A 48,611-nucleotide genomic window follows, 5' to 3' on the forward strand; every position below is an offset into this window, starting at 1 on the left:
CTTTTCCCTAAGCGTTGGGCTAACGCTTCTTGTGTTAATTCATGCATCTCGATCAATTTCTCATAAGCGACCGCTTCTTCGATTACTGTCAGTTCCTCACGTTGCAAGTTTTCAATTAATGCAACCGATGCCGTCTCTTTATCTGTCATCTCGCGAATAATTGCAGGAACCTTGTCCCAATTCAGGCTTTTTGCTGCTCGCCAACGTCTTTCCCCTGCAATTATTTCATATTTTTCCTCTTCCTCATCAAGAGACCGCACTACAATCGGCTGGATCATACCATGTGTATGTAGGGTTTGTGCTAATTCTTTGATTTTTTCTTCATTAAATATGGATCTAGGCTGGTAGCGATTTGCTTCAATAGCATCAACATCAATAAAAACTACTTCATCCTGATAGCTTTCCTGGTCCTCTATTAATTCGTCATCCACCTTATCACCTAATCCAAAAATACGACCAAATGGGTGTAACATAATCAACACCACCTTTTTCTGCTTAAACAAAATTCAAATAATATTGTATGAGAGCGAATACTTTTCCCTATTTATCTAATTACATAAAAGGGAAAACTTGCTTAAAACTAGAATTTAAGCAAGTCATAGAAGCCGTTTTATATCCCAAATGTTTCACGTGGAACATAACTAGTAATCTGTTACTCTTATTTTATCATAAAAAATCAAAAAGCGATAAAAAATATGACTTATTTTTGATAAAAATATCAATTATAATGGATTTTTATTTGGTACACCTGGTTTTCGCGGGAATTTCTTTGGTGTTTTACGCTTTTTGTCAATAATGACGATATTTCTTTCACCGTTATTCTCTGGTAATGAAAAATGTTCAACACGTTGTAATTTTCCGCCAAGCAGTTCGATTGCATCTTCGGCATCGGAAAGTTCTTCCTCCACATTAGAACCTTTCATCGCAATAAACGTACCATTTGTTCGTAAAAGTGGCAGGCAAAGTTCAGACAAAACAGAAGTCCTCGCAACAGCACGAGCCATCACTACATCAAACTTATGTCTGAACTTCTCATTTTTACCGAATAATTCGGCTCGATCATGGTAAAAACTCACACCTTCAAGTTCTAGTTCTGTGGCTAAATGATTTAGGAATGTGATCCGCTTCTTCAATGAATCGACAATGGTAACATTGATTTGCGGAAAAAGTATTTTGAGTGGAATACTAGGGAAACCTGCTCCAGCACCCACATCACATAAATGAAATTCATTTGTGAAATCAAAATAGAATGCAGCTGTAATCGAATCATAAAAGTGTTTGGCATAGACTTCTTCTTGATCTGTGATCGCTGTTAAATTCATTTTTTCATTCCACTCCACGAGTATGTGGAAGTATCTCTCAAATTGCTGTAATTGTTTTTCGGTGATCTCAATACCTTGGTTTTTTAAATGTTCTTGAAAGGACGAAAGATTCATCTTGCCACTCCTCTATTCGTTCGATACTTTTGCTACATTCCCTTGTTCAATATACACTAAAAGAATGGAAATATCAGCTGGATTAACTCCTGATATCCTCGATGCTTGTGCTACAGATAACGGGCGAACTTGTTTTAATTTTTCTCTTGCTTCCGTAGCAATACCGCTAATCGCATCATAATCAATATCATCTGGAATTAATTTATTTTCCATTTTTTTCATGCGGTCGACTTGTTGATTTGACTTTGCGATATAACCTTGATATTTAATTTGAATTTCAACTTGTTCTTTGATATCAGCCGCTAATTCTTTTTCAGCTGGAGCTACTTGTTTAATCACGTCATACGTTACTTCTGGTCGTTTCATTAAATCATAAGCAAGAATGCCATCTTTTAACCTAGTGCCACCGACAGACTCCATCAACTGTTGCAATTCTTCTGTTGGTTTTAAACGAATATTGCTTAATCGTTCTTTTTCTTCTTCAATTAACCGTTTCTTTTCTTCAAAACGTGCAAAACGCTCATCGGAAATCAAGCCCATTTGATGACCTATCTCAGTTAAGCGTAAATCCGCATTATCATGACGTAGTAATAATCGGTATTCTGCACGTGACGTTAACAGTCGATAAGGTTCATTTGTCCCCTTTGTCACAAGATCATCAATTAATACACCAATATACGCCTGGGATCTATCTAAAATTAATGGGTCTTTGTTTAATGCTTTAGCTGCTGCGTTAATTCCAGCCATTAAACCTTGACCTGCTGCTTCTTCATATCCAGATGTCCCATTAATTTGACCTGCAGTGAACAAACCTTCTACATCTTTCACTTCAAGTGTCGGCCACAATTGTGTTGGCACGACAGAATCGTATTCAATTGCATAGCCGGCACGCATAATATCCGCTTCTTCTAACCCTGGAATACTGTGTAAAATTTCGCGTTGTACGTATTCAGGTAATGAGGTAGATAAACCTTGGACATACACTTCATCAGTATGACGACCTTCTGGCTCTAAGAAAATTTGATGACGTGGCTTATCATGAAATCGGACAATTTTATCCTCAATAGATGGACAATAACGCGGTCCTGTTCCTTTAATCATACCGGAATACATCGCTGATAACCCTAGATTTTCATTAATAATCTCATGCGTTTTTTCATTTGTATAGGTTAACCAACATGGAATTTGATCCAAAATTTCCTCCGTTGTTTCATAGGAAAAATGTTGTGGATGGTCATCCCCTGGCTGAATTTCCGTTTTATCGTAATTAATTGAATGATTATTTACTCTTGGTGGTGTACCTGTTTTAAAACGAACTAGATCAAATCCTAGCTCTTCCAAGTTTTCTGCTAATTTTACACTTGCTCGCTGGTTATTTGGCCCACTTTCATAGGAAATATCGCCAATGATGACACGTCCACGCATAAACGTACCAGTTGTAATAATAACAGATTCAGCACGATATAATGCTTTCGTCTCTGTGATAACTCCTTTAACTTGATCATCTTCGACAACTAATTTTTCTACCATCCCTTGACGAAGTGTCAAATTTGGTTCTTGTTCTAACGTTTTTTTCATTTCTTGGATATATAATGGTTTATCTGCTTGTGCACGTAATGCCCGAACAGCAGGTCCTTTACCTGTATTAAGCATTCTCATTTGAATGTATGTTTTATCGATTACTTTACCCATTAAACCGCCCAATGCATCAATTTCGCGAACGACGATACCTTTGGCAGGCCCACCGATGGACGGATTACACGGCATAAATGCGATCATATCTAAGTTCAATGTTAATATTAATGTTTTCGCTCCACGTTTGGCAGCAGCATAAGCAGCCTCTACCCCTGCATGACCTGCCCCGATGACGATCACATCATAATGACCAGCTTCATAAGTTGACATCGCTGATCCTCCTTTTTATTAGTATTTATTTTCCTAAACAGAACTGTGAAAACAGTTGATCAATCAGACTGTCCTGCATCGTATCTCCTACAATCTCACCTAATAATTCCCAAGCTCTTGTCACATCAATTTGTACCAGGTCAATTGGCATATCTGCATCCATCGCATCCATTGCATCTTCCAAAGCCTTTATAGTTTGTTGTAATAACTGAATATGGCGGACATTCGAAACATACGTTAAATCGCCACTTTCCAAATCTCCCGCAAAAAAGGTATCAGCAATTGCTTCTTCTAAATCATCCATGCCTTTATCTTCAATTAATGCAGTCGTTATCACTTTTTGGTCACCGGCTAATTGCCTTACTTCTTCCAAGTCTAACTTTTGATCCAAGTCTGTTTTATTGACGATTACAATATATTCTAACCCTTCTACCGCTTTAAAAAGGTTACGGTCTTCCTCAGTTAGTTCCTCACCATAGTTCAACACTAATAAAATTAAATCCGATTCCTTTAATGCTTGCCGAGAACGTTCCACTCCGATTCGCTCGACAATATCCTCTGTTTCACGAATTCCCGCTGTATCGACTAATCGTAACGGAATACCGCGGACATTGACATATTCCTCAATCACATCTCTCGTGGTACCTGGAATATCTGTTACAATTGCTTTCGTTTCCTGTACAAATGCATTGAGTAAGGAGGATTTTCCTACGTTTGGACGACCAATAATTGCAGTTGCAATGCCTTCCCGTAAGATTTTTCCCTGTTTTGCCATACTTAATAACCGTTCTACTTCCTGATATACTTCTTCTGTTTGTTTTCGTAACATTTGGTGAGACATTTCTTCAACGTCATCATACTCTGGATAATCAATATTTACTTCTACATGTGCTACCGTTTCAATTAACTTTTGCCGTAATTGATGAACAAGTTTCGATAATTTCCCATCTAATTGCTTCAATGCAATATTCATTGCCTTATCTGTTTTGGCACGAATCAAATCCATTACAGCTTCTGCTTGTGATAAATCAATACGTCCATTAAGAAATGCTCGTTTGGTAAACTCCCCTGGTTCAGCTAAACGTGCACCGTGGAACAAAACGTGTTCTAATAATCGATTAACAGATGCTAGTCCACCATGACAGTTAATCTCTACTACATCTTCTTTCGTAAAAGTTTTTGGTGCGCGCATGACTGTAACCATTACTTCTTCCATCATTTCATTTGTTTCAGTATCGATCATTTTTCCGTAATGAATCGTATGGGATTCTACTTTTTCGAGATCTTTTCCCTCAAATAATTTATTACTAATGGCAATTGCATCTTCACCACTCAATCGAACAATTGCGATCGCTCCTTCTCCGATCGGTGTCGAAATCGCTGCTATTGTATCTTTTTCCACTTCTTCACCCCCATTATTCTAACTTTTTCTATATCAATTGGCTATTCATTTCATTTAGTGTCACTAACTTATTAGAATAGCACAAAACTATATCACTTGAAAAGATATCCACACTCAGATTTAAAATTTATTGTCGTTATGTATTATCCACATGTGCATAACTTTTTATGAAATCAATTATTCACAAGTAAAAAATACAAACTGCGAACTAGTGAAAATATCCGAAGTAAGGCTTTCTTGCAATCTTTCCAAAGAGAGTGCTGGAATACCGCTCCGGCAGAATACTGCGCTTTCCGTGGGCACGGCCTCAGCTAACTTGGTAAAGAAAAGCACTTTACCAAGTGGATCTTCGGCTCGCGCTGTTCCAACAGGAGTCTCCGTATTCTGCCTACGCTATTTTTGTTCTCTGATTATAGAAAGAAATGAACTCATGGAACTAAACTTTTCTGTTTAATTACAGTGCTAATCGGCTATGAATACCTCTTTAGCATAGTCGTATTCTATGCTAAAGATGGTGGAGAAATCGACTGGTGATTGCGGATAAGCGTTGTGGAGCATATCTTAACAAAGGCCGCCCACTTCCACTCCTGTGGGATCTGTTTGACCTGAAGATCCACTTTTTCGAGCGGTTTTTGCTCGAAAAAGTTAGCTGAAGGGCAAACCCCACGGAAAGGGAAGTGGGCAGCCGGAGTGATAGTTATCATCACGATATATTTCAAAATTATCTCTTAATGCAGTACGAGTACGGGGGAGAACAAATCCATGTCCAGTTACTGCGCAGTTTATGAATTCTACTCCGTTGTATTTTCTTTCGTCCATAAAAAAAAACGAGCAATCGTGTTGATTACTCGTTTCTATAATAAGCTATTTATTTCGGTTTAATTACTACATAGCGGTTGGGTTCTGTTCCTTGTGAATCTGTTTCGACGTCTTTTCTGTTTTGTAATGCTGTATGAATCACTTTTCGTTCAAACGAAGGCATTGGCTCGATTTTTACATCTCTCTTCGTCTGACTAGCACGGTCAGCCAATCTGTCCGCCAATGAAAGCAAGGTTTCTCGTCTTCTTTCACGATATCCTTCAGCATCAACTACTACCGTATAATACTTATCAGCATATTGATGCATCGCCAATTGCGCAAGATATTGAATAGCATTTAATGTTTGACCTCGTTTTCCAATTAATAACGCAATCTTTTCTCCAGTCAATTGCAAAGTCACAACATTTTGTTCTACCTCTGCTTTAACATTTACCCCAACCTGAAACTCAGCAATAATCTTTTCTACGTACGTCTGAATTTTTTCAACAGGGTCTTCTGGTTCGACTTCCTTCTCCTGAACCTCTTCTACTGATTCTTGAGCTTTGGCGACTTTCACAATCGCAGGTTTTGAACCAAATAAACCTAATAACCCCTTTTTCCCTTCATCAATTACCTCAATATTCGCTTGGTCCTCTGTGATGTTTAACTGCCTTAACGCTGATTGGACCGCTCCATCTACAGTTTGTCCAGTAGCAGTTATCTGTCTCACTATTTATTTCCTCCTGCATTCGCCTCATCACGTTTCATCATTGGATTTTTAATAAGTAATGTTTGAAATACCATGAAGATATTACCTACTACCCAATAAAGTGCCAATGCTGATGGGAAGAAAATTGCGAACACCCCAATCATAATCGGCATAATATAAAGCATCATTGTCATTTGAGGCATCATTGTATTTTGTTGCGTTGTTGTTCCTGCCATCATTAACTTTTGTTGTAAGAAAGTAAATCCGGCTGTAAGGACTGGTAAAATATAGTAAGGATCTGGTGAATCCAATCGGAACCATAAAAATACATGACCATCAAGTGCACCCGTACGCATAATCGCATGATAAAATGCAATTAAAATAGGCATTTGAACAATGATTGGCAAACAACCTGCTAACGGATTAACACCATTTTTCTGGAACAACTCCATTGTTTCCTGTTGTAACTTTTGTTGTGTTTGTTGATCTTTAGAACTATATTTTTCTCTAATTTTTTGTAATTCTGGTTGAATTTCTTGCATTGCTTTGGAGCTTTTTAATTGTTTAATGTTTAGCGGGAGTAATATTAATCTGATTAGCAGCGTGACTAAAACAATAGAAAGACCATAGCCATATTCCGCATTAAAAAATTCTGCAACATTTACGATCAACCATGATAGTGGATAAACAAAAAATTTATTCCATATCCCTTCACTTTCTGCAGTAATATCCTGATCAATCTCCGTACAACCAGATAGTAATACCAGTACTCCGACTAAGCCCAATAATATTAGGAGCTTCTTACGCATCGTTATCCTCCTTAATTCCTTCACTTCACGTTTGTTTATAGTTATTCATTTTACCATTAGTCTCTATCAACAAGCTAGTTATAATGGTATAAAAAAAGATTATTAACAAAACGTTCACTTGTTTATTAAAAGTTTTGTTTTATAAAGTAAATGATTGATACTCTTTTTTATTTCATGAAAATCCATTTCTTTCGTAGGTTGCCTCGCAATAATAATTATATCATAATCACTTTTTATATTTTTATCTAATTCAAGAAAAGCTTGTCTAATATAGCGCTTTACTTGATTACGTACTACAGCGTTCCCAATTTTTTTACTCACAGACAACCCAACTCGGTAATGTTGTTGTTGTCCTTTATGTAAATAATAAATGACTAGTTGTCGATTAGCAAAAGAAGCGCCCTTCTTAAAAACCTCTTGAAATTCACTATTCTTTTTAATTCTCCATGCTTTCTTCATTACTAGCGCGCCTCCATTAAAGAAAACAATTCTAATTCTTAAAGTTATGCCTTACATGGAAAAAGACCACTGAGTGTATCAGTGGCCTATGCAGACAATACTTTTCTACCCTTCTTACGACGACGAGCAAGAACTTTTCGTCCATTTTTAGTGCTCATACGCGCACGGAATCCATGAACTTTTTTGCGTTTACGGTTATTTGGTTGAAATGTACGTTTCATTTATATGCACCTCCCTGAGGAATCTAATAATCACAATCAATTAGACAGTCTTACTCATTATACTTATAAATCATTTCTGATGTCAATGCCCAGTTCTAAAAAAACTAAAGATACCTCGTTATTTCCTTAAGATCTTTACACTATCCATTCTAAATGAAACAAACATTTATATCAAATCAATCTCTAGACTGTACTATAACAAAATTTCATTCAAACTGTACTACTACAGCATTGTGTGGATAACTTTCATAGAATAAAACGACTTTTTCAATGCTTTGTCGACAAATTACTCACAAAATAAGACTATGTGTAAAGATAATAGTCACAATTTGTCTAAGTTGTGGATAAGTGCAGAGAAAACATTGCATTATTCGGCTTTATTTGATATCATATTTGTGTTTTAGTTTGTGAATAAAATTATTAAAGGTTAGTTTTATCCACACATTGTGGATATAGTGTGGACAAAAGTTCACAGCTTGTATATTAGTTTATACACATTAATGTGGAAAACTTAATTTTTAGGTTTTCCGCTTTTTTATCAATGTATATCTATCCACAAGTTATTATGCATGTATACTTCCTATTGTTGCCTTATGAAAGGAGGGTTTTTCGTGGAAAACATCGAAGATTTATGGAGAAACACGTTAGAATTAATTAAAGATAAAGTTAGTAAACCAAGCTATGATACCTGGTTAAAAAATACGTCTGTAGATCAATTAAAAGAAGATACTGTGATTATCTCCGCTCCAAATGAATTTACAAGAGATTGGCTAGAATCTAGATACACAACCATTATCGCAGATGCCTTATATGAACTAACCGGGGCAAAATTAGCGGTGAAATTTGTTATTCCAGAAAGTACAGATGACACAACTGAAGAATTTACACAAATGAAAAAGAAAAAAACAGTGCCTATGCAAAATAATGAAACATCACCTAAATCCATGTTAAATGACAAATACACTTTCGAAACATTTGTTATTGGTTCTGGTAACAGGTTTGCTCATGCAGCATCTTTAGCAGTTGCAGAAGCACCGGCAAAAGCATATAATCCATTGTTTATTTACGGTGGTGTTGGTCTTGGAAAAACACACTTAATGCATGCGATCGGACATTATGTATTAGATCACAATCCAACCGCAAAAGTTGTCTATCTTTCATCTGAAAAGTTTACGAATGAATTTATCAATTCTATTCGTGATAATAAAGCTGTCAATTTTCGTAATAAATATCGTAATGTTGATGTCTTATTAATTGATGATATTCAATTCCTAGCTGGAAAAGAACAAACACAAGAAGAATTTTTCCATACATTTAATACGTTACATGAAGAAAATAAGCAAATTATAATTTCAAGTGACAGGCCGCCGAAGGAAATTCCAACATTAGAGGATCGATTGCGTTCTCGTTTTGAATGGGGACTTATCACCGATATTACCCCGCCTGATTTGGAGACAAGAATTGCGATACTTAGAAAAAAAGCAAAAGCAGAAGGTCTAGATATACCTAATGAAGTGATGCTTTATATTGCCAATCAAATTGACACGAATATTAGAGAGTTAGAAGGTGCCTTAATACGAGTAGTTGCCTATTCATCGCTTATCAATCAGGATATCGATGCATCGTTAGCAGCTGAAGCATTAAAAGATATTATCCCTTCATCCAGACCAAAAGTCATTACGATACAGCATATTCAAGAAGAAGTGGGAAAAAGGTATAACGTAAAACTTGAAGAATTCTCTGCTAAAAAACGTACGAAGTCTATTGCATTTCCAAGACAAATTGCCATGTATTTATCCAGAGAACTAACCGATTTTTCACTTCCTAAAATAGGCGAAGAATTTGGTGGAAGAGATCATACAACCGTTATTCACGCACATGAAAAAATCTCCAAGTTGATGGGGACAGATGAATTATTAAGTAAAGAAATTGAAGAAATAAAAGAACAATTAAAATCCATGTAAACTAACCATACATGCTACTTTATACTTGTGGGTATTGTGGATAAATTAAACAAACATGCAAACAAGTTATTCACATCTGGATAACTTTCAGACAACCAGAATTTTTGAGTTATCCACATAATCACATGCCCTATTACTATTATTACGGTATTATATTAATAATAAATAAATATATTCCTCAAGGAGGATTAGAATGAAAATTGTAATAAACAGAGACAAATTAATGGAAAGTATTCAACATGTAACAAAAGCTATTTCATCGAAGACGGCGATTCCTATTTTGGCTGGTTTAAAAATTCAAGCGACCCATAATGGTATAACCTTAACAGGAAGCAACTCCGATATTACAATTGAATCTTTTATTCCAGTAGAAGAAGAAGGAATTCAATATATTGACGAAATTGAGCAAGGAGAAATTATTGTTCATGCGAAGTATTTTCCTGAAATTATAAGAAAATTACCTTCTCCAAGCGTTCAAATAGAAGTAGATGAACAATTGCAAATTACGATTCAATCTGGACATGCTGAGTTTCATTTGAATGGACAAGATGCAGAAGAATATCCACAAATATCACAAATTAACACAGAAACCAATTTCGAATTACCAATTAATCTATTAAAAAATATGATTAAACAGACGGTATTTGCGGTGTCGACGTCTGAAACACGTCCGATTTTAACGGGGGTTAATATTAAAGTGGAAGGTGAGCAACTGCACTTTGTTGCAACAGATAGTCATCGCTTAGCAGCAAGTAAATTACCTTTACAAGAAAGCATCGCTGAATTTCCTTTTGAACAAGTTGTCATTCCAGGTAAAAGTTTAAATGAACTAAGCAAAATTCTCGATGATACGGAAGATAAAATTCAAATTAGCATTAGTGAAAATCAAATCGCATTTCAAACGAATCACTTATACTTTTTATCCCGTTTACTGGATGGAAAATATCCAGAAACATCACGCTTAATCCCAGAAGAAAGTAAAACAGTGATCCATGCTGATACGAAAACATTGCTACAAGCAGTTGACCGTGCATCATTACTCGCAAAAGATAATCATAATAATGTGATCAGATTACAAACGAAGGACCAGCAAATCGTAGAGATCTCTAGTAATTCTCCAGAAATCGGTAAGGTAGAAGAAGAAATAACTGTAGCTAGTATGGATGGAGAAGAATTAAAGATTTCATTCAGTTCCAAGTATATGATTGATGCATTAAAAATAATGGAAACAGAACAAGTCAAAATTGAATTTACCGGAGCAATGCGTCCATTCATTATCAAACCAATCGATCACGACCAAATTTTACAACTTATTTTACCAGTAAGAACATTTTAATTAATAAACAAGTTAGTTGAAAAAGTATACACGCGTTTCATTATCACTGAAACGCGTGTATTTTTTCTTTATGAAGTCGGAAAGTATATTTCTTCTTTGTGAGTCAAAAAAATTAGATTATCAACATATTACCCTTTAGAAAAAAATAATTCGTAGGTTTACTTTTATATTTAGCAAATGTTTAGTAAAATAGATAGAAGGGCTATACTATAACCAATATCTTTCTTAATAACAAAGTAGGTGAAATGATGGAAGAAAAAATTGAAATTTCAACAGATTATATCCCTTTAGGACAGTTTTTAAAATTAGCCAATATACTCGAGTCAGGTGGTATGATTAAAGTTTTTTTACAAGAAAATGGTGTCTATGTGAATGACGAATTAGAGACACGCCGTGGTAAAAAACTTTATCCTGGGGATACAGTCTATGTAGAAGATGTTGGTACGTTCGTAGTAATAAAAAGCGCGGAATAAAGGTTAAATTCGGAAGGAAATTCGAATGTATATACAACAATTAAGTTTAACTCAATATCGCAACTATGATCAGTTATCTGTTCAGTTCGACGATAAAATAAACGTGATCATTGGAGAAAATGCTCAAGGCAAAACAAACTTAATGGAAGCTATCTATGTGTTAGGATTCTCCAAATCACATCGAACCACAAAAGATAAAGAATTAATCCAATGGGAGCAAAATTATGCTAAAATAGAAGGTAGTGTATTTAAAAGAAAGCAACAGTTCCCACTTGAAATACAAATTACCAATAAAGGTAAAAAAGCTAAATTAAACCATTTAGAACAAAAACGTCTTAGTGATTATATTGGTGCATTAAACATTGTGATGTTTGCACCTGAGGATTTAAATCTTGTGAAAGGGAGCCCTCAAATTAGAAGACGTTTTATTGACATGGAAATAGGCCAAATCCAACCAATCTATATCTATCATCTTGGACAATATGTCAAAATCCTAAAACAACGAAATCATTTATTAAAGCAATTGCAAAAACGTAAATCAAATGATCTCACCATGCTGCGTGTCCTGACAGAGCAAATAATTGAACATGCTGCTATTATCTTAGAAAAACGCTTTATGTTTATGAAGCGTCTGCGTGCCTGGGCCAATGAGATACACCGAGGAATCAGCAGAGGAATCGAAGATTTGGATTTACAATATACTCCTACTATTGATGTATCAGAGACAGATGAAAAGGAAAAAATAGGAACAGTTCTAGCAGAGTCATTTGAGAAATTAGAAACGAAAGAAGTTGAGCGTGGTACAACCTTAATAGGTCCACACAGAGATGATTTAGTCTTCTATGTTAATGATAAAAATGTTCAAACATTTGGGTCACAAGGCCAACAAAGAACAACTGCGCTATCTTTGAAACTCGCAGAGATAGAACTGATCTATCAGGAAATTAATGATTATCCTATTTTGTTATTAGATGATGTCTTAAGTGAATTAGATGATTTCAGACAGTCCCATTTATTAGATACGATTGAAGGAAAAGTCCAAACCTTTGTCTCTACAACCAGTGTGGATGGTATTCATCATCAGACACTGGAGAAGGCAGAGATTTTTAGAATAGATAACGGAAAAATAATCGAGTAAAAAGTAGGGATATTATGTTTATTCACATTGGAGATGACCATGTTATTCAATCTAAAGATGTGATAGGAATAATTGATTACAGTTTAGTAACTTCCTCTACGATCAACGAGGAGATGCTAGAAGAACTGAAAGAGAATGAACAGGTCGTTGTATCAGAAGAAGATGTAACAAAGGCAGTAGTAATTACTGCTGACAAAGTATATTATAGCCCGTTATCGGTTTTAACATTAAAGAAAAGAGCCAGTATGATTTCCACTATCAGCAGATTAGAGGATTATTCTGAAAATGGTGATGAAGAATAAAGATAATCAATGAGAGAGAATGTAGGTGATTGAATTGACAATGGAAGAAAATACGCCACTAGAACAAGCCTATGATGCAGATCAAATTCAAGTATTAGAAGGCTTGGAAGCAGTACGAAAAAGGCCGGGAATGTACATTGGTTCTACCAATGAAAAAGGACTTCATCATTTAGTCTGGGAGATTGTTGATAACAGTATCGATGAAGCACTGGCAGGTTACTGTGATCATATCGAGGTTTTTATTGAAAAAGATAATAGTATAACAGTAGTCGATAACGGTCGTGGAATTCCAGTAAGTTTACATGAGAAAACAGGTCGACCTGCAGTAGAAACCATTATGACTGTCCTGCATGCTGGTGGAAAATTTGGTGGCGGTGGTTACAAAGTATCAGGTGGTCTGCACGGAGTTGGGGCTTCCGTCGTAAATGCTTTAGCTACTGAACTAGAAGTGCATGTTCACCGTGATGGGAAATTGTATTATATTAGTTTTTCACGCGGTAAACTGAACAAAGAATTAGAATTAATTGGTGAAACGGATATCACAGGAACTAGAACTCGTTTTAAACCAGATCCTGAAATATTCACAGAAACTACTGAATATAACTACGAAACTTTAGCGACAAGATTACGGGAATTAGCCTACCTTAATAAAGGTTTACGAATCTCCATTCAAGATAATCGAGAGGACAGTGAGCCAGAAACCTTTTATTATGAAGGTGGAATCGGGTCCTACGTGGAGCACTTGAACCGTTCAAAAGAAGTATTACATGAGCCGTTTTATGCAGAAAAAGAAGAAGATAATATTCAAGTAGAAGTAGCATTACAATACAATGATGGATTCGCAAGCAATATCTATTCATTTGCCAACAATATTAGTACCCATGAAGGTGGTACACATGAATCTGGTTTTAAAACGGGCCTTACTCGTGTTATTAATGATTACGCACGCAAGAATAACTTATTCAAAGAAAACGACCCGAATTTGACCGGAGATGATGTAAGAGAAGGTTTAACAGCGATTATCTCCGTTAAGCATCCAGATCCACAATTTGAGGGGCAAACGAAGACGAAGCTAGGTAATAGTGAGGCAAGAACCATTACAGATTCAGCCTTTAGTGAGCTATTTTCGAAGTTTTTATTTGAAAATCCTAATACAGCAAGAATTATTGTCGATAAAGGCTTAATGGCTTCAAGAGCTAGAATGGCAGCGAAAAAGGCTAGAGAATTAACAAGACGTAAAGGTGCTTTGGAAGTTTCCAATCTTCCAGGGAAACTAGCCGACTGTTCGTCACGAGATGCCACGATTAGTGAACTGTATATTGTAGAGGGGGACTCTGCAGGTGGTTCTGCCAAGCAAGGGCGAGATCGTCATTTCCAAGCGATTTTGCCATTGAGAGGTAAAATATTGAATGTCGAAAAAGCAAGATTAGACAGGATTTTATCTAACAATGAGATTCGTTCAATTATTACGGCACTTGGTACCGGGATTGGCGAAGAATTTGATATTTCGAAAGCACGTTACCACAAAATTGTCATTATGACCGATGCAGATGTTGACGGTGCACATATTAGAACCTTGTTATTAACCTTTTTCTTCCGATTTATGCGACCGTTGATTGATTATGGTTATGTCTATATTGCACAGCCACCTCTTTATCAAATCAAACAAGGTAAAGCTGTACATTACACTTATTCAGATAAAGAGTTAGATCAATTATTAGCAGAATTACCTAAACAGCCAAAACCAGGTTTACAGCGTTACAAAGGTTTAGGAGAAATGAATGCAACACAGCTGTGGGAAACAACAATGGATCCTGAAGGACGTACATTGTTGCAAGTAAGTTTGGAGGATGCAATGGAAGCTGATCAAATTTTTGACATGCTTATGGGAGATAAAGTAGAACCACGCCGTAATTTTATTCAGGATAATGCGGTATATGTTAAAAATTTAGATATCTAATCCAGTTTGAACAGAATAGCAATTTTCACGTCTTCCTGCAGTGAAATAGGAGGTAATCAAATATGGTGGATCAAAACCGTCCACAAGTTCAAGAAATTAATATAGGGCAAGAAATGAGAACATCTTTCTTAGATTATGCAATGAGTGTTATTGTATCTCGTGCATTACCTGATGTTCGAGACGGGATGAAACCTGTTCATCGTCGAATATTATATGCGTTAAATGACCAGGGTATGCATGCGGATAAAGCATATAAGAAATCAGCTCGTATTGTTGGGGATGTTATTGGTAAGTATCACCCCCATGGTGACTCTGCTGTCTATGATGCAATGGTAAGAATGGCACAAGATTTTAGTTATCGCTATATGCTTGTTGATGGCCATGGAAACTTTGGTTCAGTTGACGGTGACCCACCAGCGGCAATGCGTTATACAGAAGCCAGAATGTCTAAGATTTCAATGGAAATGTTACGGGATATTAATAAAGATACGATTGATTACATGGATAACTATGATGGTTCGGAAAGAGAACCGAAAGTATTACCTGCTAAGTTCCCTAACCTGTTAGTGAATGGTGCTTCTGGTATTGCTGTAGGGATGGCAACTAATATCCCTCCACATCATTTAGGTGAAACGATTGATGCTATCTTAGCAATTAGTCAGAATCCAGAAATTTCTATTAGTGAATTAATGGAAGAATATATTTATGGCCCTGATTTCCCGACAGCTGGTGAAATTTTGGGTCGAAGTGGTATTAGAAGAGCCTATGAGACTGGTAAAGGATCCATTACCATTCGTGCCAAAACAGCGATAGAAGAACAAGCGAATGGTAAATCAAGAATCCTTGTTTCAGAAATTCCATATCAAGTCAATAAAGCTAAGCTAGTCGAAAAAATTGCTGATTTAGCTAGAGATAAACGTATCGAAGGTATCACTGATTTACGAGATGAGTCAGACCGTAATGGTATGCGAATTGTAATTGAACTACGTCGTGATGCGAATCCAAACGTCGTATTAAATAATTTATATAAACAGACATCCTTACAAACTTCTTTTGGTATCAACATGCTAGCCTTAGTGGATGGACAGCCGAAAGTATTAAACTTGAAACAGTGTCTGGTATATTATTTAGAGCATCAAAAAGAAATTATTACGAGAAGAACGCAATATGATTTAAATAAAGCGGAAGCACGTGCACATATCCTCGAAGGTTTACGGACGGCATTGGATCATATTGATGCGATTATTACTTTAATTCGCCAATCCAAAACAACTGAAATTGCTCGTGATGGCTTAATGAATCAATTTAACCTGTCCGAAAAACAGGCGCAAGCAATTTTAGATATGCGTCTACAACGTCTGACTGGTTTAGAACGGGAAAAGATTGAAGATGAGTATAGCCAGATTGTAGCGTTAATTAAAGAATTGAAGGAAATCTTGGCGAATGAAGAGAAAATTCTCGAAATTATTCGTGAAGAATTATTAGAAATTAAAGAGAAGTACAATGATGAAAGAAGAACAGAAATTGTATCTGGTGGAATAGATCTGATTGAAGATGAAGATTTAATCCCTGAGGAAAGTATTGTTATCACATTGACACACAGAGGCTATATTAAACGTCTACCGGCTTCGACCTATCGAGCACAAAGACGCGGTGGTCGTGGAGTACAGGGAATGGGTACGAATGATGATGATTTTGTCGAACATTTAGTTTCTTGTTCAACACATGATACGGTTCTGTTTTTCTCTAATAAAGGAAAGGTATACCGTTCTAAAGGGTATGAAGTTCCTGAATTTAATCGTACAGCTAAAGGTATTCCGATTATCAATTTATTAGAAGTGGAACAAGGCGAATGGATTAATGCCGTTATCACGGTCAGTGAGTATAAGGAAGACTGGTATTTATTCTTCACAACCAAGTATGGTATATCTAAGAGAACGTCACTTCCTCAATTTGCAAACATCCGTAAAGGTGGCTTGATTGCACTAAACTTGCGAGAAGGCGATGAATTAATTTCTGTTCGTTTAACAGATGGCGATAAAGATATTTTAATTGGTACTAAGAATGGCTATGTCATTCGATTTGAAGAAAGTCAAATCCGTGCTATGGGAAGAACAGCAGCAGGTGTCAAAGGTATTTCATTACGTGAAGATGATGAGGTTGTTTCGATGGAAATTCTGGAGGAAGACCAGTATGTACTGAACGTAACCGAGAATGGTTATGGAAAAAGAACACCTGTTGACGAATATCGTAGAACCAATCGTGGCGGTAAAGGGATATTTACTGCTAACATTACTGAAAAAACTGGTAGAGTCGTAGCAGTGAAGAATGTAACGACTGAAGAGGATATTATGATTATGACAGTATCTGGTGTCCTCATTCGTATGCAGGTAGAAGGTATCTCAACGACAGGTCGAAATACACAAGGGGTTCGACTGATTAGACTACAGGAAGAGGAAAAAGTTGCAACAGTAGCTAAGGTGGATCGTGAAGAAGAGATTGTTGAAGAAGGTAATGAAGAAGAGATAGAAAAATAGTAAAGGGTGTGATCTATTTGCAGGTGCATCCACAACAACTCATACCAGGATGTATTGTTACTAAACCAATATTAGGGAAAACTAAGCATCCAATTATTGATAAAAATACAGTCATTACAGAAGAACATATTCAAGTTTTAAAACACTTTAATATTGATTTTGTAGAGGTATCGGAAAAATTAGCATCTGGGAGTCTTTTCACCCCTGAAAAAGTTATCGATACTGAGCATGCTTTACGAAAAAATGTCCAAAGGGACTCACGAGATTCCTTTGAGACTTTATACCTTAATGCTGTCTCAGGATACAAAGCAATGTTTCAAAAATGGCAAGGTGGAAGTTCTATTGATATCTATCAAGTAAGAAAATTAATGATGCCATTATTTGATTATGTAAAAGATATTAATTTAGATTTATTTTTATTGCATAAATTTGCTTCAAAAGAAGACTATTTCTATCATCATGGCGTATCCATTGCCTTGCTATCCGCACATCTAGCTAAAAAACTAGGCTATCAAAAAGATTGGGTCCAAGTAGGGCTTGCAGCTATTTTGGCTGATTGTGGGATGGCTAAATTAAGTAAAAATTGGCTCATGAAAGAATCAAGATTAACCATTGCTGAATATGAGGAAATAAAGAAACATCCGACATTATCCTATCGAATGGTCGAGGATATTCCTTATGTAACAAAAGATATGAAAATAGCGATATTACAGCATCATGAAAGAATAGATGGTAGTGGATATCCAATTGGAGTAAAAGATGAGAAAATACATCCTTTTGCTAAAATTATTGCAGTCAGCGATACTTACCATGCCATGACGTCAGAACGTGTTTATCGTAGAAAGCAATCACCATTTAAGGTAATGGAAGAGATGTTGAAGTTGAAGTATCAAAAATTTGATTATCCAGTACTGCAAAAATTTATTGATACACTTATGAATTACACGATCGGTACCCGTGTTATGCTCTCAACTGGTAAAGAGGCGTATATTATTTTCGTTGATTCCAATCAACCAACAAGGCCGATGGTAAGATTAATGGATAGCGATGAAATCATTAAGCTAGACGAAAAACAAGCAATCTTTATTGAAAATATTATTACAGAATAAACAGGTGACCACAACGGTTGCCTGTTTTTTTATGAAAAATATAGTGCACAAAATTCATATACTGCGAAGTAACGTAGGATATGGAAAAGGATATCCCCGGAAGAGAAGTCCTGTTAACTTTGTAACTAAGCTACTTCACAGTTTATATCTAATGTGATTTAGAAGAGATGTGGATGGGGTTATGTCTTTGGTTCATAGTATATTCTATTAATGTAAAAAAAATTTATATGTTGTAACCTCTTACATTATTGATTTGATCATATCGCCATTTTAAGCGAGTGGAATAGCGAAAAAAAAAGGTTGAAAAACCCTAAAACATATCGTATTGTAAATAACAATAGTTAAGGATATAACCCTCAAAAAATAGATGAAACTCTAGTAATAGAGAGCTTCATTTCCCATCCATTATTTCACAATATAACCAAAAAATTTAAGGAGGTTCACCGATGAGAACAGATAAATTTAGTAAAGAAGGTTTAACGTTCGACGATGTGTTATTATTACCAGCGGAATCAAATGTACTACCTAGAGATGTATCAATTAAGACAAAGCTATCAGAAAATATTACGCTTAATATTCCATTTTTAAGTGCAGGAATGGATACTGTAACAGAAGCGAAGATGGCTATTGCGATTGCCAGACAAGGTGGAATCGGTATTATTCATAAAAATATGTCGATTGAGGAACAGGCAGAACAAGTAGACCGTGTGAAACGCTCTGAAAGTGGCGTTATTTCGAATCCATTCTTCCTATTGCCTGATCATCAAGTTTTTGATGCAGAACATTTAATGGGCAAATTCCGTATTTCCGGTGTACCTATTGTAAATAATGAGGAAGAGCAAAAATTAGTAGGGATTTTAACCAATCGTGACTTACGCTTTATTGAAGACTATTCGATTAAAATTGCTGATGTGATGACAAGTAAAAACCTAGTAACAGCACCAGTTGGTACAACATTAGAAGAGGCAAGTAAAATCTTGCAAGAACATAAAATTGAAAAATTGCCACTAGTTGATAATGATAATGTGTTAAAAGGACTTATTACAATCAAAGATATTGAAAAAGTAATTGAGTTTCCTCATTCTGCTAAGGACAAGCAAGGACGCTTATTAGCCGGTGCTGCTGTTGGTGTAACTGCTGATTCGATGACGCGTATTGATAAACTAGTAGAAGCTGGTGTAGATGTATTAGTTATTGACACAGCACATGGCCATTCACAAGGTGTTATTGAACAAGTTAAACGCGTTCGAACTAAATACCCTGATACTGATATTATTGCTGGTAATGTCGCAACTCCTGAAGCGACAAGAGCACTTATCGAAGCAGGAGCGAATATTATCAAGGTAGGGATTGGCCCTGGTTCTATCTGTACAACTAGAGTGGTAGCAGGTGTAGGGGTCCCTCAAATAACAGCAGTTAATGATTGTGCAACGGAAGCACAAAAGTACAATATTCCTGTTATTGCTGATGGGGGTATTAAGTACTCTGGTGATATCGCCAAGGCAATTGCAGCTGGTGCGCATGCTGTAATGTTAGGAAGCTTGTTTGCAGGAGTATCAGAAAGCCCTGGTGAAACAGAAATCTTCCAAGGTAGAAGATATAAAGTATATCGTGGTATGGGATCTGTAACATCCATGAAATCTGGTTCTAATGATCGATATTTCCAAGACTCACAAGATGCTAAGAAGCTGGTTCCAGAAGGTATTGAAGGTCGTGTAGCTTATAAAGGACCTTTAGCCGATACGGTTCATCAATTGATTGGTGGTCTCAGATCTGGTATGGGTTACTGCGGGTCTGCTGATATCGAAGCGTTACGAAATGATGCCAAATTTATTCGTATGACAGGGGCAGGATTACGCGAAAGCCATCCACATGATGTTCAAATTACGAAAGAATCGCCAAACTATTCCCTATCATAATTCAACATATAGTAATAAGGATAGAGGAAAACTTGGGGTTACCCAAGTTTTCTTTATCTGACGAGGAAGGAAAGTATAAAAAGCGCCAGAAACTAGACGACTTCACGAATCGCCCTACGATAAAGAAGACTTGCCGATTGGTGAAACCTGAGGCTTAGTCGCACTGTGAAAGTCATCATTGGTTCGTAAACTCACCATGATTCCTTTATCTCAGTTCATTCTGAAGCCGCTACGTTTCTAAGCGGGCGCTTTGCGCTTTTCTTAATGATAGTCATAAAGCGTTATTTTCTATTTGAAGTAGTTGTGATAAAATTGTTTCGTGTAAAAAAATAGTCGGAGGTAGGAAAAGTGAAAGATGTAATGAAAAAGATAAGTGTTTTGGTAGTGGTTGCATTATTAATGATCACTACATTTTCTATGAATAGTTTACAAGTACAAGCCGCAGAGAATATAGAAATTAATGCAGAATCTGCTATCATCGTCGATGCTGACACAGGGAAAGTTTTATATGAGAAACAATCTGATTTAAAATTACCTCCAGCTAGTATGACGAAAATGATGACGGAATATTTGGTGCTAGAAGCCATTAATGAAGGTCAAATCAGCTGGGATACAACTACTCAAATTAGTGATTACGCTTATTGGTTAGCATCTCCTGGTAATAATTTTTCGGGGATTGGTTTAGTTCAGGATAAAGACTATACAGTCCGTGAATTATATGAAGCAATGGCAATTTACTCTGATAATGGTACAACGGTTGCACTATCAGAGTTAATAGCAGGATCAGAAGGCGAATTCGTAAAAATGATGAATGAAAAAGCAGAGGAAATGGGCTTACCAGAATATAAATTTGTTAATTCTACCGGTTTAGCGAATTCTGATTTAGGTGATTACCACCCAGAGGGAACTGAACCAAATGAAGATAACCTGTTATCAGCACGTTCTTCAGCTTTGCTAGCCTATCATCTTATTAATGATTATCCTGAGGCTTTGGAGTATTCCAGTAAGACGACAACTGAATTAGATGACAGAGTGTTAGAAAATTGGAATTGGATGTTGCCTGACTGGGATAATGATAACTTTTCTCAATATTCATATGAAGGTGTAGACGGTTTGAAAACAGGTCATACAGATGCTGCAGGACATTGTTTTACAGGTACAGCCCAACAAGGAGATCGTCGCATTATTACAGTAGTGATGAAAACGAGTAGTGAAGGCGAACGTTTTGTTGAAACGAAAAAATTAATGGAATATGGGTTCTCCCAATTCGAAACAGCAGAACTATTTCCAACTGGTTTCCAATTAGAAGGAGAGTCTAATATTTCTGTTTCAAAAGGGAAAGAAAAAGAAGTAGGTATTGAAACAGCAGAAGCGTTTGAAACAATGATCAAAACAGGTGAAGAAGACTTATATGATGTACGATATGAGCTTGATGAAGATAAATTAACAGAAGACGGAGCATTAGAAGCCCCACTTGAAGAGGGAGAAAAAATAGGAGAAGCCGTTCTTCAGTATAATGGTGATATAGATTACGGTTATATTGGTGGAGATACAGCGGATCAACGTGTAGATCTAGTTACGACTGATGCAGTTGAAAAACAGAATTGGTTTATGCTAGCACTAGGTGCGATTGGAGACTTCTTTGCGAATGTTTTTACAACAGTGGTAGATTTCTTTAAAGGTTTATTCAGTTAATTTAATTCCGATGACAGCAGTTGGCATTTGTGTATTTTTTGTTATATAATGTAAGAGGATGAAATAGATCGTTTTATAGTTCATAATTTTAGGAGGAACATAAGAATGTCTAAAGTAGGTACAGATAGAGTTAAAAGAGGTATGGCAGAAATGCAAAAAGGCGGCGTTATTATGGACGTTGTCAATGCAGAACAAGCAAAAATCGCTGAAGAAGCTGGAGCTGTAGCAGTTATGGCATTAGAACGAGTACCATCTGATATTCGTGCAGCAGGTGGAGTAGCTCGTATGGCAGATCCTACGATTGTAGAAGAAGTGATGAATGCTGTTTCTATTCCGGTTATGGCAAAAGCCCGTATCGGTCATATTGTAGAAGCTCGTGTACTGGAAGCAATGGGTGTAGATTATATCGACGAGAGTGAAGTATTAACACCAGCAGATGAAGTGTATCACTTAAATAAAAGAGATTACACTGTACCATTTGTATGTGGTTGTCGTAACTTAGGTGAAGCAGCTCGTCGTATCGGTGAAGGTACGTCCATGTTACGTACAAAAGGTGAACCTGGTACAGGCAACATTGTCGAAGCAGTTCGTCACATTCGTGAAGTAAATGCACAAGTTCGCAAGCTAGTTAATATGAATGAAGATGAAATCATGACATATGCTAAAGAATTAGGTGCTCCATACGAAGTACTTCTTGAGATTAAAGAAAATGGTCGTTTACCTGTTGTAAACTTTGCTGCGGGTGGTGTAGCAACTCCAGCAGACGCAGCACTAATGATGCAACTAGGTGCAGATGGAGTATTTGTTGGTTCAGGTATCTTTAAATCAGATAATCCTGCTAATTTTGCAAGAGCAATTGTAGAAGCAACAACACATTATGAAGACTACGACTTAATTGCAAAAGTATCCAAAGGCATTGGTACAGCGATGAAAGGTTTAGAAATTAGTACAATTGCTCCTGAAGAGCGTATGCAAGATCGTGGTTGGTAAGTAGTGAGGAGTTAAAAGTAATGGTGAAAATAGGAGTATTAGGTTTACAAGGTGCGATTCGTGAACATATTCGTTCCGTTGAAGCAGCTGGAGCTGAAGGGATCATTATTAAGTATAAAGAACAATTAACTGATATAGATGGACTAATCATACCTGGTGGCGAGAGTACAACGATGCGTCGACTCATCGATAAATATGATTTTTTTGAGGCATTAGTTGACTTTGGTAAACAAGGAAAGCCGATTTTTGGTACTTGTGCAGGCCTAATCTTGTTAGCAAATGATATTGTTGGACAAGATCATGCACATTTATCATTAATGGATATGAAGGTTGAACGCAATGCTTTTGGCAGACAGCGTGAATCTTTCGAAGCTGAAATAGATATAAAAGGTGTTGCAGATCATTTTGAAGCAGTCTTTATCCGCGCTCCATACATCATGGAGGTTGGACCTGAAGTAGACGTATTAGCTACTTATCAGGATAAAATTGTTGCAGCACAACAAGGTCATTATCTATGCAGTGCTTTTCACCCAGAACTAACCGAAGACCATCGTTTAACAGAATACTTTGTCAAAATGGTGGAAAAATAATATAATAATAAATATAGTTTGTTGAAAAACTGATATCAAAAAGCAATGATAGGAACTAGTAGCTTATTGTTTTATATAAGAGAGCCGGTGGTTGGTGCAAATCGGTATAAAAGATAAGCGAATCCATCCTGGAGTGGTGCGTGGAAATCATAGTACATGTACCCGGCAAGAAGCCGTTATTTTGAAAGAAGCCGGGAGAAGTCTATTCTCCAATCAGGGTGGTATCGCGGGTAAACTCTCGTCCCTACTAACAGTATGGGGCGGGAGTTTTTTATATTCAAAAATGAACATATTCCGTAGTGATCAAATTACTTTCAACACTTAAATAATGGGAAAAAGTAAATAAAAAATTTTAGGAGGTAATCGTTATGTTAGACATGAAAATGTTGCGTAAAAATTTTGCTGAAGTGAAAGAGAAATTAGCACACAGAGGTGAAGATTTAACCGATTTGGATCGTTTTGGAGATCTTGATGAGAAAAGAAGAGATCTTATCGCTGAAACAGAACAATTGAAAGCGAAGCGAAATGAAGTATCTAAACAAATTTCTTTATTGAAAAAAGAAAAGAAAAATGCAGATGACATGATTACTGAAATGCGTGAAGTAGGCGATCGAATCAAAACAATTGATCAAGAACTTCGACAAGTAGAAGAAGAACTGGAATTATTGATGTTATCTATTCCAAATATCCCACATGAATCTACTCCTATTGGAGAGACAGAAGATGACAATGTAGAAGTACGTAAATGGGGAGAAGTACCAAGCTTTGATTTTGAAGAAAAACCACATTGGGATCTAGCAACAGAATTAGACATATTAGACTTTGAAAGGGCTGCAAAAGTGACAGGAAGCCGTTTTGTCTTTTATAAAGGATTAGGTGCTCGCTTAGAACGTGCACTCATTAACTTTATGATGGATTTACACGCAGATGAGCATGGTTATCAAGAAATATTACCACCACATATGGTAAATCGCGCAAGCATGACAGGTACGGGTCAATTACCTAAATTTGAAGAAGATGCTTTTCAAGTAGATGGTTGGGATTATTTCTTAATTCCAACTGCTGAGGTTCCTGTAACGAATTATCATCGTGAAGAAATATTAAAAGCAGAAGAACTACCAAAAAAATTCACTGCTTATAGTAGCAATTTCCGTTCTGAGGCAGGTTCAGCAGGACGAGACACTAGAGGTTTAATTCGTCAGCATCAATTTAACAAAGTAGAATTGGTGCAAATTGTACAACCAGAGGATTCTTATCATGTATTAGAAGAATTAACAGGGCATGCGGAAAAAGTGCTTCAACTGCTAAAATTACCTTATCGTGTAATGAGTATGTGTACGGCTGATCTAGGTTTTACAGCTGCAAAGAAATACGATATTGAAGTATGGATGCCAAGCAATGATACGTATCGTGAAATCTCTTCTTGTTCTAATTTTGAAGATTTTCAAGCAAGACGTGCTGGTATCCGATTCCGTCGCGAAGAGAAAGGAAAACCGGAGTTTGTTCATACGTTAAACGGTTCTGGGTTAGCAGTAGGTCGTACTGTTTCTGCTATCATTGAAAACTACCAACAAGAAGATGGTACTGTAAAAGTTCCAGAAGTATTGGTACCATATATGGGTGGGAAAACAGTGATTCAATAAAGTGAGACTATGATCAGTGGAGGGTTTACTCCCACTGATCATTAGCTACACTTATCAGTGTGTTAGCATCTATCCGAAAAAAAATTGAGATAGAAGAAAAAAACTATTGACTCTATTTTGGGAGTATGCTATATTATTACTTGTCGTCAGCAAATACGGAGGAGTACCCAAGTCCGGCTGAAGGGAGCGGTCTTGAAAACCGCCAGGGGCTTCACGGCCCGCGGGGGTTCGAATCCCTCCTCCTCCGCCATTATTTGAACACAAAATTGGAGATTATATATGTACGAGAATCGTTATCATGAGATAGCGGTTTTTTTTTTGTTCTTTGCGCGGACATTTACTCCGCTATTCATAGATAATAGCGCTAATTTCCAATAAAGGATTAAATGTCCGTTCAACAAACTTTTATTATCTTTTTCTTGTTGCCCTCTTCTTGTTATCATTTATAATAGGGGAAGAGTATACATATGATGGAGGGCTTATGATGAATTTACGGGAGAAACGAATAGCTTTTTTAGGTGCGGGTTCTATGGCAGAGGCGATTATCGCTGGGATGATTGCTAAACAAATAGTCCCTGCTGATCGAATCATTGCGACTAATCATTCCAACAAAGAACGTTTAACAGAAGTAGAAAATAAATATGGTATTAGAACATCACAATCGAAAAAGGATGTAGTTAGTCAAAGTGATATCATTATTTTGGCGATGAAACCGAAAGATATTCAACCTGCCATTACTGAAATAAAACAGTATCTAAGTGAAAGTAAAATTGTTGTGTCATTATTGGCTGGTATCTCTACTCGATATATGGAGCAACTAATAGGTCTCCGTAATGCAGTTGTCCGTGTTATGCCTAATACATCGGCAATGATTGGACAATCTGCTACAACGATAACTGCAGGACGATATGCTACTATTTCAACTGTCGGTTTAATAAAGCAACTGATGACATCCATCGGTACGACAACATTAATAGAAGAAGAGCAAATGGATGCTTATACGGCTTTAGCGGGCAGTGCACCTGCGTTTTACTATTACATGGTGGAAGCAATGGAGCAATTTGTAGAGGAACAAGGATTGCATAAAGAAACAGCGAAGCCTTTAATGGCACAAACGATTAAAGGTGTTGCAGAGATGTTAGCTACAACAAGTGAGGCACCGGCAACATTACGAAAGAAAATTACAAGCCCTGGTGGTACGACAGAAGCAGGACTTAAAACATTAGCACAACATGAATTTCAACAAGCAGTCATTGCATGCTTAGAGCAGACTACTAAAAGATCAAAAGAACTTAGAGAAATGTTTGAAAAATAAACAGTGAGGAAGGAGAGCCTTGCCATTTATCTTAAGATTTATTAAGATATAAAGTGGTGTCTCTCCTGATCTTCTCATTAAGTATTTATATCATGACCCCGTAGCTCAGTAGGATAGAGCACTTCTCTCCTAAAGAAGGTGTCGGAGGTTCGAATCCTCTCGGGGTCGTATATTATTTGAATAGTTGATAGCAAATGGTGATGAAGATAATAAAAGGTATGATCGATAAAATGGCTATCCCCCCCATTTTATTACCATCGTGAAATGTTGCTAGACTATGCATAACTAGGCGATAGCAAATGAAGATGGCTAACATAATCGGAATAATGCTCCACATTTTAGTCCCTCACTTCATCTAGATTAGAATCATTAATCATCTTTCCAAATTCTAATTTTTCCATTTTATAGTTAACAGTAATCTTTGCATTTGGATATATTTTCTTATGCCAATCAGCCTCTTCATAGTCTTTCACACTTTTAAAATATTTACGCACATACAGTGACCAATAAAATGGATCAGAACGGTACTCCTCTTGTGATTTACGGATTAATTCAGCTGTTTTTTCGTTTAATCGCTTAGTAAGAGTTTCTTTTAATACTTTTTGGTCATCTTTATTTTGAGAATATTTTATTAAACTAGGTACCGCTAAAATTTCTACTTGATAAGGAATTTGTACATCAATTATGGTTGGTTTTTCTTTATGATATTGTATGTTGATGCTTGGGTCTTCTTTTTGTGAGTAATTATACGCGATTTGATATTCAGGCATTAATGGATCAGGAATAGTTGCAAATAAGGTTTCCATTTCTAATGTATTATCTAATATTTGAGCTAAACGCGTTTCTTCACCAGTTAAGGTATCGATCATTTGACCTTCTTTAAACACGGCAGATCCCATGAATTGAGTTGGTGACCCCCCAATTTGTGGTATTTCACCAGCGATATATTGATCTTCTGTTTTTTTATTTTCTGTTTGATCGGATTGCTCTGTTGTAGCATAAATCCCTAAGAATAGGTCTGCATCTCCTTCGGTTATTTGAAAGAAACGGTGTAAGGTTGCTTCTGGGATAATTCCTGTTTGAGTAGCACGATTGAGCATAAATTGATAATATTTATGTGGCCTTTGTTCCATTAGCGGTTTATTGTTATTAATGAAATCACTTGCATCCTCTCTTGAAACAACTAATTGTACCCCTCTTCGTATTTGCGGTGATCTTGAAGCAGATTGAATAACTCGAATAAAGTCTTCATCCCTCGCTAACTCTTCTGAAACTACGATGACCTTGGTATGATCTAATGTAATCTTTTTAGTCACAAAGGAATTAGCTGTATGGGTAGCGCTGAGGATATCTGCACCATCTACAGTAACAATTTCTGCCGGAGCTTCATCAACGCCACCTTGTCCTGCAGCAGATCCTACTTCAGGGTTGGCGATTTGATATGTAAAGGCGTATACTCCTTTTCGATCCGTTTTATCGATACCCATCGCAACCACATATGATTGTTGTTCAAGCTCGATTCGATCATAACAACCAGCAAGTAGTAACATTATGAAAAGAAAAACAAATGGCTTTCTGTTCATCGTTTCAAATCTCCTTTAACTAAAGCGATGATCCATAAGAGAACCGGAAGAATAATTAAAAAAGGTGACATGATTGTAATTAACGATTCATGGAGTACTAACTCATTTGTAACGGAATTAATTGGTAAAAGACCAATCATTATCACTAAAAAACTAAAAGGTAAAAGAAGTGGTTCAAAATTTCGTATCGCAAATATTTCTCCAAATATCCAAGCTGTAATGTAAATAAATATAATAAACTTTAAATAAGCGGCAAAAAGCCAGAAAACCATAAAAATAGTCTCAATATTCGTAAAAAATTCACCAAATTGAATATATTGTATAATATCATGGAAAGGGAATGCTATTTTTCCTATTGAATTATAATCAAATACTGTAATATAAACGAAATAAAATAAAACGATTTCTAATATAGCGATAATACTGGCGATTATCACTCCTTTAGTAAACATTTGTGTCTTTTTTGCAGATTGGTAAGCAATGAGTAGAAAAAAAAGCTCAGCAAAAATAGCTGTAGTTTTAACCCCTTCTGATAACATGATTGGTAAACCAGATCCAAAAATAGGAAAGACGCGTTGTATGACGATATTACCCATGATGAGAATAATAACTAAGGCTGCAGATAGTTTGATAATTGGAAGTGCAACCCAAGAGGTATAGCCTATCACCTCAAATCCTCTCTTTGCCCCAAAAAAGACAATACCAAAAAAAATGAGATAAATTATTTCGGTAGGAGACTCAGGAAAATATAAAAGTTTAATTTGTTCCACATAATTACGACTGTTTAAAGTAAGCGTGAGAAAAGTGAATAAAAAAAGTAAAAGTCCAATTATTTTACCAACCCATTTTCCAGTAATGGTTTCTATTAATTCGATCATATTTTTATGTTGGTATCTATTCAGTAGGTAAAGCATGATCAAAAAGCTAGGGAAGATACATACAAACGCGATCACTGGAATTAACCAAAAACCATTTTGAGCTTTTTGAGCCAATAGTGCAGGGGTGGAATCTGCTAATTTGCTTCCTATTACGATTAAAGTAATCGCAAGGATTTCTTTTGTCTGTAAAAACCCATTGTTTTGCATGATATCCCACCACCTACTTCATTATGATTTCGCCTTTTTTCGTATATCTTTTGGACGTAAATATTCCGGGCGAAACAATTCCTTTTTTAGTGCTTTACGAAATACGGTATCCTCTGATGAAATAAAGTGTGGTGACATTGGTGAAAAGAACGGGATACCGAATGATTTGATTGATGCCGTGTACATAAAAAATAATAAAGATGCACCAGTCAATGCGAGCATGCCATATGTCCCAGCAGCTAGAATGAACAGAAAACGCATTATTCGAATTGTAAAATTAATATTAAGATCTGCTAAAGCGAAAGACGATAATCCAGATAATGCAACAACAATCACAACAATCGGACTAATAATATTTGCTTCTACAGCAGCTTGTCCCAAAATTAGTGCGCCAACAATACCAATTGTTGGTCCAAGCGGATTAGGAATACGTAATCCTGCTTCACGAATTAGTTCAAAAGCAATTTCCATAATTAATACTTCAAATATTAATGGAAAAGGTATACGTTCCCGTGAAGCTGTTATAGCCAATAATAAATCTGGAGGAATCATTTCACTATGGAAATTAGCAATTGCTACAAAGGTTGCTGAAATCATTAGGGTTAAATAGAAAGAGAGTAAGCGAATTGCTCGAGTAAAATTCCCATAAAAAAACCGTAAGTAACGATCTTCTGGATAATGGAAAAATGACCAAAAAGTAACAGGGACAATGAGACAAGCAGAAGAACTATCCATTAATATTACAATAAAGCCCTCTTCTATATACGAAGTTGCTTTATCCGGTTTTTCCGTGTATAGAATAGTTGGTAATAATGAATAAGGACGTTCCTCTAAATACTGTTCTAACATTTCAATGTTCCGTACACTATCTGTTTTGATATCTTTTAGTCTAGATCTGAGATTTTCCAGAATATCGTTATTTACTAAGTCTTTTAAATAGATAAGGTTAACTTCATTTTTTGAACGTTCACCTATTTGAATACCTTCATTGATGAGTTGGCTATTATGTAATTGTTTTCGAATCAAGGAAATATTAGTGTTCATTGATTCAGTAAAGGCATCTTGAGGGCCTTTGATCGTTGTTTCATTTTCAGATTTAGAGACAGCTCGATGTTGGAAATCTGCAACATCCATAGCGTAGGCCGTTTTGTCTTCTTCTATAAATAAAATTACTTTCCCACTATTAATATTTTCATTTACAGTTTCGAAATCTAAAACTTCTTCAATATTCTCAATAGATACTACATTATCAACAGAATCTCCATTATTTTCTAATAGAGGTTTAATAATATTTAAATTGATCCTTGCACCATCAACTATGGAGCTGTAATAAAAAAGGCATGCTTCTTTCTGATTGAACTTCAGTTTCAATGTTCTCATTGAAAAATCTTTATTTAATTTATATGAGAATAATTGTTTCATCTCTTGAATATTGCTAGATAATGAAGATGAGATATTTTTGAGAGATGGTCTGGACTTACTTTTTCGCTGACCAGAAAGTGAACGCATCGAGTTAAACTCCTTCTTGGTGAATCTTATCTGATGAATAGCCTTTACAGCTTTTTATTGAAATATGCATTAAATGAAGTTGTAAAAAATGGGACTTAAATATTTGATTTCTTTACTTTATCCGTTAAAATGTATTGTAAGGGGTTTCAATTGTTGAAAAATGTTCATAATTTTTTGAGAGGTGATACGATGGATATGACAAAAGTACAGCCAAGACCGGGAACACATAATGTAAAGGATCTGGAAGCAATAAGAAAAGATTTCGACTGGGAAGAAATTAAGAAAGATTTTAGCTGGTATAATACTGGTAAGGTTAATGCTGCTTATGAAGCAATTGACCGCCATGCAGAAAATCCGAATAAAAAAGACCAAGTGGCATTGTTATATTCCGCACCAGACCGTGAAGAAAGTGTCACTTTTGATCAATTAAGCAAGCAAAGTAATCAAACAGCAAATATATTTAAAAAGTACGGAATTCAAAAAGGAGATCGCGTTTTCTTGTTCATGCCAAGAAGTCCAGAGTTTTATGCAAACTTTTTTGGGATTCTAAAAATAGGTGCTATTGCCGGACCATTATTTGAGGCATTTATGGAACAAGCGGTACGTGACCGTTTGGAAGATAGTGAAGCGACAATGTTAATTACAACACCTGAACTTCTAAACCGTGTGCCTGTTGATGAGTTACCTGATTTAAAGCAAATTGTTTTAGTAGGCGGTACAGATAATGTTAAAGGTGATAATTATATTGATTTCGAGGAAGAAATGGCAGAGGCATCTGATGAATTTGATATAGAATGGGTAGATAGAGAAGACGGTATGCTCCTGCATTATACTTCGGGTTCTACTGGTAAGCCGAAAGGGGTCTATCATGTCCATAATGCCATGATTCAACATTATGCAACAGGTAAATGGGTAATTGACTTTAAAGAAGATGATGTTTATTGGTGTACAGCTGACCCAGGATGGGTAACAGGTACAAGTTATGGTATTTTTGCTCCATGGTTAAATGGTGTAACCAATGTTATTAGAGGTGGTCGTTTTTCACCTGAATCTTGGTATGAAACGTTAGAAAAACATCATGTGACGATATGGTATACAGCACCAACTGCTTTACGTAAGTTTGTCAGCGCTGGTGACGAATTAGTGAAAAACTATGATTTATCTACATTACGTCATATTTTAAGTGTCGGAGAACCATTAAATCCTGAAGTGATTACTTGGGCATTACGGGTACTGGATTTGCGTATTCATGATACGTGGTGGATGACAGAAACAGGTGCGATGTTAATTGTCAATCTGCCAAGTATGGAAATTCGCCCAGGTTCGATGGGAAGACCAATTCCAGGGGTAGAAGCAGCCATAGTAGATAACGAAGGTAATGAATTACCGCCAAATCAAATGGGGAATTTAGCAATTAAAAAAGGTTGGCCATCGATGATGCGTGCAATATGGAATAATCCGGGAAAATATGAAAGTTATTTTATAAAAGATTGGTATGTTTCTGGAGACAGCGCTTATATGGATGAGAATGGTTATTTTTGGTTCCAAGGTCGTTTAGATGATGTAATCAATACTTCTGGTGAACGTGTCGGGCCATTTGAGGTGGAAAGTAAATTAATTGAGCATAAGGCAGTCTCGGAAGCAGGGGTTATCGGTAAACCTGATCCAGAACGTGGAGAAATTATTAAAGCTTTTATTACGTTAAATCCGGGGTATGAGGCTTCGGATGAATTGTTGGAGGATATTCGCCAATTTGTTAAAACTGGCTTAAGTGCACACGCTGCCCCTCGTGAAATTGAAATTAAGGATAGTATTCCAAAAACACGAAGCGGTAAAATTATGCGTAGGCTATTAAAATCTTGGGAACTAGGCTTACCAACAGGAGACACCTCTACGTTAGAAGAATAAGTAAGAATAAAAGGCTAGCATCATTGTGCTAGCCTTTTAGCTTGTATGGAAAGAAAGTATAAAACCAGCGCAATGACCGTGTTAAACGAAGTGATTATTTATAGCATTTAGGACAAATTTACTTGCCTGTTTTTAAAACCAAGACGAAAGAACTGTTTTTACTATTATGGGAGGAAATGGAGAATAAAAGCACGAATTGTTATAGCAATTTGAATGTTGAAGGAGGGACATTTGGTTACCAAATTTCGCTATTATCCATATTTTTAGGGAGGAGAGATTGGATGAAAAAGTTGTGCATGCGAATAACATTTTTATGTATGATTTTAATCATTACAGCAGGAACCCTTCCAACCGCTGCATGGGCAGCAAAGTACGATACGGATTATGAAAACTTTGATTTAGTTGCTACCTCAAATGGAGGAATGGTATCGACATCTCATGGAATAGCAACGCAGGTAGGTGCCGATGTTCTGAAAAAGGGCGGTAATGCAATGGATGCCACTATTGCCATCCAGTTTGCATTAAACGTCGTGGAGCCTATGATGTCTGGAATCGGTGGTGGCGGTTTTATGATGGTTTACAATGGTGAAACGGATGAAACAACTATTGTAAATAGTCGTGAACGTGCTCCGGCTGGTGCAACTCCAGACATGTTTTTAGATGACAATGGTGATCCTATTCCTTTTAGTCAGCGAATCACACAAGGGACAGCAGTTGGCGTTCCAGGGACATTAAAAGGATTAGAAACAGCTCATGAAAAGTGGGGCACTCTTCCATTTCAACAATTGATTGGACCTGCAATTAAGCTTGCTAAAAATGGCTTTCCTGTAGATGATTATCTTGCTCAATCTATTGTGAACAATGAAAATAAAATACGAAGAACGGCAGCTCAAGAGGTATTTCTTCCAAATGGAGAACCACTGCAAGAGGGTGAGATTCTTATTCAGGAAGATTTAGCAAAAACATTTAAACTGATCCGGGCAAAGGGGACGGATGTTTTTTATAATGGTGAAATTGCAGAAGCACTGGCAACAACCGCCCAAGAATTTGGTGGTTCCATGACCGTTGAAGATTTAGCACAATATGATGTGACGATAGACGAACCGGTATGGGGCGAATTTCAAGGATATGACATTGCCAGCATGCCACCTCCAAGCTCTGGTGGAGTATTTCTTCTACAAATGTTGGGGATTCTAGATGATTTTGATTTATCCCAGTACGAACCAAGATCTTGGGAAAAATATCATTTATTAGCGGAAACGATGCATTTGGCATATGCTGACCGTGCTGCATATGCTGGAGATCCGGAATTTGTTGATATTCCGGTTTACGGTCTCCTTCATCCCGATTACCTTGCTGAACGTAGGGCACTAATTGATTTAGATTCTGTTAATCAAATTCCAACAGCTGGTGATCCATGGTTATATGAGCATGCATCACCTGATTATGAGATCACAGAACAGCCAGATGATAGAGAATATGGAGAAACGACACATTTTACTGTGGCTGACAAATATGGCAATGTTGTTTCATATACTACAACGATTGAACAAGTATTTGGTACTGGAATTATGGTGCCAGGCTATGGAATTATGTTGAACAATGAGTTAACCGACTTTGATGCTGTACCAGGTGGTGCGAATGAGGTAAAGCCTAATAAACGTCCGTTAAGCAGTATGACACCAACGATCGTATTTGAAGATGATCAACCAGTATTAACGGTTGGTTCTCCTGGCGGTCCTACTATTATTACTTCCGTCTTGCAAACCATTATTAATGTGGTTGAATATGGAATGGAACCAGAAGATGCTGTTGCAGAACCTAGGATTTATACGAACAACCTGAACTCCTATCGCTATGAAAATGGTATCGGAAGTGAGGTTATCAATCAGTTAAATTCTATGGGGCATCAATTCGGGTCTTCTCCAACAAGCATTGGTAATGTTCAAAGTATTTTACTTGATCATGATAGAGGATTATTAAAAGGTGTTGCAGATAATAGAAGAAACGGAGCGGCAATTGGAGTCGATTTAAACGGAAATGGTAAAGGTAAACAATAAATAAAGTAAAGAGAGCGGGACATAACTAAATAGGTAGAACGAAAATCCGAACAATCTAAACTAAGCGTAGGCAAAATACGTAGACTCCTGTGGAAACAGCACGAGTCGAAGATCCACTGTGTGAAGTGTTCTTCTTCACACAGTTAGCTGAGGCCGTGCCCACGGAAAGCGAAGTATTTTGCCGAAGCGGTTGTGTATTCAGAAAATAACGTTCGGATTTTTCCTATCTATTTACTCTTTTGTCCCAGCCTCTTACTTTATGAGCTATGCTTCTAAATCTCCTTTAGGGCCGAAGAATTCATAATGAATATCTTCTTCATCCACCTGCCAATCCTTTAATGCCTTATAAATCGCCTTCATAAATGGCTCAGGACCACAGAAGTAGAAGGATGCTTGATTCGTTGGCAAAACAGATTGTAACCATGCTAAATCGATAAAACCTTTTTTATCACAAGCATTAGCATCTTCAGGTTTTTCATAAATAGTAAAAGTATGAACATGGTCATACTGATCCGCAATTTGCTTCACAGTATCCTTTAAACCATGTACCCTTTCATGTTGCGCGGCATGAATATAATAAACTTCACGATTAGGCTGTTGTGTTACTACTGTTTCTAACATACTTGTTAACGGTGTTAGACCAACACCACCACTGATTAGTACAAGTGGCTTCTTCTTCTGATTAAGTACAAAATCCCCAGCTGGTGCACTAAGTTCTATCACGTCTCCTTCATGAATGGACTCATGAAGATAGGTAGATACTACTCCGTCAGGGCTATCTCCAATACCATCTTCTCTTTTTACACTAATACGGAAAAATTCTTTATTTGGTCTGCAGGATAAACTGTATTGACGCTGACAAGTGTATGGAATCGATGGAATATCGAGTTTTACTGTTATATATTGACCAGCTTCAAAATCTGGTAGAAGCCCATTATCAGCTGGTTTCAAATAGAAAGAGGTAATTACATCACTTTCCTTCACTTTTTGAATGACACGAAAGCCACGATACCCAATCCATCCCCCTGGTTTCTGTTCAGTTTCTTCATACATTTCTTTTTCGACTTCAATAAAAGCATTGGCAATCAGATCATATGCTTTTGCCCAAGCTGTAATAATTTCATCTGTTGCTGCATCTTTCAAGACATCCTTCATGGCCTTTAGTAAATTTTCGCCAACAATTGGATAATGCTCTGGTTTAATGTTCAAACTCCGATGTTTATGAGCAACTTGATTTACAACTGGTAAAATGTTTTCTAATTGGTCAATATTTGCTGCAGCAGCATACACTGCGTTTGCTAATGCTTGAGGTTGTTTCCCCTTTCGTTGATTAGTCTGGTTAAAAATATTTTTCAATTCCGGATGGTTGGTAAAAAGTAATTGATAAAACCTCGAAGTAATCGCAGTTCCATGTTCAGCTAGTACGGGAACAGTTGCTTTTACTGTTTCAATTGTTTTCGCTTCAAGCGCTTGAGTAGATTGTGACATCACGAACACTCCTTGTGAATTAAATTTAAGCCCGTTTTTCGACTTAGCTTTACTCATTCGATCTTTAATCAAACATTAATTACAAACATGTATTTAAAATACATGTTTAATTATATAAAAAATTTGGAAAGTTTTTCAATAGCCTGTTGGCTAAAGTTATGACAATTCTGTTAAAAGCGAGATAGCGATTTTGACTATTTTCGGGTAAAATGAAGTAGAGAAGGGGAGTATTTCATGCGTTTAAAAAAATACACAGACTTTGCATTGCGAGTTTTGATTTATACAGGAACGAGTGAAAGAAAAGTAAGCATAAAAGAAATATCGGATACTTTTTATATATCAACCGAGCATATCCGCAAAGTAGTTCACCAATTAAGTGTGGAAGGATATATCAATACCACACGGGGACGAAATGGCGGTATTCTGTTAATGAAAGATCCGGATGAGATAAATATTGGAGAAGTCATTCGTTTAATGGAAAATGATTTCTATTTAGTGGAATGTTTTGACGGGGAGCACAATCAATGTGTGATTACACCTGCCTGTAAATTACGATCAGTTGTAGGAGAAGCGATGCGTGCCTTTTTTGAAGTATTAAATCAATATACTTTAGCAGATTTGATTGTGAACAAAGATGATTTAAGAACATTAATGGATATAAAAGAGGAGCAATCATAAATAGATTACTCCTCTGTTTTATTAAAGCTATCCTCTTTTTTCTATTGTAAATTGATCTTCGAGTAACAACCAATTTTGCGGGAAGGCCAACCCTAGTTTCCAATAACTGATCCCTCGTAAGTTTTTTTCTTTAATAAGATCAAATTTAGCTTGGATGGAGCGGGCATCCTCGAACCAGACTTCATGCTCTTCTCCATTTTGAGCTGTATAATTAAAATGAGGGGCTTGTGCTTCTTCATCATACAGGATCGATTGATTGTTTTCTCTAGCTATTTGGATTCCTTGTTGTGGACTAATAGCTTGCGCCATTTCACCACCAGGTTCATAGGGAAGTGTCCAGTCATAACCATACAGATTTTGACCTAATAAAATTTTCTCTGGAGGCATTTCTGTTAAGGCATAATTAACGACGTCCCGGACAGGACCAATCGGTGAAACGGCCATCGGAGGGCCACCACTATATCCCCATTCGTATGTCATTAAGACAACAAAATCAACAATTTCTCCGTGTGCGCCATAATCATGAGCCTCATACCATTCTCCTTGTTGTTCAGCACTTGTTTTAGGTGCAAGGGCAGTTGATACCAACAATCCTTCTTGATGTAATCGAGTGGTTGCCTTTTCCAAAAAGCTGCGATAGTCCTCACGATTTTCAGGAGGTAAAAATTCAAAATCAAAATGAATATCTCCATACCCAATCTCCTGAGCAGTTTGAATAATTTGGTCGAGTAAATTATTTTGGACGGTTTCATCAGTTAAAATGATTCGACCTAATTCTGCGCTAAAAGCACCTTCTTCGAGATTGGTAACAACAAGCATCAGTGTAGCATTATGTTCGTTTGCAATAGCTGCAAATTGATTTAATGGGGGAGCACTTAAGTTTCCTTGTCGGTCTACTTGGTAGGAGAAAGGAGCTAAGTAGGTTAAGTTACCTGCATGTTTTCGCGCCGCGTTTTCCAGTGTTTCTGAGACCGTCCCTCCAGTGGGTTCAACATATGCATTGACTTCAATTGAAGATTTAGCAGGTTCTGGTATATATAATGTCATCCCGACAGAAAGTGGTTGATACATATTAATTTGATTGATACTAGCAAGTTCAGCGGCAGATATACCAAACCTTTGCCCAATCGTATATAAACTGTCACCTGGTCTGACGACATAAAAGCGCCCATAAATCGGGATAACAAGAGCTTGACCAACAACTAGTGGCAATTCGGGATCTATTTCATTTGCATTGGCAATCGATTCATAGGAAGTTCCAAATTGATTGGCGATCTGATATAAACTATCCCCCTGTTTTACTACATAAATTTGCACGAAAAGTTCTCCTTTCTAATAAAAAGATGTTCTCTATTTAATTTTATGATTAGAAAGGAGAAATAGAACAATGGGGCTTGAATATTTAGATGGGTTTCGTTTCGGCATTAAATACTTCTGCCATTAGTTTAATGGCTTCCTGGTTATGCCTTTCGGTATTCGATGCAACACAATTTTCTGGAACATGAAGTGTATAACCACGCATATGAGCATCATTGGCGGTAAAAAGCACACAAATATTCCCTGCAATGCCTGCAATCATTAAGTGCCTTATTTCTAATTGTTCTAATAAAGAACGTAATGGTGTACGAAAAAAGCCTGACATTTGAGGTTTCATAATAAAGTAATCTTCTTTGTCAGGCATTCCTTGTTCGATGATGTCTTCATTCTTTGAAGATAAACATGTCTGGGCAATTTGTTTGAAATCTGTTTCCCATGTATCATAATGATCATTAATATAAATGATCGGATAATTACGTTCTTTTGCATATTGCTTTAACCTCTTAATGTTAGGTAAAATCTTTCTCGTATTATTTAAAAGTAAATCTCCTTCATGAAATGTAAAATCATTGATTAAATCAATGAATAATACAGCTGTTTTATTCATGCTCACACCTCAGTTCTTTTGTTGTCTAGATACTTTTTCGTATGTTTAGGCTGGATCAAACTTTTGCAGGAGTATATACTCCTGTAAATGTGGATCTTCAGGTCATGCTAAAGCTAAAGGAGTCGAAACGGTCGGCCTTCGCTATACTTTTTCTACAACGAATAACAGAAAAAGATATTGGTTTTATAACCCCTATTAGTAATTTCCTATGGCATACCTTACACTTTCACTCCTGTGGGAATTGTTTGGCCTGAAGATCCACTTTTTCGAGCGGCACAGCCAATTAGCATTTAATAAAGGACCGGCAGGATTTGCAGGTTTTTCTCATCTTTTCTTTTGTCGCAATGCTTTAAAAAAGTCTGATAATAATTGACTGGACTCTTCTTCCATTACACCAGCTACTACATCTACTTGATGATTAAAACGTTCATCCTGGAGGAAATTGTACAAGGAACCGGCACATCCTGCTTTTTTATCTTTTGCCCCATATACAACACGTGATATTCTTGATTGCAATATAGCACCTGCACACATTGGACATGGCTCTAAAGTGACATATAATGTACAATCTTCTAATCGCCAACTACCTAGTACTTGATTTGCCTTATCTATTGCAAGCATTTCCGCATGAGAGTTGGTTGTCTGTAATTTTTCACGTAAATTAAATGCTGTTGCAATCACTTCTTCTTGATGAACGATTACAGCCCCAATCGGAACTTCCCCCAGTACCTCAGCCTTTTTTGCCTCTTCTAGAGCTATTAACATATATTCCTGATCTGTCATTATCATCCCACACTTTTAATATTTACTACTATAGTGCAGAAAAAAACGTGGAAGTTCAAGTCTTATAGTATTTATCTATAACCTTTTCAAATGTAATCATCTAAAAAAACTTATTAATTACCTTTTTATATGTTTGAAATCAAAAGTGAAACAAAAATATTAATTAAAGTTGTATGATTCTAGAGTATTATTTATTACGTGTACCTTTTGAGCAATCAAAGTAAATAATGGTTGATTACTTGAATACACTATCTTTTAACATGTACGTATAAATTTAACGAAAACATTAAAGTAGTTATTGACAACTGGTTAATATAATGATAATCTCTATTTAAAGATGTTATTTATGAATAACAAATTAGTAATTTAAAGCCTATCATGCATGGTAGTAAGTATAATTTTTTTGTAACATTTGAAAGCGTTTCATAAAAATAGGGGGTATTAAGATGAAGAAAAGTCTACTCATTTTACTTTTAGGTTTATTATCTGTAGCTTTAGTAGCTTGTGGCGGAGGCGGAGATGATGATTCCTCTGGTGAAGCAGAAGAAGTAGAAGTAATTGGTGAGGATCTTGAAGATGCGACAGAACTTACATTTTGGACATTCGTAGGACAACACGTTGATCTATACAGTGATGCAGCAGAACGATGGAATGAAGAAAATCCAGATCGAGCAATTAAATTAGTTGCTGAAACGTATCCGTTTGAGCAAATGCACAACAATTTATTGTTAGCGATTCAATCTGGTCAAGGTGGTCCGGATATTGCTGATATCGAAATTGGACAATTCCCGAACTATTTACAAGGGGAAGTTCAGTTAGAGCCATTGAATGAATATGTAGAGCCGGTATTAGAGAATGCGGTAACATCAAGATTTGAAAACTATGCTAAAGATGGAAACTACTATGGTCTACCTACACATGTTGGTGCAACCGTAATGTTCTATAACACAGAAATCATGGATGAAGCTGGAGTTGACATTGATGCAATTGAAACATGGGATGACTTCGTAGCAGCTGGTGAACAAGTGGTAGCAAATACAGATTCAATGATGTGGAATGTTGGAACAGAAGATTGGTTAATGGATATGTGGCCAATGATTTCACAACAAGATTCCGATGCGTTTGATGAAAATGGTGAGTTGACATTAGATAATCAAACAAATATTGATACGTTACAATTCTTGCAAGATGTTATTTATGAACATGAAATCGCTGAAGTAACACCAGGTGGTATGAATCAATCAGAAGAGTTTTATGGATACTTCTCAGATGGAGGTTCAGCTTCAGTTTTAGCTCCATTATGGTATATGGGAAGATTCTTGGATAATATGCCTGATTTAGAAGGTAAAATTGCGATTCGTCCGATGCCAGCTTGGGAAGAAGGCGGAAAACGCTCTGCTGGTATGGGTGGAACAGGTACAGTTGTAACAAATCAATCTGAAGATGTAGAACTAGCAAAAGAATTTTTAGCATACGCGAAGCTTAGTGAAGAAGGTAATATTAATCTTTGGACAGTGTTAGGATTTGATCCACCACGCTGGGATACTTGGGAAAGTGAAGAAGTACAAGCAGATAACAAATATTACGATTACTTCGGAGATGGAATCTTTGACATGCTTCTAGATGTGAGAGATGACATCAATCAATTGAACTTTACGGAAAATACGCCAGATGTAATCAGTGAGTTCCATACAAATGTTACACAACAAACAATTCGTAATGATTCTCAAACACCTCAAGAAGCACTTGAGCAGGCTGCAGAAGCAGTAAGATCAGAAATGGAATAATATGTTTCACTATCATTTTAGGAGACAGATTAGATACATGAAATCTGTCTCCTAAAATAGGTAAATCAAAAGGAGGTATTATCGTGTCATCTCCAGGTCAAGGATCTAATGCAAGTGCCAGCTTAGAAAAAACAGCATATAAAGAACCAAACAAGTTTTTAAGATTCTTAAATTCAAAAAAAGTAGTTCCCTATATTTTTGTTTCACCATTTATTTTGTCTTTTTTAATCTTAACACTTTATCCCGCTATTCACGGGATCATCATGAGTTTTCAAAGTATATTGCCAGGGCAAGTTGAATTTATTGGATTAAGAAACTACGAGCGGGTATTTAATCCTAATTTCTATAAAGCGTTATCCAATACAACGATCTATGTAATACTGACCGTTATTATCTTAACGCTTGTTCCAATGCTTTTAGCCATATTACTAAACTCTAAATTAGTAAAATTTAAAACAATTTTTAGAGCCTCTATTTTCATTCCAGCTTTAACTTCAACCATTGTTGGTGGTATGATTTTTAGGTTAATGTTTAGTGAGGCAGATTCGTCTGTAGCTAATCAAATTGTAAACTTTTTAGGGATGGAATCGATTGACTGGCGCTATAATGCTTGGTCTGCGATGTTCCTAATGGTGATCTTAGCTTCATGGCGGTGGATAGGTGTCAATGTCTTATATTTCTTAGCACAGCTTCAAAATATATCCGATGAATTATATGAAGCAGCGGATATTGATGGTGCTAGTGCATTTCAGAAATTAAGATATATTACCATTCCACACTTAAAACCGATTACGATTTTTGTTAGTACAATTACGATCATCAATGGATTTAGAATGTTTGAAGAAAGTTTCGTCTTCTGGGAAACAAGTTCACCAGGGAATATCGGTTTAACGGTAGTAGGTTACATCTATCAACAAGGGATCGGGCAAAACGATATGGGATTCGGTTCTGCTATCGGGGTTGTCCTCATGTTAATAATCTTTGTTATTAGTATTATTAACTTAATAGCAACAGGTACGTTCAAACGAGGTGATGAATAATGGATACCAACAAGAAAAATAGTGGATTGACGTGGGTAGCCACTGTTGGGTTTGCGCTCATCTCATTAATCATATTATTTCCGATTATTGGATTGTTGATTTCGTCCTTTCGACCATCATCAGATCTAATGCGAGATGGCATTACATTTAGTATTGATTTTAGTCAATTAAACATGGATAACTATATGTATATCTTCCAACAAGCTGCTTCTTATTGGAGCTGGTATGGGAACAGTATAATTATTTCGGCATTGACAATTGTACTATCTTTATTCTTTTCGTCGATGGTTGGTTATGCGTTGGCTGTTTACGATTTTAAAGGAAGAAACTTATTCTTCGTATTAGTATTATTGATTCTAATGATTCCGTTCGAGATACTAATGCTTCCTTTATATCAAATGATGGTAGGTGCACAGTTAGTGGATAGTTATTTTGCAGTAGTTCTTCCGTTAATCGTCGCGCCTGTTGCAGTATTCTTCTTCCGGCAATATGCTACAGGTCTGCCAACAGCATTGATGGACGCAGCGAGAATAGATGGAAGTACTGAATATGGGATATACTTTAAGATTATGCTTCCTTTAATGGGGCCTTCGCTGGCAGCAATGGCGATTTTGCAAGGACTAGCTAGTTGGAACAACTTCCTATGGCCGTTGCTTGTATTGCGTTCAAATGATATGTTTACACTTCCGATTGGATTAGCGACACTACTAACTCCATATGGGAATAATTATGATATCTTAATCGCAGGATCTGTTTTAACTATTATTCCAATCGTTATTCTGTTTATTTTCTTCCAACGTTACTTTGTTGCAGGATTAACGTCTGGCGGTGTAAAAGGATAACAGATTGTCTACTAGTTGAAAGCCATAGTATGCTACGAAGACTATGGCTTTTTTTCGTGTTATAATAGTAGTAAAGTGCAGAAGGATGGCTTAAATAATGAACGGCAAATTTATAACAACAACATTAGATAAAGTATTTGTATGGACAACTAAATTAGCATTGTTAAATATACTTTGGATAGCTTTTACCTTAATAGGATTAGGTGTTCTCGGTGTGTTTCCAGCAACAGCTGCAGCACTTGGAGTAGTTAGAAAGTGGTTAATGGGTGATAAGGATATCCATATTTGGTCGACCTTTAAAAAGGTATACAAAGAGGAATTTAAGTACGCGAATATGATCGGCTGGATTCTTACGATTATTGGCTTTTTGTTCTATTTAAATTTTCAGGTCATAAGCAGTTCCCAGGAAGAGATACTATTTGTTGTCCCATTTATCTTCTACTTCCTTTTATTTCTTTATTTCACTATGGTAATCTGGGCATTTCCACTTATTGTTCATAACTATGCTTCTGTTATTCAACAATTAAAAAATGCATTAATTATTGGAATATCCAAAATCCATATTACGATTACAATCATGTTACTGATGTTTTCCACTATGTTTTTTTCATTGGAATTTCCGGTGCTTTTAGTTTTTTTTACGTTTAGTTTACTGGCGTTGATTTGGATGTGGCTAACCCTTCGAGTGTTTGTGAAGGTTTTTCAGTAGTGGAAAGAATAAAACGGTTATGGGTGAAGTTAATATGGTAGAAATTAGATGTTGTTTTCGATTGCATTTTCTCTAAAAAAAGGTTATACTAATATTTGCGCTTTTAAATTGAGCGCAATTGAATATGTTAGTAAATTTGCCGTGCTAGGTGGGGAGGTAGCGGTGCCCTGTACTCGCAATCCGCTATAGCGAGACTGAATGCCTTGCTGAGGTGCCATCACTTTAAGGTCTGCCTTAAGGGAGTAGTGTTGACACTCGGGTCCTGCGCAACAGGAACTCGTGAACCATGTCAGGTCCGGAAGGAAGCAGCATTAAGCGAATTCTCCTGTGTGCCGCAGGGAAGCCTGGGTCGAGCTATCAACTTGAGTAACGCTTGAGGTGATGTCATCGAAGCTTGGTGCACGGCGTTAAATAAAAAGATTCAACCTCTTGTAATTATACAAGAGGTTTTTGTTATTAGAGGTTGAATGTAAACTGCCCAAAGAATTACAATATTCAAATAAAGTGTCCGTAAGCTTGATCAAAGAGCAGATAGAAACGTCCTACTCAATTATTACTCGTTTTTCGAGCTTGGATTTGATACAATAAAATGAGGAAGAAATCGATGATTATTAGTAAAGGGGATCAGTTATGGGCTATCAAGCATTATATCGTGTCTGGCGTCCACAGAATTTCGAAGATGTAGTAGGACAAGTACATATTACACGTACCTTACAAAATGCGATCATGCAAGATAAGTTTACCCATGCTTACCTTTTTTCAGGTCCCCGAGGTACGGGAAAAACAAGTGCGGCTAAGATATTTGCCAAAGCAGTTAACTGTCAGAATGGGCCATCCTTAGAGCCATGTAATCAATGTGATGCATGTATCGGGATTCAGGATGGCTCAATTTCAGATGTGGTAGAAATTGATGCAGCTTCCAATAATGGTGTTGAACAGATCCGGGATATTCGTGACAAAGTAAAATATGCCCCAAGTGCGGTAACGTATAAAGTGTATATTATTGATGAAGTTCATATGCTATCCATTGGTGCGTTTAATGCATTGTTAAAGACATTAGAAGAACCACCTAAACACGTTATCTTTGTGCTAGCGACAACGGAGCCACATAAAATTCCGTTAACCATTATCTCGAGATGCCAACGATTTGATTTTAAACGAATCGCTCAATCGGCTATGGTTGATCGTATGAAGAAGATTATTGAAGCGGAAGAAATTGCTGTGACAGATGAAGCGTTAGAGGCGGTTGCCTTATCTGCTGAAGGCGGTATGCGTGATGCATTGAGTTTGTTAGATCAAGCTATTTCTTACAGTGAAGATCAAGTAACAATTGATGACGTACTCGCTGTAACTGGATCTGTTTCACAAGCTAAATTGGCAAAAGTCGTCAGTGCCATGCATATAAATGAAGTGAAAGCAACATTACTGGAGATTGACGGGATGATCCAGGAAGGTAAGGATCCTGGCCGTTTTGTTTTTGATCTTATCTACTATTTGCGTGATATATTGTTATATCAGACGGCTCCATCTCTCGAAAATGTTCTGGAGCGGGCAATTGTTGATGAGTCTTTTAAAGAATTATCAGGAAAGCTTGATGCTGAATGGATTCAAATGGCAATCAAAGAATTGAATCAGTGTCAGCAGGAAATTAAGTGGACTAATAGTCCGAAAGTTTTTATTGAGGTAGCTGTATTAAAAATTTGTAATCAAGAAACTGGTGCAAAAGCAGATGTTGCTTCAATTCCTGCAGTAGAACAGTTAAATGAAAAGATTCAAAAATTAGAACAGCAACTGATGAACATTCAGAAACAACCAAGTCAAGCTGCACAAACAGAAAGAAAGCAGCCTGCACCGAAACGAAGTACATCAACGAATCGTAATGGTTATAAAGTACCTTATGACAGAATTAGGCATGTTTTGAATGACGCTTCTAAGACTGCGATTCAAAAAGTTAGATCGCAGTGGCCTGCTTTTATGGAGGCTTTAAAGAAACAAAGTGCCCCGGCACATGCGACCATACAAAATAGTAAGCCGAGTGCAGCGTCAGAAGATATAATTATTATTGCTTTTCGATATGAAATTCACTGTTCACTTGCATTAGAACATAAACAAACGATAGAATTAATGTTATCTGAGGCTATCGGGCAGAATGTATCTTTTATTCCAATTCCAGAAGCAGAATGGACTAGTTTACGTGAAGAATATGTGCGTAAACAAAAACAACAAGATGACGGTGCGGATGAATCGGATAGCTCTTCATCATCAGAAGAAGAAGGAGATCCGGTAGTAGATGCTGCCAGGGAGTTAGTCGGTGATGACTTATTAGAAATACATGATTAAAAAATAGATCTTTATTAGGAGGGTTTTCCATGCGTGGTGGAGGAAACATGAATAAAATGATGAAACAAATGCAGAAAATGCAAAAGGATATGATGAAAGCTCAAGAAGAGTTACAAGAAATGACGTTTGAAGCTACCGCTGGTGGTGGAATGGTAAAAGTAGTAGCGAATGGAAAGAAGGAAATTACCGATATTGAAATCAAGGAAGAAGTAGTAGACCCAGATGATATCGAAATGCTTCAAGACCTTATCTTAGCAGCTACAAATGAAGTGCTTAAAGAAGTAGAAGATAAAACAAATGATACGATGGGCAAATTTACTAAAGGATTAAATTTACCTGGAGGCATGTTCTAGGAGGGTTCTCATGTATTATCCCGAACCGATATCAAAGCTGATTGACAGCTTTACCAAACTGCCAGGAATCGGTCCAAAAACTGCCGTTCGCCTGGCTTTTTTTGTCTTAAATATGAAAGAAGATGATGTGTTGGACTTTGCAAAAGCGCTCGCCAACGCAAAACGTGAATTGACGCATTGCAGTACATGTGGGCATATTACAGATCAGGATCCGTGCGCCATTTGTCAGGATGACATGCGTGACCAGTCTTTAATATGTGTTGTGCAAGATCCAAAAGATGTCATTGCAATGGAAAAAATGAAAGAATTCAATGGTAAGTATCATGTCTTACATGGTGCAATATCTCCAATGGATGGGATTGGTCCAGAAGATATTAATGTACCCTCATTGATTAACCGATTAAAAGATGAAGGAATAAAAGAATTGATTTTAGCAACAAACCCGAATATTGAAGGTGAAGCAACTGCGATGTATATCTCAAGATTGGTGAAGCCTTCGGGTATAAAAACTACACGAATTGCTCATGGTCTGCCAATGGGAGGGGATTTAGAGTATGCCGATGAGGTAACACTCTCCAAAGCATTAGAAGGCAGAAGAGAAGTGTAATAGTAGGTGAAGAATATGTTTCGTTCCAAAAAAATAAAAAAAGCAGAACTAGATCAAGAATTTTTAGATAAAATATTTCATTTAAAAAAGGAATGGAATTATTTAGAGGATATTTTGAATCGAAGCATTGAGCCAAGTGAACACGGTCAATTTGATTTAGCAATGACAAAGGCAAAATACTTTTATTTGCTAAGAGAAGCTAAAGTACGAAATTTATCTGCTATTAAATAGTTTTGCTTCTATTTCTTGTTTTCTCTTCATATAGATAGAGTAATATTTTATATGTTAAAGGGGACAAGTATATGAATTGGTGGATTATAGCAGGAATAGTAGTATTAATTGTTATTTTGCTAACGAAAGGAATTCCGGTGAATTTCGTTAAAGGTAGTGGGCAAGTTGTGATGAAAGTTACGGTTGGTGTTTTATTTCTGTTCTTCTTTAACTTGTTTGGTGCATCTTTTGGATTGCATATACCTATCAATGTTTTTACAGCGGTGATTGTCGGAATGTTAGGTATTCCAGGGATTGCTTGTTTAACTGCTATCAGTGTTTTTGTTATTTAATCATATGAATATTAGAAATAGCTCTTCTATTATAGGAAGAGTTATTTTTTTGATGAAAATTAATTACAAAGCTTCACATAATCCATATACTCTGAAATAACTTTGGCATGAATTTGCTCTCTTCCATATGGCATTTTGATGAGTGCTGCCATACGCTAATAATGATTGCGCACAAGTTTGGGGGCAAGGGATTACTCCAACAGTTAAAAGGCATGGAGATTTGCTGGGTGAATCTTCGTTGCCATTCTATGAATTTGTAGTTAGGCTGTATGCTTTTCACTACAATCCATATGAACAAGGAGAAGCATACGCACTAGACAATCAGTATGTAGAAAAGTGGAGAAGATAGCAAGAGAAAGCTGGGGAGAGACATACACTTGGGTGCAAATTTAATTCTATTATACCAAGGGGATTTTTCAACACTTCCCCTTGGAATATATTTCTAACGAATTTCCTCTTGCATAATAATTAATCGCCGTGTTATATTATTAATTGTCGCTGAAAACGACAGGACAAAAAACATCTCGGACAACTTTAAAAAAACAAAAAAAGTTGTTGACATTAAATGAATGAGATGGTATGATATAAAAGTTGTCGCAAAAAAAGACAGCAAGCTTTGATCTTTGAAAACTGAACAAAACA

General features: G+C 36.5%; 42 protein-coding genes, 2 tRNA genes, 1 other RNA gene and 1 other annotated feature (1 of these 46 only partly in view). Of the genes, 29 read left to right on the forward strand and 16 right to left on the reverse strand.

Translation table 11 applies throughout. From position 1 onward, the window contains the following. The 8 genes from noc to rpmH all read right to left on the reverse strand — a co-directional run. Nucleotides 1–473 carry the 5' portion of a nucleoid occlusion protein gene (gene noc, locus GHT08_RS14835; protein WP_163582186.1) on the reverse strand. Its footprint begins 391 nt before the window's first position, so only the first 473 of its 864 coding nucleotides appear in the window; the start codon lies at nucleotides 471–473; its stop codon lies beyond the left edge, outside the window. 249 nt (nucleotides 474–722) lie between these two features. Continuing rightward, entirely contained in the window at nucleotides 723–1,436 is a 714-nt protein-coding gene (rsmG, locus tag GHT08_RS14840; protein ID WP_163582188.1) for a 16S rRNA (guanine(527)-N(7))-methyltransferase RsmG, read from the reverse strand. A 12-nt stretch (nucleotides 1,437–1,448) separates the two neighbouring features. Beyond that, nucleotides 1,449–3,341 (reverse strand): tRNA uridine-5-carboxymethylaminomethyl(34) synthesis enzyme MnmG, encoded by a 1,893-nt coding sequence (gene mnmG / locus GHT08_RS14845; protein WP_163582190.1) that lies wholly within the window; start codon nucleotides 3,339–3,341, stop codon nucleotides 1,449–1,451. A 25-nt stretch (nucleotides 3,342–3,366) separates the two neighbouring features. Then, the gene (gene mnmE / locus GHT08_RS14850; protein WP_163582192.1) at nucleotides 3,367–4,743 is read right to left on the reverse strand and encodes a tRNA uridine-5-carboxymethylaminomethyl(34) synthesis GTPase MnmE; all 1,377 of its coding nucleotides are present in this window, start codon (nucleotides 4,741–4,743) and stop codon (nucleotides 3,367–3,369) included. A gap of 868 nt (nucleotides 4,744–5,611) precedes the next feature. Then, a complete protein-coding gene (jag, locus tag GHT08_RS14855) occupies nucleotides 5,612–6,271 on the reverse strand; it encodes an RNA-binding cell elongation regulator Jag/EloR (RefSeq protein WP_163582194.1) in 660 nt (219 codons plus the stop codon). Further along, complete coding sequence (spoIIIJ, locus tag GHT08_RS14860) at nucleotides 6,271–7,059, reverse strand: YidC family membrane integrase SpoIIIJ (protein WP_163582195.1); 789 nt, start codon at nucleotides 7,057–7,059, stop codon at nucleotides 6,271–6,273. Before spoIIIJ ends, jag begins: the two co-directional genes overlap by 1 nt. Nucleotides 7,060–7,173: 114 nt before the next feature. Further along, nucleotides 7,174–7,518, reverse strand: a complete 345-nt coding sequence (gene rnpA, locus GHT08_RS14865; protein WP_163582196.1) for a ribonuclease P protein component — start codon at nucleotides 7,516–7,518, stop codon at nucleotides 7,174–7,176. A gap of 86 nt (nucleotides 7,519–7,604) precedes the next feature. Beyond that, nucleotides 7,605–7,739 carry a 50S ribosomal protein L34 gene (gene rpmH / locus GHT08_RS14870; RefSeq protein ID WP_018933824.1) on the reverse strand — a complete coding sequence of 45 codons (135 nt, stop codon included), beginning with the start codon at nucleotides 7,737–7,739 and terminating at the stop codon, nucleotides 7,605–7,607. 611 nt (nucleotides 7,740–8,350) lie between these two features. Between rpmH and dnaA the strand changes: the two genes are divergently transcribed. From dnaA to GHT08_RS14950, 16 genes are all read left to right on the forward strand, one after another. After that, nucleotides 8,351–9,703: a chromosomal replication initiator protein DnaA gene (gene dnaA / locus GHT08_RS14875; RefSeq protein ID WP_018933825.1), complete on the forward strand. Its 1,353-nt coding sequence runs from the start codon at nucleotides 8,351–8,353 to the stop codon at nucleotides 9,701–9,703. 193 nt (nucleotides 9,704–9,896) lie between these two features. Further along, complete coding sequence (gene dnaN, locus GHT08_RS14880; protein ID WP_163582197.1) at nucleotides 9,897–11,039, forward strand: DNA polymerase III subunit beta; 1,143 nt, start codon at nucleotides 9,897–9,899, stop codon at nucleotides 11,037–11,039. Between the two features lie 248 nt (nucleotides 11,040–11,287). Then, on the forward strand, nucleotides 11,288–11,512 hold the full coding sequence (gene yaaA / locus GHT08_RS14885) for a S4 domain-containing protein YaaA (RefSeq protein WP_163582199.1): 225 nt from the start codon (nucleotides 11,288–11,290) through the stop codon (nucleotides 11,510–11,512). Between the two features lie 25 nt (nucleotides 11,513–11,537). After that, complete coding sequence (gene recF / locus GHT08_RS14890) at nucleotides 11,538–12,650, forward strand: DNA replication/repair protein RecF (protein WP_163582201.1); 1,113 nt, start codon at nucleotides 11,538–11,540, stop codon at nucleotides 12,648–12,650. A gap of 14 nt (nucleotides 12,651–12,664) precedes the next feature. Then, a complete protein-coding gene (remB, locus tag GHT08_RS14895; protein ID WP_018933829.1) occupies nucleotides 12,665–12,952 on the forward strand; it encodes an extracellular matrix regulator RemB in 288 nt (95 codons plus the stop codon). Between the two features lie 40 nt (nucleotides 12,953–12,992). After that, on the forward strand, nucleotides 12,993–14,912 hold the full coding sequence (gene gyrB, locus GHT08_RS14900; RefSeq protein ID WP_193568309.1) for a DNA topoisomerase (ATP-hydrolyzing) subunit B: 1,920 nt from the start codon (nucleotides 12,993–12,995) through the stop codon (nucleotides 14,910–14,912). A 62-nt stretch (nucleotides 14,913–14,974) separates the two neighbouring features. Further along, a complete protein-coding gene (gyrA, locus tag GHT08_RS14905; protein ID WP_163582202.1) occupies nucleotides 14,975–17,449 on the forward strand; it encodes a DNA gyrase subunit A in 2,475 nt (824 codons plus the stop codon). 23 nt (nucleotides 17,450–17,472) lie between these two features. Next, nucleotides 17,473–18,558 (forward strand): HD-GYP domain-containing protein, encoded by a 1,086-nt coding sequence (locus GHT08_RS14910; RefSeq protein WP_238343595.1) that lies wholly within the window; start codon nucleotides 17,473–17,475, stop codon nucleotides 18,556–18,558. A 446-nt stretch (nucleotides 18,559–19,004) separates the two neighbouring features. After that, entirely contained in the window at nucleotides 19,005–20,477 is a 1,473-nt protein-coding gene (gene guaB / locus GHT08_RS14915) for an IMP dehydrogenase (protein ID WP_163582206.1), read from the forward strand. Between the two features lie 348 nt (nucleotides 20,478–20,825). After that, complete coding sequence (locus tag GHT08_RS14920) at nucleotides 20,826–22,172, forward strand: D-alanyl-D-alanine carboxypeptidase family protein (protein ID WP_163582207.1); 1,347 nt, start codon at nucleotides 20,826–20,828, stop codon at nucleotides 22,170–22,172. A gap of 105 nt (nucleotides 22,173–22,277) precedes the next feature. Then, complete coding sequence (gene pdxS / locus GHT08_RS14925; RefSeq protein ID WP_018933868.1) at nucleotides 22,278–23,162, forward strand: pyridoxal 5'-phosphate synthase lyase subunit PdxS; 885 nt, start codon at nucleotides 22,278–22,280, stop codon at nucleotides 23,160–23,162. A gap of 20 nt (nucleotides 23,163–23,182) precedes the next feature. Continuing rightward, nucleotides 23,183–23,752, forward strand: coding sequence for a pyridoxal 5'-phosphate synthase glutaminase subunit PdxT (gene pdxT, locus GHT08_RS14930; RefSeq protein WP_163582209.1), 570 nt, complete (start codon nucleotides 23,183–23,185; stop codon nucleotides 23,750–23,752). Between the two features lie 36 nt (nucleotides 23,753–23,788). Further along, nucleotides 23,789–24,001, forward strand: a binding site (T-box leader). Nucleotides 24,002–24,120: 119 nt separating this feature from the next. Then, nucleotides 24,121–25,395 carry a serine--tRNA ligase gene (gene serS / locus GHT08_RS14935; protein WP_163582210.1) on the forward strand — a complete coding sequence of 425 codons (1,275 nt, stop codon included), beginning with the start codon at nucleotides 24,121–24,123 and terminating at the stop codon, nucleotides 25,393–25,395. 157 nt (nucleotides 25,396–25,552) lie between these two features. Next, nucleotides 25,553–25,645: transfer RNA gene (locus GHT08_RS14940), tRNA-Ser, on the forward strand. A 234-nt stretch (nucleotides 25,646–25,879) separates the two neighbouring features. Beyond that, entirely contained in the window at nucleotides 25,880–26,710 is an 831-nt protein-coding gene (gene proC, locus GHT08_RS14945) for a pyrroline-5-carboxylate reductase (RefSeq protein ID WP_163582212.1), read from the forward strand. A gap of 94 nt (nucleotides 26,711–26,804) precedes the next feature. Further along, nucleotides 26,805–26,878: transfer RNA gene (locus tag GHT08_RS14950), tRNA-Arg, on the forward strand. Between the two features lie 4 nt (nucleotides 26,879–26,882). Here the strand turns inward: GHT08_RS14950 and GHT08_RS14955 are convergent. The 4 genes from GHT08_RS14955 to GHT08_RS14970 are packed head-to-tail and all read right to left on the reverse strand — an operon-like array spanning nucleotide 26,883 to nucleotide 30,887. After that, the gene (locus GHT08_RS14955; RefSeq protein WP_163582214.1) at nucleotides 26,883–27,047 is read right to left on the reverse strand and encodes a hypothetical protein; all 165 of its coding nucleotides are present in this window, start codon (nucleotides 27,045–27,047) and stop codon (nucleotides 26,883–26,885) included. A gap of 1 nt (nucleotide 27,048) precedes the next feature. Further along, on the reverse strand, nucleotides 27,049–28,293 hold the full coding sequence (locus GHT08_RS14960) for a Ger(x)C family spore germination protein (protein WP_163582215.1): 1,245 nt from the start codon (nucleotides 28,291–28,293) through the stop codon (nucleotides 27,049–27,051). After that, entirely contained in the window at nucleotides 28,290–29,378 is a 1,089-nt protein-coding gene (locus tag GHT08_RS14965; protein ID WP_163582217.1) for a GerAB/ArcD/ProY family transporter, read from the reverse strand. The genes GHT08_RS14960 and GHT08_RS14965 overlap by 4 nt, the downstream gene beginning before the upstream one ends. Before the next feature lie 21 nt (nucleotides 29,379–29,399). Further along, on the reverse strand, nucleotides 29,400–30,887 hold the full coding sequence (locus GHT08_RS14970; RefSeq protein WP_163582219.1) for a spore germination protein: 1,488 nt from the start codon (nucleotides 30,885–30,887) through the stop codon (nucleotides 29,400–29,402). Between the two features lie 189 nt (nucleotides 30,888–31,076). On the opposite strand from GHT08_RS14970, the gene acsA reads away from it, so the two are divergent. Further along, the gene (acsA, locus tag GHT08_RS14975) at nucleotides 31,077–32,795 is read left to right on the forward strand and encodes an acetate--CoA ligase (protein ID WP_163582220.1); all 1,719 of its coding nucleotides are present in this window, start codon (nucleotides 31,077–31,079) and stop codon (nucleotides 32,793–32,795) included. A 281-nt stretch (nucleotides 32,796–33,076) separates the two neighbouring features. Continuing rightward, on the forward strand, nucleotides 33,077–34,855 hold the full coding sequence (ggt, locus tag GHT08_RS14980; protein WP_163582222.1) for a gamma-glutamyltransferase: 1,779 nt from the start codon (nucleotides 33,077–33,079) through the stop codon (nucleotides 34,853–34,855). A 264-nt stretch (nucleotides 34,856–35,119) separates the two neighbouring features. On the opposite strand, the gene hmpA is transcribed toward ggt, so the two are convergent. Next, the gene (gene hmpA, locus GHT08_RS14985) at nucleotides 35,120–36,343 is read right to left on the reverse strand and encodes an NO-inducible flavohemoprotein (protein WP_163582224.1); all 1,224 of its coding nucleotides are present in this window, start codon (nucleotides 36,341–36,343) and stop codon (nucleotides 35,120–35,122) included. Nucleotides 36,344–36,577: 234 nt separating this feature from the next. Here hmpA and GHT08_RS14990 point away from each other — a divergent pair, with 234 nt between their 5' ends. Beyond that, entirely contained in the window at nucleotides 36,578–37,021 is a 444-nt protein-coding gene (locus GHT08_RS14990) for an RrF2 family transcriptional regulator (protein WP_163582226.1), read from the forward strand. A 27-nt stretch (nucleotides 37,022–37,048) separates the two neighbouring features. On the opposite strand, the gene GHT08_RS14995 is transcribed toward GHT08_RS14990, so the two are convergent. The 3 genes from GHT08_RS14995 to tadA form a co-directional block, all read right to left on the reverse strand. Continuing rightward, nucleotides 37,049–38,338: a glycoside hydrolase family 18 protein gene (locus tag GHT08_RS14995; protein ID WP_163582228.1), complete on the reverse strand. Its 1,290-nt coding sequence runs from the start codon at nucleotides 38,336–38,338 to the stop codon at nucleotides 37,049–37,051. Nucleotides 38,339–38,423: 85 nt separating this feature from the next. Next, on the reverse strand, nucleotides 38,424–38,945 hold the full coding sequence (locus GHT08_RS15000) for a cysteine hydrolase family protein (RefSeq protein ID WP_163582230.1): 522 nt from the start codon (nucleotides 38,943–38,945) through the stop codon (nucleotides 38,424–38,426). Between the two features lie 324 nt (nucleotides 38,946–39,269). After that, a complete protein-coding gene (tadA, locus tag GHT08_RS15005) occupies nucleotides 39,270–39,728 on the reverse strand; it encodes a tRNA adenosine(34) deaminase TadA (RefSeq protein ID WP_163582232.1) in 459 nt (152 codons plus the stop codon). 446 nt (nucleotides 39,729–40,174) lie between these two features. On the opposite strand from tadA, the gene GHT08_RS15010 reads away from it, so the two are divergent. From GHT08_RS15010 to GHT08_RS15055, 10 genes are all read left to right on the forward strand, one after another. Continuing rightward, nucleotides 40,175–41,515: an ABC transporter substrate-binding protein gene (locus tag GHT08_RS15010; RefSeq protein WP_163582233.1), complete on the forward strand. Its 1,341-nt coding sequence runs from the start codon at nucleotides 40,175–40,177 to the stop codon at nucleotides 41,513–41,515. A gap of 83 nt (nucleotides 41,516–41,598) precedes the next feature. Next, nucleotides 41,599–42,555 (forward strand): carbohydrate ABC transporter permease, encoded by a 957-nt coding sequence (locus GHT08_RS15015; protein ID WP_163582235.1) that lies wholly within the window; start codon nucleotides 41,599–41,601, stop codon nucleotides 42,553–42,555. Beyond that, nucleotides 42,555–43,397, forward strand: coding sequence for a carbohydrate ABC transporter permease (locus GHT08_RS15020; protein WP_163582237.1), 843 nt, complete (start codon nucleotides 42,555–42,557; stop codon nucleotides 43,395–43,397). Before GHT08_RS15015 ends, GHT08_RS15020 begins: the two co-directional genes overlap by 1 nt. 97 nt (nucleotides 43,398–43,494) lie before the next feature. Further along, nucleotides 43,495–44,106: a YesL family protein gene (locus GHT08_RS15025; protein WP_163582239.1), complete on the forward strand. Its 612-nt coding sequence runs from the start codon at nucleotides 43,495–43,497 to the stop codon at nucleotides 44,104–44,106. Between the two features lie 139 nt (nucleotides 44,107–44,245). Continuing rightward, an RNA gene (ffs, locus tag GHT08_RS15030) (signal recognition particle sRNA large type) lies at nucleotides 44,246–44,511 on the forward strand. A 225-nt stretch (nucleotides 44,512–44,736) separates the two neighbouring features. Further along, complete coding sequence (dnaX, locus tag GHT08_RS15035; RefSeq protein ID WP_163582240.1) at nucleotides 44,737–46,446, forward strand: DNA polymerase III subunit gamma/tau; 1,710 nt, start codon at nucleotides 44,737–44,739, stop codon at nucleotides 46,444–46,446. A gap of 29 nt (nucleotides 46,447–46,475) precedes the next feature. Beyond that, nucleotides 46,476–46,799, forward strand: a complete 324-nt coding sequence (locus GHT08_RS15040; protein ID WP_018933893.1) for a YbaB/EbfC family nucleoid-associated protein — start codon at nucleotides 46,476–46,478, stop codon at nucleotides 46,797–46,799. 10 nt (nucleotides 46,800–46,809) lie between these two features. Then, nucleotides 46,810–47,406 carry a recombination mediator RecR gene (gene recR, locus GHT08_RS15045; protein WP_018933894.1) on the forward strand — a complete coding sequence of 199 codons (597 nt, stop codon included), beginning with the start codon at nucleotides 46,810–46,812 and terminating at the stop codon, nucleotides 47,404–47,406. A 15-nt stretch (nucleotides 47,407–47,421) separates the two neighbouring features. Continuing rightward, nucleotides 47,422–47,637 (forward strand): YaaL family protein, encoded by a 216-nt coding sequence (locus GHT08_RS15050; RefSeq protein WP_153836297.1) that lies wholly within the window; start codon nucleotides 47,422–47,424, stop codon nucleotides 47,635–47,637. Nucleotides 47,638–47,708: 71 nt separating this feature from the next. Then, nucleotides 47,709–47,969, forward strand: coding sequence for a pro-sigmaK processing inhibitor BofA family protein (locus GHT08_RS15055; protein WP_018933896.1), 261 nt, complete (start codon nucleotides 47,709–47,711; stop codon nucleotides 47,967–47,969). The last annotated feature ends 642 nt before the right edge of the window (nucleotides 47,970–48,611 follow it).

Origin of the sequence: Gracilibacillus saliphilus (assembly GCF_010994085.1) — a bacterium.
Lineage (GTDB): Bacteria > Bacillota > Bacilli > Bacillales > Amphibacillaceae > Gracilibacillus > Gracilibacillus lacisalsi.

Coding starts and splice junctions, on each gene's coding strand:
- rsmG (WP_163582188.1), bottom strand. CDS start 1,436: ATGAATCTTTCGTCCTTTCAAGAACATTTAAAAAACCAAGGTATTGAG.
- mnmG (WP_163582190.1), bottom strand. CDS start 3,341: ATGTCAACTTATGAAGCTGGTCATTATGATGTGATCGTCATCGGGGCA.
- spoIIIJ (WP_163582195.1), bottom strand. CDS start 7,059: ATGCGTAAGAAGCTCCTAATATTATTGGGCTTAGTCGGAGTACTGGTA.
- rnpA (WP_163582196.1), bottom strand. CDS start 7,518: ATGAAGAAAGCATGGAGAATTAAAAAGAATAGTGAATTTCAAGAGGTT.
- rpmH (WP_018933824.1), bottom strand. CDS start 7,739: ATGAAACGTACATTTCAACCAAATAACCGTAAACGCAAAAAAGTTCAT.
- dnaN (WP_163582197.1), top strand. CDS start 9,897: ATGAAAATTGTAATAAACAGAGACAAATTAATGGAAAGTATTCAACAT.
- yaaA (WP_163582199.1), top strand. CDS start 11,288: ATGGAAGAAAAAATTGAAATTTCAACAGATTATATCCCTTTAGGACAG.
- recF (WP_163582201.1), top strand. CDS start 11,538: ATGTATATACAACAATTAAGTTTAACTCAATATCGCAACTATGATCAG.
- remB (WP_018933829.1), top strand. CDS start 12,665: ATGTTTATTCACATTGGAGATGACCATGTTATTCAATCTAAAGATGTG.
- gyrB (WP_193568309.1), top strand. CDS start 12,993: ATGGAAGAAAATACGCCACTAGAACAAGCCTATGATGCAGATCAAATT.
- gyrA (WP_163582202.1), top strand. CDS start 14,975: ATGGTGGATCAAAACCGTCCACAAGTTCAAGAAATTAATATAGGGCAA.
- guaB (WP_163582206.1), top strand. CDS start 19,005: ATGAGAACAGATAAATTTAGTAAAGAAGGTTTAACGTTCGACGATGTG.
- pdxS (WP_018933868.1), top strand. CDS start 22,278: ATGTCTAAAGTAGGTACAGATAGAGTTAAAAGAGGTATGGCAGAAATG.
- pdxT (WP_163582209.1), top strand. CDS start 23,183: ATGGTGAAAATAGGAGTATTAGGTTTACAAGGTGCGATTCGTGAACAT.
- serS (WP_163582210.1), top strand. CDS start 24,121: ATGTTAGACATGAAAATGTTGCGTAAAAATTTTGCTGAAGTGAAAGAG.
- proC (WP_163582212.1), top strand. CDS start 25,880: ATGAATTTACGGGAGAAACGAATAGCTTTTTTAGGTGCGGGTTCTATG.
- GHT08_RS14955 (WP_163582214.1), bottom strand. CDS start 27,047: ATGTGGAGCATTATTCCGATTATGTTAGCCATCTTCATTTGCTATCGC.
- GHT08_RS14960 (WP_163582215.1), bottom strand. CDS start 28,293: ATGAACAGAAAGCCATTTGTTTTTCTTTTCATAATGTTACTACTTGCT.
- GHT08_RS14965 (WP_163582217.1), bottom strand. CDS start 29,378: ATGCAAAACAATGGGTTTTTACAGACAAAAGAAATCCTTGCGATTACT.
- GHT08_RS14970 (WP_163582219.1), bottom strand. CDS start 30,887: ATGCGTTCACTTTCTGGTCAGCGAAAAAGTAAGTCCAGACCATCTCTC.
- acsA (WP_163582220.1), top strand. CDS start 31,077: ATGGATATGACAAAAGTACAGCCAAGACCGGGAACACATAATGTAAAG.
- ggt (WP_163582222.1), top strand. CDS start 33,077: ATGAAAAAGTTGTGCATGCGAATAACATTTTTATGTATGATTTTAATC.
- hmpA (WP_163582224.1), bottom strand. CDS start 36,343: ATGTCACAATCTACTCAAGCGCTTGAAGCGAAAACAATTGAAACAGTA.
- GHT08_RS14990 (WP_163582226.1), top strand. CDS start 36,578: ATGCGTTTAAAAAAATACACAGACTTTGCATTGCGAGTTTTGATTTAT.
- GHT08_RS15000 (WP_163582230.1), bottom strand. CDS start 38,945: ATGAATAAAACAGCTGTATTATTCATTGATTTAATCAATGATTTTACA.
- tadA (WP_163582232.1), bottom strand. CDS start 39,728: ATGACAGATCAGGAATATATGTTAATAGCTCTAGAAGAGGCAAAAAAG.
- GHT08_RS15010 (WP_163582233.1), top strand. CDS start 40,175: ATGAAGAAAAGTCTACTCATTTTACTTTTAGGTTTATTATCTGTAGCT.
- GHT08_RS15020 (WP_163582237.1), top strand. CDS start 42,555: ATGGATACCAACAAGAAAAATAGTGGATTGACGTGGGTAGCCACTGTT.
- GHT08_RS15025 (WP_163582239.1), top strand. CDS start 43,495: ATGAACGGCAAATTTATAACAACAACATTAGATAAAGTATTTGTATGG.
- dnaX (WP_163582240.1), top strand. CDS start 44,737: ATGGGCTATCAAGCATTATATCGTGTCTGGCGTCCACAGAATTTCGAA.
- GHT08_RS15040 (WP_018933893.1), top strand. CDS start 46,476: ATGCGTGGTGGAGGAAACATGAATAAAATGATGAAACAAATGCAGAAA.
- recR (WP_018933894.1), top strand. CDS start 46,810: ATGTATTATCCCGAACCGATATCAAAGCTGATTGACAGCTTTACCAAA.
- GHT08_RS15050 (WP_153836297.1), top strand. CDS start 47,422: ATGTTTCGTTCCAAAAAAATAAAAAAAGCAGAACTAGATCAAGAATTT.
- GHT08_RS15055 (WP_018933896.1), top strand. CDS start 47,709: ATGAATTGGTGGATTATAGCAGGAATAGTAGTATTAATTGTTATTTTG.